The sequence below is a fragment of the Streptomyces yangpuensis genome (assembly GCF_001005295.1).
GTDB classification, from domain to species: Bacteria; Actinomycetota; Actinomycetes; order Streptomycetales; family Streptomycetaceae; genus Streptomyces; species Streptomyces yangpuensis.
Genome location: NZ_LBMK01000010.1, coordinates 117475 through 175145, shown reverse-complemented (window position 1 = coordinate 175145; position 57671 = coordinate 117475). Strand labels below are relative to the sequence as shown.

The window sequence follows — 57671 nt, the reverse complement described above, 5'->3', positions numbered from 1 at the left end:
ACCGAGTCCACGCCGGGGGTGCTCGACGGATGCGAGCTGCTGGTGGTGCTGGGCGGCGACGGGACCCTGCTGCGGGGCGCCGAGTTCGCGCGCGCCTCGGGCGTGCCGATGCTGGGCGTCAACCTGGGCCGGGTCGGCTTCCTCGCGGAGGCCGAGCGCGACGACCTCGACAAGGTCGTGGACCGGGTGGTGACGCGTTCGTACGAGGTCGAGGAGCGGATGACCCTCGACGTGATCGTGCGCACGAACGGCGATGTCGTCCACCGGGACTGGGCGCTGAACGAGGCCGCGGTCCAGAAGGTGTCCCCGGAGCGGATGCTGGAGGTCGTCCTGGAGATCGACGGGCGCCCGGTGACCGGCTTCGGCTGCGACGGGATCGTCTGCGCGACGCCGACGGGTTCGACGGCGTACGCCTTCTCCGCGGGCGGGCCGGTGGTCTGGCCGGAGGTGGAGGCGCTGCTGATGGTGCCGATCAGCGCGCACGCGCTGTTCGCGAAGCCGCTGGTGACCTCGCCGAACTCGGTGCTCGCGGTGGAGGTACAGAACGGCACCCCGCACGGGGTCCTGTGGTGCGACGGCCGGCGCACGGTGGAGCTGCCGGCCGGGGCCCGGGTGGAGGTCCGGCGGGGTGCGGTGCCCGTACGGCTCGCCCGGCTGCACCACGCGTCGTTCACGGACCGGCTCGTCGCGAAGTTCGCGCTGCCCGTGTCGGGCTGGCGGGGCGCACCCCACTGACGGCCTCTGCCAAAGGCCGGCGGGGGCCGTGGCCCCCAAGCCCGGCCGGGATTCCGGGTGTTGCCGTCCGGGGCCCGTCGCGAGAGCATTAATAGCACACGCGTTCGAGAAACTCGGAGCGGGTGACGTCACATGGCACCCGGGAAACCTCGGTATCGTCGTCCCGTGCTTGAGGAGATGCGGATACGGTCGCTCGGGGTCATCGACGACGCGGTGGTCGAGCTGTCGCCCGGTTTCACCGCGGTGACCGGCGAGACCGGCGCGGGTAAGACGATGGTCGTCACCAGCCTCGGGCTGCTGCTCGGCGGCCGCGCCGACCCGGCCCTGGTACGGATCGGGGCCAAGGCCGCGGTGGTCGAGGGCCGCATCGTCATGCGCCCGGACGCCCCCGCCGCGGTACGCGCCGAGGAGGCGGGCGCCGAGCTCGACGACGGCGCCCTGCTGATCAGCCGGACGGTGTCCGCCGAGGGCCGTTCGCGCGCCCACGTCGGCGGCCGCTCCGTGCCCGTCGGCCTGCTCGGCGAACTCGCCGACGACCTGGTCGCCGTACACGGGCAGACCGACCAGCAGGGCCTGCTCCGGCCGGCCCGGCAGCGGCAGGCGCTCGACCGGTACGCCGGGGACGCCGTCGCCGTCCCGCTGGAGAAGTACGGCTCGGCCTACCGCAGGCTGCGCGCGGTCGCCGTGGAACTCGACGAGATCACCACCCGGGCCCGGGAACGGGCCCAGGAGGCGGACCTGCTCCGCTTCGGGCTCGACGAGATCGCCGCGGTGGAGCCGGTGGCCGGCGAGGACGCCGAGCTGGCGGCCGAGGCGGAACGGCTCGGGCACGCCGAGGCGCTGGCCCAGGCGGCCCAGGCGGCCCACGGCGCGCTCGCGGGCAACCCCGAGGACCCCGAGGCCATCGACGCGAACATGCTCGTCGCCGGAGCCCACCGGGCGCTGGAAACCGTACGGTCGCACGACCCGGCGCTCGCCGCGCTCGCCGAGCGGATCGGCGAACTCGGCATCCTGCTGTCCGACGTGGCCGGGGAACTGGCGGGCTACGCCGACGACCTCGACGCCGATCCGCTGCGGCTGGCCGCGGTGGAGGAGCGCCGGGCGGCCCTGACGCAGCTGACGCGCAAGTACGGCACCGAAGGCACCGTGGAGGCCGTACTGGCGTGGGCCGAACAGGGCGCGGCGCGCCTGCTGGAACTGGACGGCGACGACGAGCGGATCACCGAGCTGACCGCGGAACGCGACGGGCTGCGCTCCGAACTGTCGCTGCTGGCCCAGGCCCTGACCGACGCCCGGGTGGAGGCGGCGACCCGCTTCGCCTCCGCGGTGACGGCGGAGCTGGCGTCGCTGGCGATGCCGCACGCCCGGGTGACGATCGACATCCGGCAGACCGAGGACCCCGAAGGAGTGGATGTGGACGGCCGCCCGGTCGCCTACGGCCCCTCCGGTACCGACGAGGTCGAACTGCTGCTGGCCCCGCACCCCGGCGCCCAGCCGCGGCCGATCGCCAAGGGCGCCTCGGGCGGTGAGCTGTCCCGCGTGATGCTCGCGGTGGAGGTCGTCTTCGCGGGCACCGACCCCGTGCCCACCTACCTCTTCGACGAGGTCGACGCCGGCGTCGGCGGCAAGGCGGCCGTCGAGATCGGCCGGCGGCTGGCGAAGCTGGCCAGGTCGGCACAGGTCGTCGTCGTCACCCACCTGCCGCAGGTGGCCGCCTTCGCCGACCGGCAGCTGCTGGTGGAGAAGACCAACGACGGCTCGGTCACCCGCAGCGGGGTCACCGTCCTGGAGGGCGAGGACCGCGTCCGGGAGCTGTCGCGCATGCTCGCGGGGCACGAGGACTCCGTCTCGGCGCGGGCGCACGCCGAGGAACTGCTGGCGGCGGCGCGCGCCGACGTGTGAGCCGGCACACCACCCCAGGGCCCGGAACGCAGGTCGTTCCGGGCCCTCCGCTTGTCCGCGACAGAACGGTCCGGAACCGAAAAAGATCGATCGGAGCGTCACTCTCCGGATTCCGCTTACGCCGTGTGAGTGAGGCCGGGGGGTGTCCTGCCGTATCTCGCACAGGATCCGCACCCGTATGGTCCCGGAACGCACGTGCGGACTGGCATTCTTGGCGACGTCTCTGACTCCCCTCACCCTGGAGCTTCGGCCAGTGAGCAGCTCCCCGGTCTCCCCCTCCGTCGCGGCACAGCCCTACGGGCGCCCGCCGCTGCGCACCGTCCAAGTGCTCGGCGACGGTGCGGGCGCCGGCAGCTGCGCGCACGTCCGATCACTCGCCACCGGGCTCGCCGCGCGCGGGGTACGGGTCACGGTGTGCGCCCCCGTCCAGGCGGAGGGGGAGTACGACTTCACCGGCGCCGGGGCGGAGTTCGCGCCCGACGCGGTGAGCGTGCTGCGGGCCGCGTGCGCCGGCGCGGACGTCGTCCACGCGCACGGAGTACGGGCCGGCCTGCGGGCCGCGCTGGCCATACGCGGGCGCCGGGTGCCGCTGGTGGTGAGCTGGCACGGCGAAGGCCCGACGGCGCACGGCGCGCTCGGACGGCTGAGCCGGATACTGGAACGGCGCGTGGCGCGGGCCGCCGCGGTGGTCCTCGGGGCCTCCTCGGACCTCGTGGACCTGGCCCGCCGGCGGGGCGCCAGGGACGCGCGGCTGGCGCCGGTGGCCTTCCCGGCGGGCCCGGAAACGCCGTCGGACCCGGGCAAGGTGCGTGCGGAACTCGGCGTCGTGGAGAGGCCGTTGCTGGTCGCGGTCGGCAGTCTCGTGGCGCACCGCGGGTACTCCGTCCTGCTCGACGCGGCGCGGGAGTGGCGGGCTCTGGAGCCCGCGCCCCTGCTGGTGATCGCGGGGGAGGGGCCGCTACGGGCCGAACTGGCCCGCCGGATCGCGGCGGAGCGGCTGCCGGTCCGGCTCCTCGGCCGCCGCCGGGACGCGGCGCACCTGCTGGCCGCGGCGGACCTGGCGGTGCTGCCGAGCCGGTGGGAGACGCGGGCCCTGCCGGCGCAGGAGGCGCTGCGGGCGGGCGTACCGCTGGTCGCGACGGCGGTGGGCGGTGTGCCGGAGCTGGTGGGGGAGGGCGCGGTGCTCGTACCGCCGGGGGAGGCGGGGGCGCTGGCGTCGGCCGTGGCCGGCCTGCTGGCCGATCCGGCCCGCCGGTCCGACCTCGTCGCCGCGGGGCGCATCCAGGCCGCCACGTGGCCCTCGGAGGACGACACCGTGGCCCAGGTCCTGTCCGTCTACGACGAGCTGACGGAACGCCGCCGTTAGCCTCGGCGGTGGCAGACAGGGCGCGCCGCCGCCGCGGGGCTCCGCGTATCCAGCCCCGCCGACGTTTTGAGCGCGGGTCCGGGCGGAGCCCGCGTACCCAGCCCCGCCGGCGTTTCAGGCGCGGGTCCGGGCAGCGCCCGCGTACCCAGCCCCGCCGGCGATTGAGGCGCGGGTCCGGGCAGCGCCCGGGGAACGGTGGAAGGGCGGGTAGGGGACAAGCCCGCAGGGCCACCCCGCCGCGTCCGGCCGCGCCGCCGCTGCGGGGGCTCCGCCCCCGAACCCCCGCGCCGCGCCTCAATCGCCGGCGAGGCTGCATGGCGTCAGGAGGAGGCGGTGTGGCGGCGGGCTCGCAGGGCCAGGCTGAGGGAGAGCACCGTCTCCGGGTCGTCCAGGTCCGTGCCCAGCAGCTCCGAGATGCGCGCCAGCCGGTTGTAGAGGGTCTGCCGGTTCAGGTGGAGCTCACGAGCCGTCTCCGCCTTGCGGCCCGCATGGGCCAGGTACGTCTCCAGCGTCGGCAGCAGCGCTGGCCGCGACGTCGCGTCGTGCGCCCGCAGCGGGCCGATCGCGCGGTCCACGAAGGCCGCCAGGTCCGGGTGTTCGCGCAGCCGCCACAGCAGCAGGTCGATGTCGAGGCGGCGGGCGTCGTACCAGGGCCTGGCCGGCAGGCCGTGGGCCGCCGTGGCGGTCTCCGCCGCGTGCCGCAGGCCCGAGGAGGCGGCCGCCCAGCCGCCCGCGACGCCGACGACCACCGCCGGCGGGGCGGTGGCCCGCTCCAGGCCCGCGCGTTCCACACCCGCCCGCAGCGCCGCCGCGACCCGGTCGGCGACCGCCGTGCGTTCCGATTCCGCCCGCAGCGACACCAGCAGCGGCACCCGGCCCTCGACCGGGCGGACACCCAGCAGGACCGGCACCCCGACGGACGACAGCTCCTCCAGCACCGCGCGGGCCAGCACGGCCCAGTTGCCGGACGGGCCGAGGTCCGAGAGCCGCATGACCACCGGCAGCAGCGGTCCGGCACCGGGCTTGAAACCCAGCACCCGGGCCTGCGCCGGCGCGTCCTCCGCCGAGATCCGGCCCTCCGCCAGGTCCGTGAGGAAGTCGCCGCGGCCACGCGCCGCCAGCTCCTCCTCCTGCCGCGCCTGCATCAGCACCACGGCCAGCACACCCGCCGTGCGCTCCGCCGCCATCCGGTGCACCGGGAGCAGCGGGGCCGAGACCCCGACCAGCACCACCCGGGCCCGCACCGAGCCGGTGCCGTGGCCGCCGCCCGGTACGTCGATCACCACCGTGTTCGCGGACGGTTCGGTCTCGCGCTGGCCGCGCAGCCCCTCCCACACCTGGAGCGGGTCCGCGCCGGGGTCCCCGGCCGAGCTGGCGGCCGCGTACAGCAACTGCCCGTCCGCGGTCTCCAGGAAGACCGGATTCCCCGTGAAGTCGGCCACGATGCGCAGCACCTGCGGGATGCCCCCGCCGCCCAACAGGGCCTCCGTACAACGCCGGTGGACCTCCTCGGCGCGCTGGAGCAGCGCGTAGTGGCCGTTGACGATCTCGGTGTGGACCTCTTCGGTGACCGTGACGAAGGGGACCTCCCGGTGGAGCTGGACCAGCGGAAGTCCCGCCGTGCGCGCCGTCTCCACGATCGTGGCGGGCAGCCGGGTGAAGCGCGGGCCCAGTTCGACCACCAGCGCGGCGATGCCCCGGTCCGCGAGGCGGCGTACGAAGGCCCGCTGTTCGGCGGGGCGGGTGCCCAGGCCGAGCCCCGTGGTCAGCAGCAGCTCGCCGCCCTTGAGCAGGGAGGCGATGTTCGGCACCTCGCCCGCGTGCACCCAGCGGACGGTGCGGCCCAGGCGGTCGGCGCAGGCCACCACCTCCGGCAGGCCGCTGCGCAGCCCCGGCAGCTCCAGTGCCCGCTGAACCGTGATCCCGCCCTGGTTGTCCATGTCGCGGGACGCTATCAGGGGGTCAGGCCGGCCGGATGTTGTGGTTGAAGCGGAAGACGTTGTCCGGGTCGTACTCGCGCTTCACCCGTTCCAGGCGGCGCATGTTGTCCGCGCCGAGCCCGGAGACCACCCGGTCCGATCCCTCGTCCCCGGTGAAGTTCAGGTACACCGCGCCGGTGCTCCACGGCTCCACGTCCGCGCGGACGTCCTTGACCCACTGCCGGCAGCGCTCGTCGTCGGCGGGGTCCTCCCAGATCGCGAACGGGTGCACCACCCATGGGGAGTCCCGGTACGGCACCGGGTAGTCGGCCGGGCCGGAGGCGATCGCGCCGCCCTGCGGGAACAGGATGTGCTGGGTCCCGGTCGGCACCGGCATCGACGCGGCCCGGGAGCAGAACACGTCGACGAACGCGTCCGGGGCGCCGGTCAAATACTCCGCGGACCAGTAGTTCCGCAGCCCCGGCGGATCGTCGATCATGCACTGGAGATCGGCGTACGGGATGGCGGTGACCATCGCCGCCTCGTGGGGCAGCGCCAGCAGCGGCTCGGCGAGCCCCCGCATCCGCTCCTCCGGGCCCGCGTACGTGAGCAGCGCCGCGCACACCAGCCGCCCGGCCAGGTGCGGGGGCACGAGCTCGTCGTCCGGCGGACCGGTCAGGAAGATCACGCCCCCGCTCGCCTCCGGCGGCCCGCCCTCCAGGATGTCCCGGTAGGTCCGCATCACCTCGGGACCGTTCTCCGGCAGGTACAGGACGAACGCGATGGCCATGGCGGGCAGTTCGTGCAGCCGCAGGGTGATCGCGGTGGCCACGCCGAAGTTGCCGCCGCCGCCGTGCAGGGCCCAGAACAGCTCCGGGCGCTCCTCGGAGGTGGTCTCCACGACCGAGCCGTCGGCCGTCACCAGCTCCACGCCCAGCAGGTTGTCCACGGCCAGCCCGCACTTGCGGTCCAGCCAGCCGCTGCCGCCGCCCAGGACGAAGCCGCCGACGCCGGTGGTGGAGGCCCGGCCGCCGGTGGTGGCCAGTCCGTACGGGGCGCAGGCCCGGTCCAGGTGGCTCATCGTCGCCCCGCCCTCGACCCGTACGGCGTGGGCCCCGGGGTGGACGGTGACCTCGTGCATCCGGCGCAGGTCGATCACGAGCGCGCCGTCGCCGAGGGCGGAACCGGAGACGCTGTGCCCGCCGCCCCGCACGGCGATCTTCAGGTCGAGGTCCCTCGCGAAGCGCACGGCGGTGGCCACGTCCTCCGGGCTCTCGCACTGGGCGATCACGGCGGGCCTGCGGTCGATCATCGCGTTGAAGACGGTCCGGGCCTCGTCGTAGCCCGGATCGTCCGGAGCGAACACCTCGCCGGACAGATCCTCGCGGAGCGCGGTCAGGGCCGCGCCCGCCTTCGAGAGGGGAGCCATGGCTGCCCCCTTCCAACGGACGGAGGGCATAAGACCTCTCCAGCCTAGGCCCGGCGGATCACCGGGGCGCGGCGAACCGCACCGCACCCCGGGCGGGTCGTGGCCGGCTCAGCCGCCGTAGGCCCCGCTCGCGGTCAGCCGCAGCGCCGTGTCGATCAGCGGAACGTGGCTGAAGGCCTGCGGGAAGTTCCCGACCTGCCGCTGGAGCCGCGGGTCCCATTCCTCCGCGAGCAGGCCCAGGTCGTTGCGGAGCGCCAGCAGCCGCTCGAACAGCCGTCGTGCCTCGTCCACCCGGCCGATCATCGCCAGGTCGTCGGCCATCCAGAACGAGCAGGCGAGGAAGGCCCCCTCGTCGCCCTCCAGGCCGTCGACACCGGCCTCCTCACCCGCCGTCGGGTAGCGCAGGATGAAGCCGTCGGGCGTGGACAGCTCGCGCTGGATCGCCTCGATGGTGCCGATGACCCGCTTGTCGTCCGGCGGCAGGAAGCCCATCTGCGGGATCAGCAGCAGCGAGGCGTCCAGCTCCTTCGACCCGTACGACTGGGTGAAGGTGTTGCGTTCCTTGTCGTAGCCCTTCTCGCACACGTCCTGGTGGATCTCGTCGCGCAGTTCCCGCCACCGCTCCAGCGGGCCGTCCGCGTCCCCGCTCTCGATCAGCTTGATCGTGCGGTCCACGGCCACCCACGCCATCACCTTGGAGTGCACGAAGTGCCGGCGCGGGCCGCGCACCTCCCAGATGCCCTCGTCCGGCTCGGACCAGTGCGTCTCCAGGTAGCGGATCAGCTTGAGCTGGAGCACGGAGGCGTAGTCGCTGCGGGCCAGGCCGGTCATGTGGCCCAGGTGCAGGGCCTCGGTGACCTCGCCGTAGACGTCGAGCTGGAGCTGGCCCGCGGCGCCGTTGCCGACGCGCACGGGGCGGGAGCCCTCGTAACCGGGCAGCCAGTCCAGTTCGGTCTCGCCGAGCTCGCGTTCGCCCGCGATCCCGTACATGATCTGCAGGTTCTCCGGGTCGCCGGCCACCGCGCGCAGCAGCCACTCGCGCCAGGCGCGGGCCTCCTCGCGGTAGCCGGTGCGCAGCAGCGAGGAGAGGGTGATGGCCGCGTCCCGCAGCCAGGTGTAGCGGTAGTCCCAGTTGCGGACCCCGCCGATCTCCTCCGGGAGGGAGGTGGTCGGTGCGGCGACGATCCCGCCCGTGGGGCCGTACGTGAGGGCCTTGAGCGTGATCAGGGAGCGGACCACGGCCTCCCGGTAGGGCCCGTGATACGTGCACTGCTCGACCCACTCGCGCCAGAACTCGGCGGTCGACTCCAGGGCCGCCTCGGCGTCCGGGGCCTCGGGCGCGCCGCGGTGCGAGGGCTGCCAGCTGATGCTGAACGCGACCCGGTCGCCGGGCCCGACGGTGAAGTCGGAGTACGTCGTCAGGTCCTTGCCGTAGGTCTCCGCGTCGGTGTCCAGCCAGACCGAGTCGGGGCCGGCGACGGCGACGGTGCGCCCGTCGACCTTGTGCACCCACGGCACCACCCGGCCGTAGCTGAAGCGCATCCGCAGGGTCGAGCGCATGGGGACGCGCCCGCTGACGCCCTCCACGATGCGGATCAGCTGCGGCGCGTGGTGCTCGCGCGGAGGCATGAAGTCGATCACGCGGACGCCGCCCCGGGGGGTGTCCCATTCGGACTCCAGCACCAGGGAGTCGCCGCGGTAGCGGCGGCGGGTGGCCCGCGGGGCCTCGGAGCCCGCCGGGAACGCCGGGCCGATCCGCCAGAACCCGTGATCCTCGGTGCCGAGAATGCTCGCGAACACGGCATGGGAGTCGAAGCGGGGCAGGCACAGCCAGTCCACCGCCCCGTCCCGGCAGACCAGCGCCGCGGTCTGCATGTCCCCGATCAGTGCGTAATCCTCGATGCGCCCGGACACGTGCATCTCCAGTCGAACGGCCACGTCCGCCCCGAAGGGCGCTTGCAATGCGCGTTTGCGCGGTCTCCTGTGTGCAGGTATCGCCGCGTGAGCCCATGATTCCGTATATCGGCCCGGTTAGGCCGTCCGACGGACTGCCCGGCGGTGATGTGTGCAATATCCGAGCAGGATATGACGGCACCCTAGTGATCTTCTCCAGGCCGCGGTGAATGCCGTTGCGCCGAACGGGTGAGCCTCAGGATCTCCGCCCCGGCGCACTTCGGCGCTCTGCTACGAGCCGTCGACGGGGCGTGGCCGGAGGCGGACCGGCCCGGGCGCTGATAGGCTGGTACCCCGTGGACCGGTGGTCTGCCTGTGCGAATCAGGAGCCCCGAAACCGCAGCTTCGGCGCCCCCTGAAACCCTTCCGGATCGACGGTGGCCGGCGCCGGACGCACCTCACTTCGCGACCACGGGAGCCCCCTCTTGGCGATGCCGCCCGCTGCTTTCCGAAACAGCACAGCCATGACGACCAAGCACATCTTCGTCACCGGGGGTGTCGCTTCTTCCCTCGGCAAGGGCCTGACGGCCTCCAGCCTGGGTGCGCTCCTGAAGGCGCGCGGCCTGCGGGTCACGATGCAGAAGCTCGACCCGTACCTGAACGTCGACCCGGGCACGATGAACCCGTTCCAGCACGGCGAGGTGTTCGTCACCAACGACGGCGCCGAGACCGACCTGGACATCGGCCACTACGAGCGCTTCCTCGACGTCGACCTCGACGGCTCGGCCAACGTCACCACCGGCCAGGTCTACAACACGGTCATCGCCAAGGAGCGCCGCGGCGAGTACCTCGGTGACACCGTGCAGGTCATCCCGCACATCACCAACGAGATCAAGCACCGCATCCGCCGCATGGCCACCGAGGACGTCGACGTCGTCATCACCGAGGTCGGCGGCACCGTCGGCGACATCGAGTCGCTGCCGTTCCTGGAGACCGTCCGCCAGGTCCGCCACGAGGTCGGCCGCGACAACGTCTTCGTCGTGCACATCTCGCTGCTGCCCTACATCGGCCCCTCCGGCGAGCTGAAGACCAAGCCGACCCAGCACTCCGTCGCGGCCCTGCGCAACATCGGCATCCAGCCCGACGCCATCGTGCTGCGCGCCGACCGCGACGTCCCGACCAGCATCAAGCGCAAGATCTCGCTGATGTGCGACGTGGACGAGGCGGCCGTGGTCGCCGCCATCGACGCCAAGTCGATCTACGACATCCCGAAGGTCCTGCACACCGAGGGCCTGGACGCGTACGTCGTGCGCAAGCTCGACCTGCCCTTCCGCGACGTCGACTGGACCGTCTGGGAGGACCTCCTCGACCGCGTCCACAACCCCGACCACGAGGTCAAGGTCGCGCTCGTCGGCAAGTACATCGACCTGCCCGACGCCTACCTGTCGGTGACCGAGGCGCTGCGCGCCGGCGGCTTCGCCAACAAGGCCCGCGTCCAGATCAAGTGGGTCACCTCCGACGACTGCAAGACCCCCGCGGGCGCGGCGGCCCAGCTGTCCGACGTGGACGCGGTCTGCGTGCCCGGCGGCTTCGGCGACCGCGGCGTGAACGGCAAGGTCGGCGCGATCACCTACGCCCGCGAGAACAGGATCCCGCTGCTCGGCCTCTGCCTGGGCCTGCAGTGCGTGGTCATCGAGGCCGCGCGCAACCTCGCGGGCATCGAGGACGCCAACTCCACCGAGTTCGACGCCTCCACCCCGCACCCGGTCATCTCGACCATGGAGGAGCAGCTGGCCTTCGTCGAGGGCGCTGGCGACCTGGGCGGCACCATGCGCCTGGGCATGTACCCGGCGAAGCTCGCCGAGGGCTCCATCGTGCGCGAGGTCTACGGCGACCAGGCGTACGTGGACGAGCGCCACCGCCACCGCTACGAGGTCAACAACGCCTACCGCGGTGAGCTCGAGAAGAAGGCCGGTCTGGTCTTCTCCGGCACCTCCCCGGACAACAAGCTCGTCGAGTACGTCGAGTACCCGCGCGAGGTCCACCCCTACCTGGTGGCCACGCAGGCCCACCCGGAGCTGCGCTCGCGCCCGACGCGCCCGCACCCGCTGTTCGCCGGTCTGGTCAAGGCGGCCGTGGAGCGGCAGCAGTCCGCGAAGTGAGCGCCTGACCGCATAACGTAGACGGCCGGGGTACGGAAGATCCGTACCCCGGCTGTCGCGCGTTGTGGAGGGCTTCGGGGCATGAACATCAAGGACACGTCGGAATCCTGGGAGACGCTGTCGAGCCGACGGCCGTTCCAGGGCGCGAAGACGGCGGTGGACTCCGACGAGGTCCGGATGCCGGACGGCTCGACCGCCCGCCGCGACTACCAGGTGCACCCCGGCTCGGTGTGCGTGCTCGCGCTGGACGAGGACGGGCGGGTACTGGTCCTCAGCCAGTACCGGCACCCGGTGCGGCGGCGGCTGTGGGAGCTGCCGGCCGGGCTGCTCGACGTCCCCGGTGAGAACCCGCTGCTCGGCGCGCAGCGCGAACTCTACGAGGAGGCGCACGTCAAGGCCGAGGACTGGCGGGTGCTGGTCGACTTCTACGCCTCACCCGGCGGGTCGGACGAGGCGATCCGGGTCTTCCTCGCCCGGGGTGTGTCGGAGGCGGACGGCGAGCGCTACTCCGACTCCGGCTCGGAGGAGGCGGACATGGAGGTGACCTGGGTGCCGCTGGCCGAGCTGGTACGGGGCGTCCTTGCGGGCGAGCTCGGCAACCCGGGCCTGGTGACGGGGGTGCTGGCGCTGTCCGCCGCGCTGGCCTGCGAGGGCGGTGTCGACGCCCTCCGCCCGGCCACCGCCCCCTGGCCGGCCCGCCCGTACGAGGCGTAGCCGAGGAATCCCGCCCGCGGCCCCGGCCCCGGAGATGTGCGAGCCCCGTCGGAGATCGGGGCGCCGGGCTGCCGGGCGGAGCCCCGGGGAACGGTGCGACGGCGGGTGGGGACGGCTCCGCGCAGCGGCGATCCCCGGCCGCGGGCCGCGGCTCGGCCCCGTCCGCGGCACCCCGCCCGCGCCGCGGGCCACCGCACGGGAAAAAGCGGACCATCCGCTGATCCGATTGGGGGATTTACCCGCCGCGCTCCACACGGGCCGTCGCTCTGCGTGAACTACGCTCGCAATCCGAAGGCAGGGAGAGGAGCGGATCCGTGACGGATTTCGTCGGGCGGCGGCGTGAGCTCAAGGAGCTGCGCGAGGACATCGCGCGGACCGGGCTCGACACCCTCTCCGGCCGCAAGGCCAAGGCCCCGCGGGCGCGGGTGCTGCTCGTCGCCGGCCGTCCCGGATCCGGCCGGACCGCCCTCGCGGAGACGTTCGTGCGCGAGGTCGCCGACCAGTACCCCGACGGGGTGCTGCGGACCAGGCTCACCGCCCCGGGCGGGGAGACCGTCGCGACCGAGCGCGCCCTGCGGGACCTGCTGGCCGGGCTGGGCCGGTGCACCCCGCCCGGCGCCGGCGAGGACGAGCTCAGCTCCGCCCTGCGCACCGCGCTCCAGGAGCGGCGGGCGATCATCCTGATCGACGACGCGGCCGATCCGCACCAGGTCGACGCCCTGCTCCCGGACACCCCCGAGTGCCTCGTCGTCGTCACCGCCGAGGGCCCGCTCACCGGCATCCCCGACGTGCGCCCCTGCACCCTCGGCGGCCTGGACACCGTCTCCGCCGTCGCCATGCTCGCCCGCCGCATCGGCGACACCCGCATCACCGCCGACCCGCGGGCCGCCGAGGCCCTCACCGAGGCCTGCGGGGGCCAGCCCGCCGCCCTCGAACTCGTCGGCGGCTGGCTCGCGGCCCGCCCCAAGGCCGCCGTCGCCGACGTGGCCAAGCAGCTCCACGACACTCCCGCCGGCGCCGGCGGGCCGCTCGGCCGCGCCTTCCGGCTCGTCTACGACTCCCTGCCGCAGCCCGCCCAGCGCACGCTGCGCCTGCTGCCGCTCGCCCCGGCCGGCCTCGTCGACTCGCACACCGCCTCCGCGCTGGCCGGCTGCTCCGTGGCCGCCGCGCAGTCCACGCTCGACGACTTCGCCGGGCTGGGGCTGGTCCGGCACGCACCCGACGGCCTGTTCCTGCTGCCCGGCTGCCTCGCGCCGACGCTCCAGGCTCTGCTGGAGACCAAGGAACGGCCCGCCGAGGTCCAGCTGGCCCGCGCCCGGATGCTGGAGCGGACCGTCCGGCTGCTCCACTCCTGCCGGGCCATGGCGGCCGTCGAGGGCGACGAACTCGACGCCGAACTCCAGGAGCTGCTGGACGGCCTCCCGCGCGCCCTGCGCTTCCCCGACCGGCGCGCCGCCGCCGTCTGGCTGGACACCCGGCTCCCGGCGCTCACCGCGGCCGCCTCCCTGGCGGTCGCCGACGGCGAGCTGGACACCCTGGCCCGCCGGCTGGTCGCCGCCCTCGTACGGGCCCTCGCGGACCACCGGGGGACCACGGAGGCGGCCCCCGAGCTCTACGGGCTGCACCGCCTGGTGCTGGACGTGGCCGAGCGCCGCGGCCTGCACCGAGAGCAGGCGGCGGCGCTGCTGAACCTGGCCGACCTGGACGCGGAGACCGGCCGCACGCAGGAGGCCCTGGAGCGCTACCGGGCCGCGCTGGACGCCGGACGGGCGGCGAACGACCCGTACGCGACGGGCCGCGCGATGGAATCCGTAGGCGGTGCCTACCAGGAGCTGGCGGACTGGCACCGGGCGTCCGACTGGTTCGGCCGGGCGCTCGCCCAGGCCCTGGCACGGGGGGAGCGGGCGGACGAGGCCCGGCTGTACGGGCGCCTCGGCAACGTCCACACGTACGCGGGCCGGTACGGGGACGCGCTGCGCAGCTGGCGGGCGGCCGCCGCGGGCTACCGCAAACTCGCCGATGTGCCGGGACAGGCCAAGGCGTTGAGCGAGATGGCGCGGGTGCAGGAGTACGCGGGCCGGCCCGAGGAATCCCTGCACACCTGCCGCGAGGCGGTGGAGCTGGCGCGCCGGGCGGGCGACCAGCGACTTCAGGCCGCGCTGCAGGTCCGGCTGGCCGACACGCTGGACCGGCTGGGGGACCCCGCGGCGGCGAGACTGCACCGCTCCGCCGCAGACAGATTGCTGGGAGACGACCCCGCTGCCTGCGAAATCCGCAGTGGATCCGACTGAGATTATTGGTTTGCAAGGCTAGACAGCGACTCATCCTTCATTAAACTGGCTTCACCACGTCATCTCGTGGTGCATCCCGTTGCGCACTCTTGTGGGCGGGTATGTATGGAAGTGCCCCGTTATTTCCCCCTGAGTCAAGGACCGTGATCGACGATGAAGGTCGGCATCCCCCGCGAGGTCAAGAACAACGAGTTCCGGGTCGCCATCACGCCCGCCGGCGTGCATGAGCTGGTCCGAGGCGGCCACCAGGTCTTCATCGAGCAGAACGCCGGCGTCGGCTCCTCGATCACGGACGCCGAGTACGTCGCGGCCGGTGCCGAGATCCTCGCCACCGCCGACGAGGTCTGGGCCATCGCCGACCTGCTGCTGAAGGTCAAGGAGCCGATCGCGGAGGAGTACCACCGTCTCCGCAAGGACCAGACGCTCTTCACCTACCTTCACCTGGCGGCCTCCCGCGAGTGCACGGACGCCCTGCTGGAGTCCGGCACCACCGCCATCGCCTACGAGACGGTCGAGCTCGCCAACCGCGCGCTTCCGCTGCTCGCCCCGATGTCCGAGGTCGCGGGCCGCCTGGCCCCGCAGGTCGGCGCCTACCACCTGATGCGCTCGGCCGGCGGCCGCGGCGTCCTCCCGGGCGGTGTCCCCGGCACCCACGCCGGCGAGTGCGTGGTCATCGGCGGCGGCGTCTCCGGCTGGAACGCCGCGCAGATCGCCATCGGCATGGGCTTCCACGTGACCCTGCTCGACCGCGACATCAACAAGCTCCGCGAGGCGGACAAGATCTTCGGCACGAAGATCAAGACGATCGTCTCCAACGCCTACGAGCTGGAGAAGGCCGTCGTCGAGGCCGACCTCGTCATCGGTGCCGTCCTGATCCCGGGTGCGAAGGCCCCGAAGCTGGTCACCAACGAGCTCGTCGCCAAGATGAAGCCCGGAAGTGTACTTGTCGACATTGCGATCGACCAGGGTGGCTGCTTCGAGGACTCCCGTCCGACCACCCACGCCGAGCCGACCTTCCAGGTCCACAACTCGGTCTTCTACTGCGTCGCCAACATGCCGGGCGCGGTGCCGAACACCTCCACCTACGCGCTGACCAACGCCACGCTGCCCTACATCGTGCAGCTCGCGAACCTCGGCTGGGTCGAGGCGCTGCGCCGTGACCCCGCGCTCGCCCTCGGCCTCAACACCCATGACGGGCAGGTCGTTTACGGTCCGGTCGCCGAGGCCCACGGCCTGGAGACCCTTGAGCTCGGCACCCTGCTGGGCTGACCCGTCAACGACTGACGTCAATCTCACGTATCCGGCCGGACCTTGCCCGCAAGGTCCGGCCGGACATGTTTGCGGACTGTCCCGGGATCCCGCTCAACTCGCCTCGAACGTAACCCTTTAACCCTTTCGCGCACCCGCGAAACTTCACGGCGACGGCGCGGACGCCCTTGACAGAGTGGTGTTCGGTTGCCGACACATCGTGCCGGGTCCGGCGGATTGTGTTGCCGCTGGGTGGTGACACGCCATAGAGTCGCCAACCGTCGGCATGGTGCCACGCTGACCTATCGATAAGTGTCCTGGTCACGTCCGAGGAGGTAAGACGACTTGTGAATGAGTCGACATTTACTCCTGGGGGTGGTGCAGCAGGCGTCCCTGAGCGGGGCCAGAGTCCTGCCGGGCTCGAAGCTGTCGGCTCCGTCGCAGTACGCACCTTCGCAAACCACCAGCACATGACGACGCCCCAAAAGAGCATGGACGGCCTAGACGTGAACTCCAGGGCCGGCGACCTGAGCGGCGATACGCCCACGGGATTCGCCGACTACGACAATGTGCCCGAGGGGCACTTCTACGACCCCGACGCGGAGTACGAACCGGACCCCGAGTACGCGGCCACCCTCGCCCCCGACGCTGCCCGCCAGCGCCGTGAGCGGATCGGCCCGACCGGACGCCCGCTCCCGTACTTCCCGATCCCGGGTCCGCTGACCGACCACGGTCCGGCGAAGATCATCGCGATGTGCAACCAGAAGGGCGGCGTGGGCAAGACCACGTCGACCATCAACCTGGGTGCCGCACTCGCCGAGTACGGGCGACGCGTGCTGCTCGTCGACTTCGACCCGCAGGGCGCGCTGTCCGTGGGCCTCGGCGTGAACCCGATGGAACTCGACCTGACGGTCTACAACCTGCTCATGGAGCGGGGCATGTCGGCCGACGAGGTGCTGCTCAAGACGGCGGTCCCCAACATGGACCTGCTGCCGAGCAACATCGACCTGTCCGCTGCGGAAGTGCAGCTGGTCAGTGAGGTCGCGCGCGAGTCCACCCTGCAGCGGGCCCTGAAGCCCCTGATGGCCGACTACGACTACATCGTGATCGACTGTCAGCCCTCGCTCGGTCTGCTGACCGTGAACGCCCTGACGGCGGCTCACAAGGTCATCGTCCCGCTGGAGTGCGAGTTCTTCGCGCTGCGCGGCGTGGCGCTGCTGACCGAGACGATCGAGAAGGTGCAGGAGCGGCTCAACCCCGAGCTGGAGCTCGACGGCATCCTCGCCACGATGTACGACTCCCGTACGGTGCACAGCCGCGAGGTGCTGGCGCGTGTCGTCGAGGCGTTCGACGACCACGTCTACCACACGGTCATCGGCCGCACGGTCCGCTTCCCGGAGACCACGGTCGCCGGTGAGCCGATCACGACGTACGCGTCCAACTCCGTCGGCGCCGCCGCCTATCGCCAGCTGGCCAGGGAGGTGCTCGCCCGTTGTCACGCCGAGTGAGTCTGCCCGGCGCCGACGAACTGTTCCGCACGACCGGGGGGATGGCGCTGCAGTCGTCCTCGCCGCGCCGCGGGGCCGAGGAGGCACCCGCCGCGGAACACTCGGCCGCTCCGGCCGGGGGTACGGCGGGAGAGGGCCGCAGCCGGGAGGCTGAGGCCGCTGCGGAGGCGGGCGGACCCGTCGTGGGGCAGCCGCGGCGAGCGCAGGAAGGTTCTGTCAGCCCGGCCGGTCAGACCGCCGGGGCGGCCGCCGCCCCGGCCGGGGCGACCCGGCGGGGCAAGGGCCAGGGCCGCGGCGCGAACCGGCGGCCCAGCGGCCGCGAACGGCACGACGAGAAGATCACGGTCTACGTCTCCGCCGAGGAGCTGATGGACCTGGAGCACGCGCGGCTGGTGCTGCGCGGGGAACACGGCCTGGCCGTCGACCGCGGCCGCATCGTCCGCGAGGCGGTGGCGGTCGTCCTCGCCGACCTGGAGTCCCGCGGCGACGCCAGCATCCTGGTCCGCCGCCTCCGCGGCCGCTGAGCCGCCTGCGGGCCGCCTGCGGCGCCGCTCAGCCGGGACCGTGCAGTGCCCGAAGTCCTGCCGAGAGGCCGCCGACCCGCCGTCGGCGGCCTCCCGCGCTTCGCGGCGGGCCCGCCATGCCACCTGCGGCGCGTTCCCCGGGCTTCCGGCTCCCGCAAGCACCTGCCGGAACGGCTCAGCCGGGACCTCGGCGGTACCACCCCGGCCTCCGCCGGCACCGGCCCCGGCGCGCCATCCGCGGTGCGTTGCGAGGGCCGCCCACCCCGAGACCTCGCGGCGATGCCGGTGCCGTCGTCCGCCGCGCCGCTCGCGCAGCGGGAGCGGCTCCCACGGTGCCCGCCCGCACCGGAGCGGCCCGCCGGGCCGACCACGCCCCTTGCGGTGGGCTCCGCGCCCCCCGCTCCCGTGCGCCCGTGCGGGCGCTGCGTGCCGATCGGCCGACGGGGCGCCGGTGGCGTTGCCTGCGGGCGTGTGCCGCACCGGGACACCCCGCCGGGCCCACCGCGGCGGCCCGGCCCGCCGGGCGGGGAATCGTTCGGGCAGGGCCTAGGCTTTTCGTGGCCGACCTGCCGTTTCTTCCGTACCCACCTGGACCGCCATGCCTCCCGATCACCACGCCGCCCGCCCGGCCCGCCGGAGCCTGGGGCGCGGGCCGGGCGCCGCCGAGGCCCCGGTGTCCGACCCGGCGGCGGCCGGGGCCCCCGTCACAGGCCCGGCCGGGCCCGCCGGGAGCTCGGATGCGGTGGAGTCCGCCGGGACCGTGGGCGGGCCCGGGGGCCCGGTCGCCGAGCCCGGCGATCCGGCCGACGGGACGACGGACGCGGCCGGGCCGGCCGGCGCCGGCGGGACCCTGGACGGGGGAGGGCCCGCTGAGCGGGCGGACCCGGGGCCGCAGGAGCCCGCCGCGGAACCCGCGGGCGGCGGCGCGGCGGGCCCCGCGGGAGGCGACGGGCGGTTCACGTTGCGGCTCGACAACTTCGAGGGGCCCTTCGACCTGCTGCTCCAGCTGATCTCGCGGCACAAGCTCGACGTCACCGAGGTCGCGCTGTCCAAGGTCACCGACGAGTTCATGACGTACATCCGGGCCATGGGGCCCGACTGGGACCTCGACCAGACCACCGAGTTCCTCGTCGTCGCCGCGACCCTGCTCGACCTCAAGGCCGCCCGGCTGCTGCCGGTGGCCGAGGTCGAGGACGAGGCCGACCTCGCCCTCCTGGAGGCCCGGGACCTGCTCTTCGCGCGCCTGCTGCAGTACCGCGCGTACAAGCAGATCGCCGAGATCTTCGGGCGCCGCGCGGAGACCGAGGGCCGCCGCTACCCCCGGACGGTCGGGCTGGAGCCGCACCACGCCGACCTGCTGCCCGACGTGGTCATCAGCATCGGCGCGGAAGGGTTCGCCCGGCTCGCCGTCAAGGCCATGCAGCCCAGGGCCAAGCCCCAGGTGTACGTGGACCACATCCACGCGCCCCTCGTCAGCGTGCGCGAGCAGGCCGGCGTCGTGGTGCGGATGCTGAAGACGCGCGGCGAGGCGACCTTCCAGGAGCTCACCGAGGACGCCGAGGACACCCTCACCGTCGTGGCGCGCTTCCTGGCCCTCCTGGAGCTCTACCGGGAGAAGGCGGTCGCCCTCGACCAGGAGGAGGCCCTGCGGACGCTCACGGTGCGCTGGAGCGGCGGGGACGGCGACGGCATGCCGACGGTGACCGACGAGTTCGACCAGATCGTGGAGGCGAAGGATTGAGCAGCGACGTCGGCGCGGTCGCCGCGCTGGAACTGAAGCCGGCCCTGGAGGCCGTCCTCATGGTCGTGGACGAGCCCGCGACCGAGGCGCACCTCGCCAAGGTGCTGGAGCGCACCCCGCGTGAGGTCGCGGACGCGCTGCGGGAGCTCGCCGACGAGTACACGGCCGCGCGCCGGGGCTTCGAGCTGCGGCTCGTCGCGGGCGGATGGCGTTTCTACACCCGGGCGCGGTACGCCCCGGCCGTGGAGGCTTTCGTCCTGGACGGCCAGCAGGCCCGGCTCACCCAGGCGGCGCTGGAGACCCTGGCGGTCGTCGCGTACCGCCAGCCGGTGAGCCGGTCGCGGGTCTCCGCCGTGCGCGGAGTCAACTGCGACGGGGTCATGCGGACCCTGCTCCAGCGCGGTCTGGTGGAGGAGGCGGGGACGGAACCCGAAACAGGTGCGATCCTATACAGGACGACGAACTACTTTCTGGAGCGGATGGGCCTGCGCGGCCTGGACGAGCTCCCGGAGCTCGCGCCCTTCCTCCCCGAGGCGGACGCGATCGAAGCCGAGACGCAAGAAGGTGTGCCGTCGTTCGATCCGGACGCACCGGACACCGATGAAGACGACAAGACGACGGAACTTTGATGCGAAGCAGCGGCAACGGCAACGGTGGCAACAGGAACAGCGGCGGCGGTGGCGGCGGCGGGCGCGGTAGCGCCCGTGGCGGCGGCTCCGGCGGCGGCGGTGGCTACCGCGGCGGCTCCGGCAGCGGCGGCTCCCGCGGCGGCAGCGGTTCCGGCGGTGGGGGCGGCTACCGGGGCGGCAGCGGCTCGGGCGGCGGCTCCGGCAGTGGCGGTGGCTACCGCGGCGGCCAGGGCGGCTCGCGTGACCGTGACCGTGATCGCGACCAGGCACCCCAGCGTCCCCGCAACCCCCGCCCGGAGGAGCGCCGCTACGACGTCGGCCCCGAGGGCGAGCGCACCCGCGGCGCCCGCGGTGACGCGGCGCGCGGCGGTGCCAAGGGCGGTCCCCGCACCTCCAAGACCCCCGGCATCGGCGGCGCCGGCGGCCCGCGCCGTGGTCCGGGCAGCCGCAGCGGCCAGTCCCGCCCGCGCGAGCTGGACGCGCGCATCGAGGAGCGCGTGCGCGACCGGTACGCCGACAAGCCCGTGATCAGGACCCCCAAGACGTTCCCGGGTGCCGAGCAGGAGGGCGAGCGGCTGCAGAAGGTCCTCGCCCGCGCCGGCATGGGCTCGCGCCGTGCCTGTGAGGAGCTCATCGAGCAGGCCCGCGTCGAGGTCAACGGCGAGATCGTCACCGAGCAGGGCAAGCGCGTCCAGCCGAAGGACGAGATCAAGGTGGACGGCCTGACCGTCGCCACCCAGTCCTACCTGTTCTTCGCGCTGAACAAGCCGGCCGGTGTCGTCTCCACCATGGAGGACCCGGACGGCCGCCAGTGCCTGGGCGACTACGTCAACAACCGCGAGACGCGCCTCTTCCACGTCGGCCGGCTCGACACCGAGACCGAGGGCATCATCCTGCTCACCAACCACGGAGAGCTGGCCCACCGCCTCACGCACCCGAAGTACGGCGTGAAGAAGACCTACGTCGCCGCGATCACCGGTTCACTGCCGCGCGACATCGGCAAGCGGCTCAAGGACGGCATCGAGCTGGAGGACGGCTGGGCCCGCGCCGACAACTTCCGCGTGCTGGACCAGGTCGGCAAGAACTACATGGTCGAGGTGACCCTCCACGAGGGCCGCAAGCACATCGTCCGCCGCATGCTGTCCGAGGCGGGCTTCCCCGTCGACAAGCTCGTCCGGACCTCCTTCGGTCCCATCGAGCTGGGCGACCAGAAGTCCGGCTGGCTGCGCCGCCTGACCAACACCGAGGTCGGCATGCTGATGCGCGAGGTCGGTCTGTAGGACTCCGCTCGGCCCCGCTCGACCCCGCTCGGCCCCGTTCCACGAAAAGCCCGCAGTGCCCACGGCACCGCGGGCTTTTCCCTTGCCCCGACCCCGCACCCCTGTTTATAGTCACAGTGACTATTAAAGGAAGTGGGGGCCCGGCATGAACTGGACCTTGAGCTGGACCGAGGTGCTCGGGTTCGCCACGGGCGCCCTGTGCGTCTGGCTGGTGGCCCGCCAGCACATCGCCAACTGGCCGATCGGCATCGCCAACAACGTTTTTTTCATCGTTCTCTTCACCCAGGCCGGCCTCTACGCCGACGCCGGGCTCCAGATCGTCTTCATCGCCCTCGCCGCGTACGGCTGGTGGTCCTGGACCCACGGGGGTGGACCAGGAACCGCCGAAGCCCTGCCGGTGCGCCGCACCACGCGCACCGAATGGGTCTGGCTGGCCGCGGCGGGGGCGGCGGGGACCCTCGGCCTCACCCTGCTCCTGTCCCGGGCCACCGACTCGACCGTCCCCTTCTGGGACGCCGTCACGACCGCGCTCTCCCTCACGGCGACGTACGGCCAGTGCCGCAAACTGGTCGAGTCCTGGTGGCTGTGGATCGCCGCCGACCTCGTCTACATCCCCCTGTACGTCCACAAGGGGCTCCACCTCACCGCCCTGCTCTACGTCGGCTTCCTCGCGCTCTGCGTCGTCGGCCTGCTCGGCTGGCGGCGCACGCTCGCGGAACGCGGCACCCGCACGGCCCTGGGGGCGACGGCATGAGGCGCTTCGGCCACGGGCTGGTGCTCGGCAAGTTCTACCCGCCGCACGCCGGCCACCACCACCTGGTGCGCACCGCCCAGGACCGCTGCGAGCGGCTGACCGTCCTGGTCTGCGCGGCCTCCGTGGAATCGGTGCCGCTCGCCGACCGGGTCGCCTGGATGCGCGAGGCCCACCCGGACACGGACGTCGTCGGAGCCGTCGACGACATCCCCGTCGACCTGCACGACCCGGAGATCTGGGAGGCCCACATGGCGATCTTCCGGGCCGCGGTCGGCCGCCCTGTCGACGCCGTCTTCACCTCGGAGGAGTACGGCACCGAACTCGCGCGCCGGTTCGGCGCCGAGGAGGTCTGCGTGGACCCCGCCCGGACCCTGTTCCCGGTGTCCGGGACGGCGGTCCGGGCCGACCCGGCCGCCTGCTGGGACTTCCTGGGACCGGCCGTGCGAGCCCGCCTCGCGCGCCGTGTCGTCGTCCTCGGCGCCGAGTCCACCGGGACGACCACCCTGTCCCGGGACCTGGCCGCGCACCTGCGGGCCCGCGGCGGGGTCTGGGCGGCCACGGGCTGGGTCGAGGAGTACGGACGCCGCTACAGCGAGGAGAAGCTCGCCGCGGCCCGGGCCGCGGACCCGGCCGCCACCTGGGCGGACGTCTCCTTCACCGCGGAGGAGTTCCCCGTCATCGCCCGCCGCCAGGACGAGGAGGAGGAGCGGGCGGCCCGCCAGGGCTCCCCGGTGCTGGTCTGCGACACCGACTCCTTCGCCACCGGCATCTGGCACGAGCGGTACATGGGCGGCCGCAACGCCGAGGTCGAGCGGATCGCCGCCCGCACACACCGGGACCTGTACCTGCTCACCGAGGACGCCGACGTGCCCTTCGAGGACGACGGACTGCGCGACGGGCCCCACCTCAGACCCTGGATGACCCGCCGCTTCCGCGAGGAGCTGGAAGCCACCGGAAAGCGCTACCTGTCCCTGCGCGGCGGCCGCCGGGAGCGGCTCGCCACGGCCGTGGCGGCCGTCGACGAACTGCTCGCCGAAGGCTGGCGGTTCGCCGACCCCCTCCCGGAGAACCGGTGAACGGGGCGGCGGGGCCGGGCTACGACCCGTACGCCTTCGAGCCGTTCGCGGTGACCGTCGACCTCGCCGTCTTCACCGTGCGCGGCGGCGCCCTGCACGTCCTGCTGATCCGGCGCGGCCAGGAGCCGTACGCGGGTTCCTGGGCGCTGCCCGGCGGGTTCGTCCTGCCCCGGGAGTCCGCCGAGGCGGCCGCCCGGCGTGAACTGGCCGAGGAGACCGGCCTGCCCGAGCACATCGTGGCGGCCCTGCACCTGGAGCAGCTGCGCACCTACAGCGAGCCCGACCGGGACCCCCGGATGCGGGTGGTCTCGGTGGCGTTCACGGCCCTCGTCCCGGACCTGCCCGAGCCGGCCGCCGAGGGCGGAGGGGACGCGGTGCAGGCCCGCTGGCTGCCGCTGGGCGAGGCCCCGGACCTGGCCTTCGACCACGCGGTGATCCTGGCGGACGCGCGTGAGCGGGTCCGCTCGAAGCTGGAGTACACCTGCCTGGCCACCGCCTTCTGCCCGCCCGAGTTCACCCTCGGGGAGCTCCTGGCCGTCTACGAGACCGTCTGGGACACCGTGCTCGACCGCCCCAACTTCCGCCGCAAGGTCCTGACGACGCCCGGGTTCGTCGAGGCCGTACCGGGCGCCGCCCGGCTCACCGGGGGCCGCGGCAAACCGGCCGCCCTCTACCGGGCCGGCCCGGCGACCGCCCTCCATCCACCTCTGCTCCGACCGGAAGGACCCCCACGATGACCAAACGAGCCGCGACAGGCGCGCTGACCGGCCTGGCCCTGGGCGACGCCCTGGGCTTCCCGACCGAGTTCAACGACGTTCCCGCGATCCTCGCCAAGACGGGCCCGTGGCGCGAGATGCACCTGCCCCGCCCGGCGATCGTCACGGACGACACCCAGATGACCCTCGCCCTGGCCCGCGGCATCCGGACCGCGACGGCCCGCGGCCACGTAGGACCGCTGTGGCTGACCCCGCCCGTCCGCCAGGAGTTCGTCGACTGGTACCACTCTCCGGAGAACAACCGGGCGCCCGGCAACACCTGCCTGCGGGCCTGCGACCTGCTGAACGACCCGCAGCGCGACTGGCGCGACGCCAGCCAGACCGGCTCCAAGGGCTGCGGGGCGAACATGCGGGTGGCCCCCGTCGGGCTGGTGCCCGGCTGGACCGAGGAGGAACGGGCCGGCGCCGCCCAGCTCCAGTCCGCCCTCACCCACGGCCACCCGACGGCGCTCGCCGCCTCCGACCTGACCGCGCGGGCCGTGCACCTGCTGGCCGCCGGCACCGAGGTCACCGGACTCGTCGGGCAACTGCGCTCCTACGCCCTGGAGAACCGCACCCGCTACCACGAGCGCTGGCTCGGCGACCTCTGGATACGCACCGCCTCCGACGCCACGCCCGAATCCTTCATCGCGCGCGGCTGGGACGAATGCCTGGAGGTGCTCGACCGGCTCGCGGCCGCCCTGAAGACCCCGTCCCCCGAGACCGACCCCTGCCTGACCACCGGCGACGGCTGGATCGCCGAGGAGGCCCTCGCCACCGCCCTGCAGTGCTTCCTCCTCTTCCCGGACGAGCCCCTGACCGCCCTGCGCCGAGCCGCCTGCACGAGAGGCGACTCCGACTCCCTCGCCTGCCTCGCCGGCGCCTTCGCCGGAGCCCACCTCGGGGCGGACGTCTGGCCGCACGAGTGGGAGGGCCGCATCGAGTACCGGGACGAACTCCTGGCCTTCGGCACCCTCTGGGACGCCTGATCCACGCTGGACACCGCGCAGGCGGGCACCGCGCTGCCCGCGCACGGGCCGGCGCACGACGCGCTGGACGCGTTCGTCGTCGCCCGCCGGGTCCTACGCGGCTGACGCCCGCCGGGTGCGGACGAGGAAGTCCTCCACCCGGGCCCGGTCCGGGTCCTCCGGCAGGGGAGTGCCGGCCAGGGCCCGCTCCGTCTCCTCCTGCAGGCGGGTCATCCAGGCGTCGACCTCGTCCCAGGTGAGCTCACCGCGGCGGACGGCGAGGAGGCGGTCGCGGTACGGGCCCGCGTCGATGCTCAGGAGCCCCGTGCGCAGCAGGTCGCGGCAGGACAGCAGCAGGCGCAGCAGGTGCATCGCGTGCTTCCAGCGCGGCGCCCCGTGGAGGCGGACGTCCGCGACGAGTTTGCCGTGCTGTGAGGCCGCGTACCGGCTGAAGCTGGTGTGCGCCCGCCGGGAGAGGAAGGCCCCGCGCAGCGACAGCAGCTCCCGGCCCACCGGGTCGGCATGCTCCACCAGGGGCGAGTGCAGGCACTCCAGGATGTTCGGGTTGGCCCGCAGGGCGAGTTCGCAGAAACGTTCCAGTTCCCAGGAGAACTCCTCCTCCCGGGGCCCCTCGACGTGCGCGGGCGGCTTCTCGAACCGCCAGAACAGCGGTGTCGGGGCGAGGTAGACGCCGCGCCGGTCGGTGTCGCTGGTCTCCGTGGCCAGCCCGAACGCCCGGGAGCCCATCACGCACCGGTAGACCGTGTGGTCCCGTACCAGCGTCAGATCGTCCATCCGGGGAGCCTATGCCAGGGCGCACCCGCCCTGCCGGGCCTTTTCCGCAGGCCGGCAGGGCTGCGAGCGCCCGCTACGCGAGCGTGATGCTGCCGTCCGCCGAGACCGTGATCTTCTTCTCGGCGAGCCCCTTGGTGGCCGGTCCCGAGACCTTCGAGCCGTCCGTGGCCTTGAACTCGCTGTTGTGGCAGGCGCAGTTGATGGTGTTGTCCGCCACCTTGCTCACCAGGCAGCCCTGGTGGGGGCAGACCGCCGTGAAGCAGCGGAAGGAGCCCGCCGTGGGCTGGGTGACCACGAGCTTCTCCTCCTTGAGGACCTTGCCGCCGCCCACCGGCACGTCCGCCGCCTTGGCGATGGACTTCGTACCGGCGGCCGCGCCGCCCGCCGAGGGCGCGTCGGCCGGGGCGGAGCCGGGCGGCGGGGTGGCGGCGCCGTTCTGTTCGCCGGTCGCGGCGTTCCCGCCGTCGCCGCCGCCCCCGCAGGCGGTGAGCGCACCGCCGGCCAGGGTGGCCGCTCCGATCACCAGTACCTTGCGCCGGGCGGTCTGCGTGGGGTCGCTCATCAGTCTCTCCTCGCTGTGTGGCGGATCGGCGTGCAGCATCCTGACGTGCGGCGGGCCTCAGGTGAAGCCTGCCGCGCCCGAATCACGAGCTCCGCTGCCACGGTGCCAGTGATGCGGATGTGCCAGGTGTGCGTACGACCTCCCACACGTGGACCACGGCGTCCCGGTTCAGCGGACCGAAAACATGTGGGAAACGGTCGCCGGAACCACCCTCCCGGCGGACCTCCGCGGTCAGCGCGTCCTCGTCGAGCTCGACCGCGAGCAGGGTGCCCGGCTGCTCCCGGTAGTGCGTGTCGGCGATCCCGAGCGCCGTCGTACGGTCCGCCGAACAGTGCACGAATCCCTCGGAGTCGAGCGAGGGCGGGGCGTACGGCAGCTCGGGTGCGGCGGTCCAGTCGGCGAGCGGGACGATGTGGAAGATCATGCCGATCGTTCTACCCCAGCGGCCCGGCGCCCGGGTGCCGGGTGGCGACACCACCCGGTGTGGGTGACATTGTCCGTGTCCCGAAGCCGGGTACGGAGCTGTCCGCGCGGCCCGGCCCTCCTGCGAAAGGCACGACGATGGCAGGTAACGACCTCGGCTCGCTCCTCGGCGGCCTCCTCGGCGCCGGCGGTGGCGCTGGGCACGCCGGGAGCGGCGGCGGGGGAGGCGGGGGCGGAGGAAACGTCCTCGGCGCCCTGCTCGGCGCGCTCATGGGCGGCGCCGGCGCCGGCGGCGGTGCCCAGGCGGGCGGCGGCGCGGACAACCCGCTCGGCGGCCTCATGGACATGCTGACCAGGTCCGGCCTGGCCGGCCAGGCGCAGTCCTGGATCGGCACGGGCGAGAACCAGCCGGTGAGCGGCGCGCAGATCAGCGAGGCCCTGCCGGACGAGACCCTTCGGACGGTCGCCGCCCAGGCCGGCGTCTCCCCGGAACAGGCCGCGGACCAGATCGCGCAGAGCCTGCCGCAGGCGGTCGACAGACTCACCCCGGGCGGAGAGATCCCCACCGGTTCGATCGAGGACATCATCCGGCAGCAGAAGTTCTGAAGACGTCGTCCCACCAGGGCCCGGCCGCCGTCCCACAGGGCGGGCAGCCGGGCCCTCGCGGCGTACCGTCTGGCTACCCTGAGTCAGAACCTGTCGTCACGCACCTGTGGAGCGCCCCGTGAGAACCGCCGTCGTCATCGGAACCGGACTGATCGGCACCTCCGCGGCGCTCGCCCTGACCGCCCGCGGGGTCACCGTGCACCTCGCCGACCACGACCCGGACCGGGCCCGTACCGCCGCCGCCCTCGGGGCCGGCACCGACGAACCCCCGCAGGAGCAGGTCGACCTCGCGATCGTCGCCGTACCGCCGGCCCACGTCGCCGCGACCCTGGCCGACCTGATAGGGCGCGGCGCGGCGCGGGCCTACGTCGACGTGGCCAGCGTCAAGGGCGGACCACGGCGGGAACTGGCCGCGCTCGGCGTGGACGCCACCGCCTACATCGGCACGCACCCGATGGCGGGCAAGGAGCAGTCGGGTCCGCTCGCCGCGACGGCGGACCTCTTCGAAGGCCGCCCCTGGGTGCTCACCCCGACCCGCGAGACCGACCACGAGGTGCTCAACCTCGCCCTGGAGCTCGTCGCCCTCTCCCGGGCCGTACCGGTGGTGATGGACGCCGACGCCCACGACCGGGCCGTCGCGCTCGTCTCGCACACCCCGCAGCTCGTCTCCAGCATGGTCGCGGCCCGGCTGGAGAAGGCCGACGAGACGGCCGTACGGCTGTGCGGGCAGGGCATCCGTGACGTGACCCGGATCGCCGCCTCCGACCCGCGCATGTGGGTGGAGATCCTGTCGGCCAACCCGGGACCGGTCGCCGACGTCCTCGCTGGGATCGCCGCCGACCTGGAGGAGACCGTCGACGCGCTGCGCAGCCTCCAGTCCGCCGACGTGGAGAAGCGCCGCGGCGGCGCCGCGGGCATCGAGGACGTACTGCGCCGCGGGAACGCCGGCCGGGTCCGGGTCCCGGGCAAGCACGGAGCGGCGCCCACGGTCTACGAGACCGTGGCCGTGCTCATCAGCGACCAGCCGGGCGAGCTGGCGAGGATCTTCGCCGACGCCGGCCGCGCGGGCGTCAACATCGAGGACGTGCGGATCGAGCACGCCACGGGCCAGCAGGCCGGTCTCGTCCAGCTCATGGTCGAGCCGCGGTCCGCCGCCGCCCTCACGGCCGAGCTGCGGGAACGGGGCTGGGCCCTGCGCAGCCAGTAGCCCGGACAGGGCAGGCGGGGCCGGGCGGGGCCGGGGGGTGTCGGCGCCCGGTAACCTTGGAGAGGGGCGCTTTGCCGCGCCCTGACACGCACGCGCAACCAGGAAGGTGCCCGCACCGTGGAAACCGCAGCTCCGTCCGCCGTGATCGTCGCCATCGACGGTCCCTCCGGCACGGGCAAGTCCAGCACCTCCAAGGCCGTGGCCGCCAAGCTCGGGCTGCGCTACCTGGACACCGGTGCCCAGTACCGGGCCATCACCTGGTGGATGATCTCCAACGGGGTCGACACCGACGACGCGCAGGCCGTGGCGGTCGCCGCCGGCAAGCCGTCCATCGTGTCCGGCACCGACCCGGCCGCGCCCACCATCACCGTGGACGGCCTCGACGCCGCCGGTCCCATCCGGACCCAGGAGGTCACCTCCAAGGTCAGCGCCGTCAGCGCGGTCCCCGAGGTGCGCACGCTCATCACCGAGCTGCAGCGTTCCATCGCCGCCGAGGCCGCCCGGGACGCGGACGGGATCGTCGTCGAGGGCCGGGACATCGGCACGACCGTCCTCCCCGACGCCGACCTCAAGATCTTCCTGACGGCCTCCGCCGAGGCGCGCGCCGCCCGGCGCAGCGGAGAGCTCCGCGGCAAGGAGGCCGCCGACCTCGCGGCCACCAAGGCGGCGCTGATCCAGCGCGACGCCGCGGACTCCGGCCGCAAGACCTCGCCGCTGGCCAAGGCCGGCGACGCGGTCGAGGTGGACACCACCGAGCTCACGCTCGACCAGGTGATCGAGTGCGTCGTGACGCTCGTGGAAGAGAAGCGGGCGGGCCGCAAGTGAGCGCAGCGCCCTCCCTCAAGGGTGCGGCGGTCGGCAGGCGCATCGGCATCGGCCTCATGTACGGGCTGTGGAAGCCGCGCGTACTGGGCGCCTGGAAGGTGCCCGCCTCGGGCCCCGTCATCCTCGCCGTGAACCACACCCACAACATAGACGGCCCCATGGTCATGGGTACCGCACCCCGCCCCCTGCACTTCCTGATCAAGAAGGAAGCGTACGTGGGCCCCCTCGGCCCCTTCCTGGACGGCATCGGCCAGGTTAAGGTCGACCGCTCCGGCGCCGACCGGGCGGCGATAGGCCGCGCCCTCGCCGTGCTCGACCAGGGCGGGGCCCTGGGGATATTCCCCGAGGGCAGCCGGGGCGAGGGCGATTTCGCCTCGCTGCGCGCGGGACTCGCGTACTTCGCGGTCCGCAGCGGCGCGCCCATCGTGCCCGTCGCCGTCCTCGGCAGCGCCGAGGGCCGCGGCAGGCTCATTCCGGGCCTGCCGCCCTTCAAGAGCCGGGTCGACGTCGTCTTCGGCTCGGCCTTCGACGCCGGGGACGGCAGCGGCCGCCGCACCCGTACCGCGCTGGACCTGGCGACCGTACGCATCCAGGACCGGCTGACCGCCCACCTGGCCGACGCCAAGCGCCTGACCGGGCGCTGAGCGAGACTTGAACCCAGTAGTGGAACCGCGCTGCGCGGGCACCACCGATCACCACGAACGACGAGGAACGGACTTCATGAACGACCAGCACGACCACGGAGCACTTGGCGACGCCGAGTACGCGGAGTTCATGGAGCTCGCCGCGGAAGAGGGCTTCGACCTCGAAGACGTCGAAGGTGCCATCGAGGAGGCGGGCCACGGCCCGCTGCCCGTCCTCGCCGTCGTGGGCCGCCCCAACGTCGGCAAGTCCACCCTGGTGAACCGCATCATCGGCCGCCGCGAGGCGGTCGTCGAGGACAAGCCCGGCGTCACCCGCGACCGCGTCACCTACGAGGCCGAGTGGGCGGGGCGCCGCTTCAAGGTCGTCGACACCGGCGGCTGGGAACAGGACGTCCTCGGTATCGACGCCGCCGTCGCCGCCCAGGCCGAATACGCCATCGAGACCGCCGACGCGGTCGTCTTCGTCGTGGACGCCAAGGTCGGCGCCACCGACAGCGACGAGGCCGTCGTCAAGCTGCTCCGCAAGGCCAAGAAGCCCGTCGTCCTGTGCGCCAACAAGGTCGACGGCCAGAGCGGCGAGTCCGACGCGGCCTCGCTGTGGTCGCTGGGCCTCGGCATGCCGCACCCGGTCTCCTCCCTGCACGGCCGCGGCACCGGCGACATGCTGGACGCCGTCCTCGACGTCCTGCCGGACGCCCCCGAGCAGACCTTCGGCGGCGTCGCCCCCGGCGGCCCCCGCCGCATCGCCCTGATCGGCCGCCCGAACGTCGGCAAGTCCTCGCTCCTGAACAAGGTCGCGAAGGAGAACCGGGTCGTCGTCAACGAGCTGGCCGGCACCACCCGCGACCCGGTCGACGAGCTGATCGAGCTCGGTGGCGTCACCTGGAAGTTCGTCGACACCGCCGGTATCCGCAAGAAGGTTCACCTCCAGCAGGGTGCCGACTACTACGCCTCGCTGCGCACGGCCGCGGCCGTCGAGAAGGCGGAGGTGGCGGTCATCCTGATCGACACCACCGAGACCATCAGCGTCCAGGACCAGCGCATCATCACCATGGCCGTCGAGGCCGGCCGCGCGATCGTGATCGCCTACAACAAGTGGGACGAGCTCGACGAGGAGCGCCGCTACTACCTCGAGCGCGAGATCGAGACCGAGATGCAGCAGGTCTCCTGGGCGCCCCGGGTGAACGTCTCGGCACTCACCGGCCGTCACATGGAGAAGCTGGTCCCGGCGATCGAGACCGCCCTCGCGGGCTGGGAGACGCGCGTTCCCACCGGCCGGCTGAACGCCTTCCTCGGTGAGGTCGTCGCCGCCCACCCGCACCCGATCCGCGGCGGCAAGCAGCCCCGCATCCTGTTCGGTACCCAGGCGGGGAGCAAGCCGCCGCGGTTCGTCCTCTTCGCCTCCGGCTTCCTGGAGCACGGTTACCGGCGCTTCATCGAGCGCCGCCTGCGCGAGGAGTTCGGCTTCGAGGGCACCCCGATCCACATCTCGGTGCGGGTGCGCGAGAAGCGCGGCGCCCAGTACAAGAAGAAGAAGTAGCGGCGGTCCGGGGTCAGTAGCCCCGGCGCGGAGCGGGCGGCAGGGCCGCCGGGATGTGCGTCATCCCGGTCTGGTGTTGCCGCCCGTCGGCGTATCCGGAGCCGCCCGCGTACGAGTAGGCGGGCTGGGTCTGGGGCTGCGACGGGGCCGGTACGGACGGCGCCGGTGACGGCGTCTGCGGGGTGTAGGAGGGCTGCCATTCGGTCCGCTGCCATGCCGAACCGTTCCAGCCGCTGCCGTACGTGCCCCCGCTGTAGCCGCCCCCGTACGAGAAGGCCGTGAAGCCGAGATCCTCCTCGCCCGTACGGTCGCCCGGCAGAGCCCGAAAGGCGCGCAGGTACTCCGAGTACAGCGTGTCGTAGATCGGGGTGTGCGAGACGGCGGCCGGCGAGCTGTCCCGGTCCCGTACGGGACGCATGGCGGGAACGGCGCTCGGATAGGACGGGGCGCGGGAGGAGTCGTATGGATGCACGTATCAGCCAACGAAACCGGCGCTCTGCGGATGCGGGGTGAGGGGGCGGGAAACGCAGATCGCCGGGGGTGTGCGGGACGGACCGCACACCCCCGGCGCACGCCGCCCGGCCCCCACTGCGGGGGGCCGGGCGGCCGCTTTCGGTACCGGCGCGGGATCAGGCGCCGGGCGTCCCCGCGAGGGGCATCGCGGCGGCCACGAGCTTGCCCGCGGCGGCGGCCTTGTCGAGCGCGTCGCGCAGCAGGTCCTCGCGCGGCTGCTGGCCGATGGAACCGACCGGCGCGGCGTAGATCAGCACGCGCTGGGTCTTCTGGACGGCGGTCCGCCAGCCGTCGGTGACCGACAGCGCCTGGTGGGCCTGCCACCAGGCGACCTGGCCGCCGCCGTCGGTGCCGGGCTGGAGCACGGCGTGCAGCTGTCCGGCCGCGAGCAGGACCGACCAGCCGCCGAGGAGGGTGGGCAGTTCGCTCGTGTCGGTCACCGGGATGAAGCCCTGCTCGATCAGGAGCGGCAGGAAGTCGTCGCCGGGGCCGTCGCTGCCCGGGCGGGCGATGGGCGCGGTCGGCTCGACGACCAGGGCGGGGTGCAGCTCGCCGCCGATCAGCACAAGGCCGCTGGTGATGCCGAGGACGGCCTGCCCGCCCGGCACGTTCTGCGGGGCGGGGGCGCCCGCCTCCGACGCGGAGGCCGGGCTGTCACCGGTGATGCTGCGGACCGCGCCCTGGAGCTGCTCCTCGGAGACGGAGACGACCTGCGAGGGGATGCAGGTGGCGTGGGCGAAGGCGAGGACGGCGGTCTCCTCGCCGACGAACAGCACCGTGCTGGTGCGGTCGTTCTCGGGGTCGCCCGGAGTACGGCAGGAGGTGCAGTCGTAACTGCGCGGCGCGTCGTCGCCGACGAGCAGCCTGTCGGCTTCTTCGTCGCCGATCTCGGCACGTACCTCATCACTGACGTCGAGCATGCGCGGCACGGGGTGGCTCCTCGGCATAGGTGCGGGTCCGGGAGGCTCCCGGCTCGCCGGGCACAACGCAGGAGCGGCGGCCGGGGTCACGCCATTTGAGGGAACGGATTCGAACCGGGCGCCCGGAAGGGTGAATGGTGCGCCCGAGGCTTCGGTTTTGTGCCAACTGGTTTCTGGTCGTGCACAGTTGATGGCCGGGTGTGGCCGTTTCGGCGGGATCGGCGGGTCGGCCGACCGGGTGGGGTGGCGTGACCGCCGCGTGGCGGGCCCCGCAACCCCGTGGAGTGCTCCGTAGCGTGACCCGATGCCCAACCTCCGGACCCCCCGGGCCCACCGGGCCGCCCGCGCCGCTGCCGTCGTCGCCTCCGTGCTGGCGCTCGTACCGCTCGGGGGGACGGCGGCCGCGGCACCGCCGCCGCCCGCGCCGGGTCCGGCCGGGGCGGCGCACCCGGGCTCGCCGGGCGTGATCGGGAGCGGGCCCGGGGACTGCGGACCGGGCGGGGAATGGCCATGGGACTGCGTGGCCGACTGCGAGAGCGGTGGCCGGTGGGCCGTGAACACCGGCAACGGCTTCTACGGCGGGCTGCAGTTCTGGCAGCCGACGTGGGAGGAGTACGGCGGCCTGGCGTTCGCGCCGCGGGCCGACCTGGCGGAGCGCGTGCAGCAGATCCGGGTGGCGCAGGACGTCCTCGCCGCGCAGGGCTGGAACGCGTGGCCGGTCTGCTCCAAGCGGTACGGGCTCGCCGGGCGGATGCACACCGTACGGAGCGGGGACACGCTGGCCACGATCGCCCGCGAGCGCCGGGTGCGGGGCGGCTGGCAGGCGCTGTACGAGGCCAACCGCGAAACGATCGGGCCGAAGCCGGAGGCGATCACGGTGGGTACCCTGCTGCTCCTCCCGGAGCCGAACCCCGTGCCGAACCCCGTGCCGACGGTGAAGCCGACGCCGACGCCGACGCCGACGCCGACGCCGAAGCCGGTGCCTGTGGCCGTGGCCGAGCCGACGCCTGCGCCGGTGCCTGAGGCGAAGCCGAACGCCGTGGCCGTGCCGGGGAACCGGCCGACGCGCACACCTGCCTGCTGCGCACCGGGCCGTGAACCCGGACGTTCCGGTGATTCACATCATGCTGCTCGGCCGTGAGTTCGAAGTGAAGGAAATGTAGCGGATCTGAGGGGGGTTCAGCCGGTCCGGTCCAGGCCGTCCGTGGAAATCCGGTGAGGCAATTCTGTGGTTCTCGGTGGAAATTCGAATACGTCTGCGCGCCGGGCGTGTCGTGCTTCGGAAAGCAATTGGCGACTGTAGATATTCTGTGACACAAGCGTGACCCGGGATGGACGAACGTCCGGGCGCGGCGCTGACGAACGCCGAAGGCGGGCCGGGTCGTCGACCCGGCCCGCCTTCGCGTCGCGGGGGTGGATGGTGCGTACCGCCCCCGCCGTGGAACGTCAGCCGCCGGCCACCGGACGGGCCGCGGTGCCGCGGGTCCCGGTCCGCTCGGTGTGAGCCGTGTGCGCCGTGTGCGCGGGGCGGCGGCTGCCGACCGGGGTGACCGGCGTCCGCTCGGAGCGGATCAGGTGCGGCCGGTTGGCGGGGTGCACGATCGAACGGTGCGCCGGGGCGTGCCCCGTGGCGGCGCCGGCCGGCGTGGCCGGGGCGGGCACCGCGGACGGTCCCTCGGCGGGCACCGCCACCGGCTTCAGCTGCCACTTGCCGCCCGCGGAAAGCAGCGGCGTGAGCGCGGAGACGACCGGGGCGGGCATCCGCCCGGTCTCGGCCCGACGGCGCAGCAGCTCGCGCAGGTCGAAGACATAGGCCTCGGTCCGTGCGATGAGCGGCTCGAACCAGGGGAGCGCCAGCATGATCAGCAGACCCGCGGACCAGCCCAGCAGGACGTCGCTGACCCAGTGCGTGCCGAGGTACACGGTGGTGGCGCCGACGCTCAGCGAGACGACCGCGGACACCACGGACAGCACCCGCCGGGTGACCACGGTGGAAGCCAGGTAGGCGAGGATTCCCCAGGTCACGACGGCGTTGGCGGTGTGGCCGGAAGGGAATATATCGCCGCCCGCGAAGAGTTCGGCCGAGCCGATCTCCGTCGCGTAGTGCGGGCCGAGCCGGCCGAGGCCGAGCTTCACGGACCCGACGGTGACGTTGAGCAGCAGCAGCGCGACGCCGAGGGTGATCAGCGGGCGGAGGGTGTGCTGCCGCCAGGAGCGCCAGCCGAGCCACGCGGCGACCATGACCGCGGTGGGCCCGCGCTGGCCGAGCACGACCAGGTAGTCGAGGAACGCGTGCAGCTGCGGCCACTGCTCGTAGGGCCGGAAGAACATGATCTGCCAGTCCAGGCGGACCAGCCACGACGTGGTCAGTACGGCCACCACGATGGCGAGATAGAACGCGAGGGTCGACCCCAGGAGCACGACGCGGTGCCGGCTCATCTGCGGGGTCTGCAGATGAGCCGGTCGCTCCGGTTCCCGGTCCAGCCGGGCGAAGACCCGCTCCAGACGGGTCAGGATTTGATCGGTACGCACTCAATCGACGTTACCGTGAGGGGATGCTCGGCCCGGGCGAATCGCGGGGTTTGTGATGACCATGTGATGTGGAGTTGGTCTCACGCGGGCCCTAATTCCCGGTATTCCGGCAGGGGTTGGATCCTTCCCGATCCGATGTCCGGAAATTGTTTCCGATGCTTATTCGGACTTTATTGCCGCAGGTCGATTCCCTCACCTGTGGACGGCCGGCGAAGATCCGCCCGGACACGCGGGGTTCCTACGGAGGACCCGAGCCGTTCAGCCAGAACGCTCCGTACACCGCCGAGACCAGCGCGGCCGCGCCCACCACCAGAACCGCCCGCCGGGTCCGCCACCGGGCGAGCGCCACCGCCGGCACCAGCATCAGCGGGAAGGCGGGCAGCAACAGCCGCGGCTTCGACCCGAAGTACCCGGACGCGCACAACGCCAGCGCCACGACGACCCCGCAGTACACGAGCAGCGGCGCCGGCTGCCGCTGCCGCACGCACGCCGCGTACAGCCACAGCACCAGGACGACCCCGGCGATCAGGCCCAGCCCGGCCGGGAAGGCGGACGAGGCCAGCTTCGTCCCGACGAAGCGGGCGAAGGCCCAGCCGCCGTCGAAGCCGTTGCCCCAGCCGGCCTGCACCTGCAGGTACCCGAGCAGCCCGCCCCCGGTGCGCGCGCCCACCCACAGCACGTACGCCGCCGCACCCGCCGGAGCCAGCAGCGACCCGGCGGCCATCCGCCACGACCGCTCCCCGCGCCGCAGGGCCAGGACGACGGCCACCCACACCGCCAAGACGACGGCCGCACCGACCGGGCGGGTCAGGCCGGCCCCGGCGGCGAGCAGGCCCGCCGTCAGCCACCGGCCGCGCAGGGCCCCGTACAGCGACCACGCGGCGAGCGCGGTGAACAACGACTCGCTGTACGCCATCGACTGCACGATCCCGACGGGCAGCGCCGCCCAGACGGCGACCGCGAACACCCCGGTCCGCCGGCCGTGCAGCAGGTCGGCCACCGCGAAGATCCCCCACGCCGCCGCGAGCCCCGCGCACACCGACACCACCAGACCCGCCGAGCCGTACGAGAGCCCGGTCGGCGCCGCCACCACCCGCTCCAGCCACGGCAGCAGCGGGAAGAACGCCAGGTTCGAGTGGACGTCGCCGTTGGGGAGGGCGATCTCGTAGCCGTACCCCTCGGCGGCGATGCGGGCGTACCAGAGCGAGTCCCATCGGGCCGACAGCAGCGTGTGCGGGCTGCTGCCCGCCACCGCCCCCCACACCGCGAGCACGGTCAGCCCCAGCAGCCGGACCGCGGCGAAGGCGGCCAGCGCGGGCGCGGCCCGGCGAAATCCAAGATCTTCCACGGGCATGATTATCGGTGGCGTCCGACCTGGGCCGGCGCCGAGAACCACGGACCGTGAGCGTGCGTGTACGTGGGGGGAGGCTTCGGGGTGGGGGAGTGGCGCACGCCACACGGGGGGCGTCACCGGGATGAGAGCTTGGCCACGTGCCGGGCACGCGAACTCGCGTACGCTGACCGTTCACTCGCGTGTCGATGCCGGACCCCGTTGGATGCCGCACAGCGCACCACCCCCCGTGGCTCCACAAGACGCTGGTCCACCGAGCGCGAGGGATCACCTGGGAGGTACATGCATGGCGGGGACGAACGCGGCCACGGCCGGGACCCCTTCGCCCTGGCAGCGGCTGGGAGCGGCCTCCGGCGGTGCCAACCGCTGGGTCGTCCTGGCGGTTCTCTGCGTCAGCCTGGTTCTCGTCGCGCTCGACGCGACGATTCTGCATGTGGCGGTCCCGTCCGTCACCGAGGACCTGCGGCCCGGCCCGATCGAGCTCCTCTGGGTCGTCGATGCCTACCCGCTGGTCTGCGCCTCGCTGCTGATCCTTTTCGGCACCCTCGGCGACCGGGTCGGCCGCCGCCGCATCCTCCTCCTCGGCTACGGACTCTTCGGCGTGGCCTCCGCGACAGCGGCCCTCGCCGACAACGCCCAGGTGCTCATCGCAGCGCGCGCCCTGCTGGGCATCGGCGGAGCGATGATCATGCCGGCCACCCTGTCGATCCTGCGCCAGGTCTTTCCCGACCGGCGCGAGCGGGCCCTGGCCATCGGCATCTGGACCGCCGTCGCCGCGGTCGGCGCGGCCAGCGGCCCGGTCCTCGGCGGCTTCCTCATCGAGCACTTCTGGTGGGGCTCCGTCTTCCTCATCAACATCCCCCTGATGGCGCTGATCCTGCCGCTCGGACGCTGGCTGCTGCCGGAGTCGCGCGGCTCCGCGGACGGGCCGTGGGACGTGCTCGGCGCGCTGATGGCCGCCGCCGGCGTGCTCGGCTCGGTGCTCGGGATCAAGCGACTCGGCGCCGAACGGCACCTCCTGGACGCCGAGGCGCTGGTCCCGCTGCTGCTCGGTGCGGTGCTGCTGGTGCTGTTCGTACGCCGCCAGAAGCGGCGCGAGCACCCGCTGATCGACATGCGGATGTTCTCCCGGGCCGCCTTCTCCACCTCGGTCGCCTGCATCGTCCTCGCCATGCTCGCGCTGGTGGGGCTGGAGCTGATCGCCGTCCAGTACCTCCAGCTGGTGCTGCACCTCAGCCCGCTGGAGACCGGCCTGCGACTGCTGCCGCTGACCTTCGCCGCCATGGCCGCGGGCGCCACCGGCTCCTACACGCTGGCCCGGGTCGGGCCGCGCACCATGGTGTCGCTGGGCTTCCTGCTGACGGGCTTCGCCGTGCTGCTGCTGACGCTGATGGGCCAGCAGGACCGGCCGGTCCTGCTGACCGTCGGCTTCATCCTGCTCGGCTTCGGACTGCAGACCACGCTGTTCGCCGCGTACGAGTCGATGCTCAGCGAGGCCCCGGCCGAGACCGCGGGCGGGGCGGCCTCGATCGGCGAGACCTCCTACCAGCTGGGCGCGGGCATCGGCATCGCCCTGCTGGGCAGCGTGATGAACGCGGCGTACCGGCCGGGCCTCGTGTCCGTCCCCGGCGTCTCGGCGGCGGACTCGGCGGGCGCGGCGAACTCCCTGGGCGAGGCCTACCAGATCGCGGCGGGCCTCGGCGGCCCGGCCGGGGCCGCGCTGTACGCGGCGGCGCGGCACTCCTTCGTGCACGGGCTGCACGTCACGCTGCTGGTGAGCGCGGCGCTGCTGTTCGCGGGGGCGGTGATGGCGCTGAAGCTGCCGCGGGTCATGGAGTGCGGGGTGTCCGACGACGCCGAGCCCGTGCGGCTGCCCGCGCAGGCGAAGGGCGACGCGGCACGGCCGACCCCGGTCGAGCAGGCCGGCTGACCGGAGCCGGCCGCACCTCGGACACCGGCGGGGCCGGAGCGGTGAGGGCCGGCCGACGCCGGAAAACAGGGCTGGATTTGCCCGTCGCAGGCCAATAGCTTCGGGTGGGCGCAAAAACCTTGCGCCGCAGGTTCCGCTCAGGCCGCCGGGAGGCCCCGTGTCCTTCGTTCCCACCGATCCGCTCGGGCTCGACGAGCTCCTCGGGCCCGAGGACCTCGCCGTCCGGGACACCGTCCGCGGCTGGGCCGCCGACCGGGTGCTGCCGAACATCGCCCAGTGGTACGAGAGCGGAGAGCTGCCCGCGATCCGGGAACTGGCCCGGGAACTCGGTGCCATCGGGGCGCTCGGCATGTCCTTGGAGGGCTACGGGTGCGCCGGTGCCAGCGCCGTGCAGTACGGCCTCGCCTGCCTGGAGCTGGAGGCCGCCGACTCCGGCATCCGCTCGCTGGTCTCGGTACAGGGATCGCTGGCCATGTACGCGATCTGGAAGTACGGCTCCGAGGAGCAGAAGCAGCGCTGGCTGCCCGGCATGGCCGCGGGCGAGCTGATCGGCTGCTTCGGGCTGACCGAGCCCGATGTCGGGTCGGACCCCGCCGCGATGCGGACGTACGCCAAGCGCGACGGCACCGACTGGGTGCTGAACGGCCGCAAGATGTGGATCACCAACGGCTCCGTCGCCTCGGTGGCCGTGGTGTGGGCGCAGACCGACGACGGCATCCGCGGCTTCGCGGTGCCCACCGACGCGCCCGGGTTCTCCGCTCCGGAGATCAAGCACAAGTGGTCGCTGCGGGCCAGCGTCACCAGCGAGCTGGTCATGGACGACGTACGGCTGCCCGCCGACGCGGTGCTGCCGCTCGTCACGGGTCTCAAGGGGCCGCTCGGCTGTCTCAGCCACGCGCGGTACGGGATCATCTGGGGATCCATGGGTGCGGCGCGCGCCAGTTTCGAGGCCGCGCTCGACTACGCGAGGACGCGGGAGCAGTTCGGCAGGCCCATCGGCGGCTTCCAGCTCACCCAGGCCAAGCTCGCGGACATGGCCCTCGAACTCCACAAGGGCATCCTGCTCGCCCACCACCTGGGCCGGCGGATGGACGCGGGCACCCTGCGGCCGGAGCAGATCAGTTTCGGCAAGCTCAACAACGTCCGCGAGGCCATCGAGATCTGCCGCACCGCGCGGACCATCCTCGGCGCCAACGGGATCTCCCTGGAATACCCCGTCATGCGGCACGCCACCAACCTCGAATCGGTCCTCACCTACGAGGGCACCGTCGAGATGCACCAGTTGGTGCTGGGCAAGGCGCTCACCGGGCTGGATGCCTTCCGGTGAGAGCCCTGCTCAGCTCTGGTTGAAGAAGTCGCGGGAGCGGCCGCCCGCCTCGCCGCTGACGATCTGGGTGTCGGCCGGGGTCAGCAGGAAGACCCTGGTCGCCACCCGCTCGATCGAACCGCGCAGCCCGAAGGTCAGACCGGCCGCGAAGTCGACGACGCGCTTCGCGTCGGTCGGGTCCATCGACGACAGGTTGACGATGACCGGGACGCCGTCGCGGAACAGCTCGCCGATACCGCGCGCGTCACGGAACCCGTCCGGGGTGACCGTCGCGATCCGGCGGCCGTGCTCCACGGCCGACTCGGAGGCCACCTTGACGCGGGGGTCGGTCACCCACTGGTCACCGGGGCCCGCCACGGAACCGTGGGAGCCCTCCGCGTAGTCATCGTCGTAGTAGCGCTCGTCGTCGCTGTCCTCCACGAGACCCAGCCAGGCACTCGCCTTGCGCACCGAACCCATGGACTGCCTCCTTTCACCGCGGTCAGTCTGTCTTTCTCTCCGCTGCCCCTATGCTCGTCCATGATGCTGACAACGCGCCAAGTGGATAGTCGCCGCGCAGGGGTTTCGTGACGGTACTGGTGCAGAACATCCGTTGCACGGTCAAGGATCCTGGTCGTCACCGCTGCTGACTGAGTGAAAATACGACGACCGCCGCCGTACGGGTGGGCGACGGGGACGTACGGGTGAAAGACGCGGGTCGATACGATGCCGGGCAAGCACGCGTACGACACACGGGGGAGCAGCTTGTTCGGCATAGTCAGACCCTGCACGCACCGGCTCGGGGAGCGGTTCAAGGCGGAGTGGATGGCCCATCTGTGCGGGCTGTGCCTGGCACTTAGGGGGGATCACGGGCAGTTCGCCCGGATCGTTACGAACTATGACGGGTTGCTCGTCTCTGTTCTGACGGACGCTCAGTCGGGTCCCGCACCCGGCTCCCGGCGCACCGCAGGCCCCTGCCCGCTGCGCGGGATGCGCACCGCCGCCGTCGCCAAGGGCGAGGGCGCCCGGCTCGCGGCCGCCGTCTCGCTCGTTCTCGCTTCCGCCAAGGTGCGCGACCACGTGGCGGACCGCGACGGGCTGTTGGCCCGGGCCCCGATCGCCTTGGCCGCGCGCAAGGTGGCCCGGGGCTGGGACCGCGCCGGTGCGCGCACCGGCGCCTCGCTCGGCTTCGACACAGCGGTGCTCGTGGACGCGGTGGACCGGCAGGCGGGCATCGAGACGCTGGCCGGCCTCGGCACGTCCGTGCTCGTGGTGACCGAACCGACGGAGACCGCGACGGCCGCCGCCTTTGCGCATACCGCACAGCTGGCCGGCCGGCCGGGCAACGCCGCCGCGCTCGCCGAGGCCGGGCGCTACTTCGGGCGCCTCGCGCACCTGCTGGACGCCGTCGAGGACCAGGGCGCCGACGCGGAGGCGGGCGCCTGGAACCCGCTCACCGCCACCGGGACCTCGCTCACCGAGGCCCGCAGGCTCTGCGACGACGCCCTGCACGGCATCAGGCTGGCGCTGGGCGAGGTCGAGTTCGTGGACGCGGGCCTCGCCCACAAACTGCTCGTGCACGAGCTGCGCACCTCCGTGGACCGGGCCTTCGGGACCATGAGCTGCGGCCACACTCCCACCGCCTCGGCCGGGCAGGGCCCGAACCCGTACGCCTCGAATCCGTACGACGGGAACGGCGGCGGCCCCTACGGCGGCAACCCCTACGGCGGTGCTCCGCACGGCGCGCAGCCCTACGGCGCCGGCCCGCACGGTGTGAATGCCCCGCAGGCCCCGGGCGGCGGCAGCGGCCCCGGCGGGTACGGCGGTGGCGGAGGCGGCGGCTTCGGCGGGGGCGACGGCTTCGGTGGCGGTGGCTTCGGTGGCGGCGGTCAGCACCCGCACCCGCAGCGGCCGCGTCGAGGACTGCTGGCCGGCTGCGCCGTCGCCATCGGCCTCTTCTGCACCTGCCAGATCTGCTGCACCGAGCACGAGGGCCCGTGGTCGCGCAAGAAGCGCGACCCGTGGTGCGACGCCTGCGAATGCTGCGACTGCTGCCCGTCGGGCTCCTCGTCGGCCGGCGGTTCCGGCGGCGGTTCCGGCGGCGGGGGCGGCGGCTGCTGCGACTGCAACTGCGGCTGCTGCTGCGACTGAGTCCACGTCAGTTCCACGCGCCCGGACGGCGTATGCGGGGATTCCCGCCCGGACGCGCGTGGAAGGGCTGAGCGGATGAGCGATCACGCAGACGATCCGCACGCGGCCCGGCGGACACGGCGCGCGCACACGGCCGCGCCCGGGTCCGCCGCGGGCGCCCCGCCCGGCCCCCTGGCCCCACCCGGCTCCCTCGCCCCACCCGGCTCCCTCGCCCCGCCCGGCCCCCGCGCGCCGGGCGGCTCCCTCGCCCCGCCCGGCCCCCGCGCGCCGGGCGGCGGCCTCCGCCCCGCCGGACACCCGGAAGGTCGAATTCCGGCCGTTCCGGGGCCGCGGACCCACTGCCGGGTGGTGCCCCCGGGCCCCGCGGCGCCGGGCACCGCACCTCGCCGCGTTCGCGGGCGCGCCCGCGTACGTCCGGTACGCGGGAGGCCCGCCGCGGTGCGGGCCCGGGGAGACCTCCAGGCCCCGCACGCCGTGCGGCCCGCGCCCCGGGCGGCCCGTGCCGCTCGGCGGTCGGTCCCCGGCCGCGCCCGCGGCGGCGGCAGGCTCCGGGCCGCCACCACCGGGGGCCGCGCACCGCGGCCCCGCGTGCCCGCCGCGGACGGGGCCGTCCCGGACGTCGCGGCGCGGCCGCCCGCACGGTGCGAACGTGCGGCCATGACCGCCCGGGCCGTCGCCGGCCGGCCCGGGCGGCACCGGGCCGCAAGCGCCTTCGGCCTTGTCACCGCGGGTGCCGACCCCCTCCGGAGCGCCCCCGCGACCCCGCCGCCGGGGAGCCCGCCGCCGAACGTCCGCGACCGTACCGGTCAAGTGGCGCAGACCCGGGGGCGCTCACACGGCCGCGGTGGCAGGCCGCCCGTTGCTTTTGGCGCCGTCGGGCCCATGGCGCGGACCGCCGTCCGCGACGTCCCGTACGGGCTCGGCCGACGCCGCCTCCGCCGCCCGCAGGCCGGCATATCCGGCGCGCGGGGCGCGATCACCGTAGAGCCCGACCGGGCTCCGCCGCGCCGCCCGACCGCGCCTTCGCCGACCCCTTCCCACGGCCTTTCCCTCCACCAGGGAACACGCCGCCCCCCACGGTGAAAGGCGGCGGGCGGAGGCCGAAAGCCGCTCTTGCGACCGGTATCCGACGACAGGACACTCCCGACAGCGCTTGTCAGGGGCACGGCCAAAATTCATGCGCCCGCCGTGCCCCCGGCTGCGCCTCACGGGCCCTGGCACCCCCACGACCGCCGGCCCCCGACCCTCTCCAGGAGGACGAGAAGTGAGGATCAAGCGCACCACCCGTAACAGGCTGCTCGCGGTGGCCACCGGCCTGGCCGCCGCCGCAGCGCTCGCCGCCCCCACCGCGGCGAGCGCGGACCCCCAGGACAGCGGCTTCAGCGCCGACAGGCTCGCCTCCGCCGGCGCCTCCGTCCTGCGGGCCGACGTCGCGGGCACCGCCTGGCACGCCGACCCCGCCACCGGAACCCTCGTGGTCTCCGCCGACTCCACCGTCTCCGCCGCCGCCATCGCCAGAATCAAGCGCGAAGCCGGAACCGACGCCGGGGCACTGCGCATCGAGCGCATCCCGGGCAGACTCACCAAGCTCGCCTCCGGCGGCGACGCCATCTACGCCAACAGCTGGCGCTGCTCGCTCGGCTTCAACGTCCGCAGCGGAAGCAACTACTACGCCCTGACCGCCGGACACTGCACCGACGGCGCCGGCACCTGGTGGACCAACTCCGCCCGCACGAACGTCCTCGGCTCCACGACCGGGTCCAGCTTCCCCAACAACGACTACGGCCTCATCAAGTACGCCAGCAACACGCCCACGCCCCCCGGGACCGTCGGCGGCCAGGACATCACCAGCGCCGTCAACGCCACGGTCAACATGTCCGTGACCCGACGCGGCTCCACCACCGGCACCCACAGCGGCCGGGTCACCGGCCTCAACGCCACCGTCAACTACGGCGGCGGCGACATCGTCTACGGCATGATCCGCACCAACGTGTGCGCCGAGCCCGGCGACAGCGGCGGCCCGCTCTACTCGGGCACCCGCGCCATCGGCCTCACCTCCGGCGGCAGCGGCAACTGCTCCTCCGGCGGCACAACCTTCTTCCAGCCCGTGGTCGAAGCGCTCAACGCCTACGGGGTCAGCGTCTACTGACCGTGCCCCGCGCGCCCCTGCCGGCACCCTGGACGTCCTCCCGCCTTCTGGGAGGATGTCCAGGGCGGCCGTGTCCACGGGGGAAGCAGGTTCCTGCATGAAACGCATCGGCGTGACCGGGCACCGGTCCCTCCCCGACTCGGTGCTCGGCCATGTGGAGAACGGCCTGCGGGCCGTACTGGACGGCCACGAAGGCCCGCTGGAGGCCCTCTCCAGCCTCGCCGACGGAGCGGACCAGCTGTTCGCGGCCATCGCACTCGAATGCGGCGCCGACCTCACCGTGGTGATCCCCAGCGAGGACTACGAAGAGGCCTTCGAGGGCGCCGAGGCGCTGGACCGCTACCGGCGCCTCAGGCTCCGCGCCACCCAGGAGATCCGCATGGACTTCGCCCGCTCCACGGACGAGGCCTACTACGCGGCGGGCACCTACATCGCCGACTCCTGCGACCGGCTCGTCGCCGTCTGGGACGGCCGGCCCGCCCGCGGCCACGGCGGCACCGCCGAGATCGTGGCCTACGCCCGGGCCCTGGGCAAGCCGGTCACCGTCCTGTGGCGCGAGGGCGTGACCCGGGACTGAGCCACGCCCTCCCACCCGCGACCAGCACGTCTCGACCGCTGTGCCGGATCGACCGCTGTGCCGTCTCACTGCTGTGCCGTCTCAACTGCTGTGCCGGACCAGCCAGTCCGTGTGCTGCGGCGAGACGTACCGCTCGGTCTCGTACACCGACGAAGGCCACTGCACCTCGGTGATGGTCGTCTGCATCACGACCATCATCGCCGCCAGGTCCTGCTCGATCAGCGTGTGCGCCTCGATCAGCGGATGGTGGCGGCGCACCTCGTTCCAGGCGATGCCGGCCGCCGCCGCCGTGCTCAGCAGTCCGGTCAGGCCCGCCCCCGGGCCCGAGCCGAACGTCCTCAGCAGCGCGAACAGCAGCGCCAGACAGGTCAGCAGGACGATCGTCCACGACCACAGGCGCGTCGCCCGCCGGGACACCTCCGTCCGCCGCCGGTACCAGTTGCGCTGCTCGATCAGCCGGTCCCGTACATACGTCTCGCGTCGCACGTGGTAGTCCCTGCCGCGCAGCCGATGCATCGCCCCGGTGATCTCCGCACCCTCCGGCACCGCGCCCGCCGTCCGCGGATCCTCCCAGCCCATCTTCCGCAGCTCGGCAAGACCCGCCTCCAGCCGCGTCCGGTAGGTCTCCCCGGGATCGGCCACGTCACTGCCGAACGGCGCCCCGTGCACCGCGTACCGCCAGGCCAGCGACTTGATGAACTCCGCCGCACTACGGTTGAGCTGCCACTGCGGCCGGGCCCGGCGCCTGGTCGCCCGCATCCCCACGCCCAGCACCGCCGCGTAAGAGACCACGCTCAGCAGCCCGAACAGGTGCAGCGGGCCGAGCTCCGGCCCCGGCGGCAGGGCGGCGGCCCCCGCGGCCGCGACGAGCAGCAGCAGCTGTGCCCGCGTGGCATGGGTGGACTCCCGCTGCCGGGAGACCGCCGCCTGGTCCGTGTGGTGGAAGAGGGCCGGCAGGTCCTCGTTTCGAAAGGTCGTACTGTCGGTCACAACGCCCCCCTCGTCTCGGGTGGCGGACGGCGGGGACCGAGGGCCCCCGCCGTCCTCCGTCGGATCACACGGCGAGCGGCTCCAGGTCCCGGTGGACCCGCCGCTCGTCACGGGCGTACCGGGTGAGGCTGTGCTCCTCGCCGAGCAGCCGGGTCAGCTCGACCACCGCCTCGTTCCGCACCCGGGCCGCCTCCTCCTTGCGGCCCATCGAGTCCAGGCTGACCGCCATGTTGGAGCTGCTCGCCAGGGTCTCGGGATGATGCGCCCCGAGCACCTCGCGCAGCCGCATCACCGCGAGCCGCTCCAGTTCCAGGGCCCCCTCCGGGTCACCCTGATCGGCCCGTGCGTTCGCCAGGTTGAGCGTGGCGAAGACCGTGTGCGGGTGGTTGTCGCCCAGGACGTCCCGCATCAGCCGGATCGTCTGCCGCAGCATCGCCTCCGCCGGCTCCGCCGCGCCCGTGCCCCAGTGGAAGACCGCCAGGTTGTTCACGGCCGCCAGCGTGTACGGGTGCCGCTCGCCCGGGACCTTCATGTATTCGTCGACCACCTCCTGCGCCAGGTCCCGCGCCCCGCCCGGGTCCCCGGTCGCGAACAGGTCCGAGGCCAGGTTCAGTTCGCAGGAGAGCAGGTCCGGGTTGACCGAGGTGTACTTGGCCCGGTAGCGGGCCCGGGTGGCCGTGGTCAGCCGCAGCGCGTCCTCCAGCTGCCCGGCCCGGCGCAGCGACACCGCCAGGTTCTTCGCGGCCGACAGGGTGCCCGGGAACGCCCTGCCCAGCGTCCGCTTGTAGATCTCGTACGTCCGGCTCAGCAGCTGCACCGAGTCCTCGTACCGGCCCACCTCGCGCAGGTCGCGCGCGAGGTTCTGCGCGGACGACAGGGTGTACGGGTGCTCCGGGCCGAGCACCTCCGTGCGCAGGTCGTACACCTCCGTGTCGATCTCCCGGGCCCTGGTGTACTGGCCGACCAGCCGCAGGTTCAGCGCCAGGTTGTTCGCGGCGGCCAGCGTCCGCGGGTGCGCCTCGTGGAAGATCTGGCTGAAGCCCTCGTGGGCGTCGGTCGCCAGCTCCATCGCCTGCCCGTACTGGCCCAGCGCGCCGAGGGTGTTGGCCAGACCGCTCGTGGTCATGTACGTGTGCGGGTGCGAGGGACCGAGCACCGCGCGCTGCCGCTCCAGCGTGACCTCGTCCAGCTCCTTCGCCTCCACGAACCGGCCCTGCGACCGCAGGATGTTCGACAGGTGGAACCGCAGGTACAGGTACTGCAGGTCGTCGTTGCCGAGCATCTCCTTCCAGGCGTCGCGCAGTTCCTCGCCGAGCTGGTAGGCGGCCTTGAAGTCGCCTCGCTTCCAGAGGTAGCGGACCCGGTCGATCAGCAGCCTGCGCGTCTCCGGCTCCTTGCAGTACCGGGCCTCGGACGGGGTGAGGTGCGACCAGATGGTGTTGAACCGCGGCCAGGTCTCCGGGTTGTCGATCGGCTCGTCGTCGTCCGGGCGGGCGCCGGCCAGGATCCGGTGGACGGCGTGCCGGGCCTCCCGCTGCTCCTCCTCCGGCATCTGCGACCGGATCACCGCCTGCACCAGCCGGTGCACCTGGATGCTGTTGCTGACCTGGTCCACCTTGGCCAGCGCGAACCGGCCGATCTCCCGGATCACCCGGCCCAGCACCAGCTTCTCCTGGAGCGAGGCGTCGTAGGGCTTGAGGGCGTCGATCATCTCCTTGCTGTAGAGCAGGTTCGCGGAGATCGGCTCCGGCGCCAGGAAGGCGCACAGCTGGAGCAGCCGGACCGCGGCCGGCGAACGGGACTGGAGCCGCTCTATGGAGATGTTCCACGTCGCGGCCACCGGCTCGGGATACCCGGGCGGCTGGTTCAGGCCCAGCACGCTCGCCGCCTGCTGGGCCAGCTGCTCGATGTACGCGGCCACCGGCGTCGCGGTCTCCGCGATCCAGGCGCCCGCCTGCTCGACGGCCAGCGGCAGGTCGCCCACCGCGATCGCCACCTGCTCGGCGTCCTCCTTGGTGAGCCCGGGGGCCCGCCGCTGGAGGTGCTCGATGGACTCCTCGCGCAGGAACACGTCCACCGGCAGCGCGTCGCCGTACTGCGACCAGGACTGGTTGCGGGAGGTCACCAGCACATGGCCCGGACCGCCCGGCGGGAAGAACCGCTTGAGGGTCTCGGGATCGTCCGCGTTGTCGAAGACCAGCAGCCATCGGGAGGACGGCACCCCGCGCCGCAGCAGGTCGATCGCCTCCTGGGAGGCGGCCGCCATGTCCTCGCCGGTCTGCGCCCCCAGCCGTACGGCCAGTTCCGCGAGCGCGGCGACCACGTCGTCGGTCTGCTCCGAGGAGATCCACCACACCAGGTCGTAGTCGGCCATGAACCGGTGCACGTACTCCAGCGCCACCTGGGTCTTGCCGACACCGCCGAGGCCGAACAGCGTCTGCGGCTGCGGGAGCACCACGGCCATGCCGCCGCCGAGCTGGTCGCGCATCCGCTCCAGCACGATGCTGCGGCCGGTGAACCCGGGATTGCGGGGCGGAGCGTTCCAGATCTTCGGAACGGTCCCGGGGAAACGGGGGCCGGGCTGCGAGGCGCTCGCCACGCTGTCGGGCAGCGCCATGGGCCGCTCCACCGCACGCAGCAGGGCGGCGGTGGCGTGCACCTCGTCGAGGCGGAACAGGTCCACCGGGTTGCGGTCGATGTACGGCGTGGACAGCCGTACGTCGCCCACCCTCAGCGGCACCAGCTGGCGCCGGCCCCCGGTCGGGTCCTCGGCTGCCGCCCGCTCCCACACGTCCACCGCCCGCGCGGACTTCAGATAGGCCGAGGAGAGCAGCACCACTGTCCGGGCGGCGGTGTCGATGCTGATGCCCGTGCCGCCGCCCAGCGTGTCCCCGCCGGACCCGGTGCCCGCGGCCGGCGCCGGCCGCTCGGCCGAGACGTCCTTCGGCACCACCCGGAAGCCGGCCCGGGTCAGCACCGACTCGATCCAGTCGGCCCACATCCGGTTCTCGGCGACGTACGACAGGAACAGGTCGGCCGGCAGCGCCGGGCGCCGCCGCGTGAAGGCGTCCCTGATGCGCAGACGGACCTCCTCGCCGATGGCGGGCATGGAGGTGATCTCGCCCTCGGTGACCACGGCGGTCAGCCGCTCGAAGGCCGAGAGCAGGGAGTTGGTCAGCCCCGCCTCGTCGCCGAAGGTGGCCAGCGTCTCCTCGTAGGCGTAGTACGGCCGGTAGGGGATCTCCACCGCACCCCAGTAGGAGGTCAGCTCGTCCCCGACCAGGCCGCCCGGGAACCGGTCGAACTTGATCCGGGCCAGCGCCCGGCCCGCGTCGGCCTTCTCCTTCTCGCCCTCGTCGATCCGCATCGGAACGGGATAGATCTTGATGCCGCGGTCGTTGAACCGCTCGTCGATCTGGCGGGCGACGGACGCTGCACCGTCGATGGACTGGTCGGACAGCGTGAAGCAGTCGACCAGGACGTCCGGCAGATGCACGGTGCAGATGTCCGCGATGTCGGACAGACCCGTGCGGCTGTCGATCAGGACGTAGTCGTAGTTGCTCTTCATGTCGGCGCGTAAGGCGTCGAAGAACAGGCCGCCGCCGAGCCGGTCGTAGAAGTTGTCCCAGTCGAAGGTGGACACCGTCGCCGAGTACTCGCGGTTCTGCCGGCCCGCCGAGACGAAGTCCAGGGTGCCGCCGTCCGGGAACTCCCAGCCCAGCGTCTCCGGAGTGAGGGAGACGGCGTGCGGCTGGATCCGCGCGTAGTCCTTGTGCCAGTCGTCCGCGCGCGTCACCGGGCTGGTGGCCGCCCACGCGTACTCGCTGATCAGGTCGATGACCCCGGTGGTGGCCCCGAGCGTCGACGGGTCCAGGAACGGGTGGAAGAACCGGTGCAGGCCCGGCGCCTCCAGGTCCCAGTCCACCGCCAGGACCCGCTTGCCGTTGGCCGCCAGGATCCAGGCGGTGTTGGCGAGCGCCATGGTGCGGCCGGTGCCGCCCTTGTACGAGTAGAAGGTGACGATGCGTCCGTCACGGCCGTCCCTGCTGTCACGACTCGCTGTCATCCGCGTCCCCCCGGTCGGTGTCGTTGCTGTCGTTGCCGTCGTTGTGGCCGCCGAACGTGTCGGGCGGGAAGGGCGCCCGCGGCGGGGCCGGAGGCCCGCTCATCCCCATCGGCCCCAGCAGTCGCGGGCGTTCGGTGTGGGTGTTGCCGGCCGGCAGGTAGACCTGGGCGTGCCTGAGGAACTGCTGCGCCGCGGCCTCGACCACCTGCGGCAGGATCTGCCCGAGGGTCTCCATGTTGGCCACCCCGTTAGCGGCGGCCCGGCAGGCGGCCCGGCCCTGGCCCATCTTGACGGGCAGCGTCTCCTCCAGCCGCCGCGCCAGCTCGATCTCCTTCGCGCGGCTCTGGTGGTCGTAGCGGTTCCACGGCACGACCACGTTGACCCACGGGCGGGACTCCTGGTCGAAGGCGGCCAGGCGCTGGCGGCGGTGCTCGTCCTCCACCACCCAGCGGTCGACGATCAGGATCTCCGGCCGGGTCGGAGGCTGCTTGCTGTCGTAGTGCCCGGCCTCGTCGTCGAAGGAGCCGATGCTGGTCTGGTAGTTGAGGTTCTTGACCAGGTCCTCGGCGACGTAGGCGATGGGCCGCTGCGCCACCGGGTGGTAAGGGTTCCACTCCAGCGCGTTGTCCCCGTAGTACTCGGGGCTGCGGCCGTCCGGCAGGTCGTGCCGGGAGGCGGCGGCGACGGTCACGTGCAGGGTGCGGGCGGGACTGCCGCCGCCCGTGGGGCCGAAGGCGCTCGGCACCCCCCGGTAGTCCAGCGGGCGGACCGGTTCGAGCCGGACGGTCTCGGCGACCCGGACGATGCGCTTGGCGAGCTCGTACACGGCCCGCTCGTACTGCTCGGCGTAACCGCGCAGTTTGATCAGCCCGTACAGCCCGTCGGTGACGTAGCGTTCGCCGAAGGTGTTGTGGTTGAACTGCAACCGCTCGGCGGGACCGGGGAGTTGCGAGGGGGGCACCGGCACCCATAACGCGGGCACGATGGCCTCGGCGGGCTGGTTGCTCAGGGCCCCCTGATGGATCGCCCGCTGCGCGAAGGCGTACCACTCCTTGCCGCACATCTCACTGGCGAAGTACCTCGGCGAGAACAGCGGGACGAAGACCCGGCAGGTGGCGAGCGCCGCCCCGAGCCGCTCCGACCAGCCCTCGCCGCTGCGTATCTCCCGGTCCATGAAACCGGCCTCGGCCCCCGCGGGCAGATCCGTCAGCGCCATGACATGGCTGCAGAGATCCCGGAACAGGCGCTCGACCCACATGTCGGGGTCGGGCCCCCCGGCCCCGAATCTCGGTGTATGCGCATAACTGAGAAAAAAGTACGGCTGCACTGATGCGGGCACACGCCCCCCGTCCCGAAGCTGCGAGCGAAGAAACATCATTCCGGAGCTGCTTCGCCACATCCCCTCATCGTTCAGTCAATCAGCGTCTGTTTTCGGTCATCCACTCAAGGGCGTGGTCAACGGCTTCCGGGACGGAGAAGAGCATGCTCGACGCCGCTGCGACCCGCCCCCTGCGCACCCGCGAATCCGGGAACGCCCTGCCGATCTCCGCGAAATCACCGTCGTCCAGTGCGACGTCCTCGTATGCGGTCCACTCCCCTTCCTGGCGGGACCCCTGATGACCCTCCGGAAGGTTCACCTTCACCACACACTCGTACATGCGCAAGGGGGGCTTCGGAATTCGGTACTCCGCGAGATGGAAAGCGGTGCAAACGGAAAACCCCACATTGATCATGAGTACCTGTCCGCCCTCCCAGCACAGCTTTCCCAGGGGTGTCTCCTCACCCAGGTGACTTTCCAGGCGGTGGCCCGCGCAGAGCCGCTCCGCGTCCGCGCCGAGCGCGGCGAAGGAGGTCTGCGGGTGAGCGCTGCGCGCGGCGCCGGGCGCGGTCCGGACGGCCTCCGCGAAGGAGCCCATGCCCTGGCTGGGGGTGCGCGCCGGGTCGAAGGGGGGCATCCGGTCGACGAAGGCCCGCACCTCGGCCTCGTCCATACCGGCGATCCGCTCCAGGTGGGCGCTGGACGTCCTGGAGTTCTGCGGGGTGAACGCCGGCACCACCAGGGTCCCGCGCGGGCCCAGGACGCCCCTGAGGGCGTCACGCAGCTGCTCCGCGCGCAGCCCCGTCCCGCGCAGCGAGGCGTGCACCAGGAGCCGCATCCCGGGCCGTACCCCCAGCAGCCGCAGCTGCACCGCGAGCTGCAGGGCGCCCGTGGTCCGGCGGCCCCGGCCCGGGCCCGCCGGGGAGGGCGCCGGGGCCGGGGAGTGGGCGGGTGAAGGGGCGGGTGAATGGGCGGGGGAGTGGGCGGGGGAGTGGGCGCTCACGCGTCCACTGCTTTCAGTTCGTAGCGCAGCTCCGCCACCAGATGCTTGCCGGTGACCGTCAGTTCGGCCGCGGCCGAGAGCCGGTCCAGCGCCTCGTGGATACGGTCCGCACCGCCCGGCTCGGGACCCGCCGTCGCCCGCCGGTACGCCTCCACCGCCACCCGCTCGTGGACGTCGGCCAGCAGCCGCGACACCGGCACCGGGCGCGACCGCCACGGCGACGGGTGCTGCCACTGCCCGTCCAGCGCGTACAGGTCGGCGACCTCGGTCAGGGCCCGCAGCCGGGTCCGCCGCCGCCCGGTCAGCAGCGCGAGCGCGGTCTCGCGTACGCCCGCCGCGTACGGCACCCCGAGCGCACCCGGCCCGTGCCGGCCCGCCTCGCCCCAGCCGCCGGCCCGCGGGCCGCCCGCGAGCGGGGTCAGGGTGGTCAGCCCGGCCGCCGCCGCCCGGGCGAACCCGGGCACCGCCTTGTGCAGCAGGGCCCAGGCCCGGTCGAGCCTGCCCCGCCACTCCTCGGTCTCGCCGGCGCCGAGCCGCAGCCTGGGCGGGCGGGGGAAGCAGTTGCGGTACGGGTCGAGGTCCTCCAGCGCCACCGGCGCCGTGTCCGGGCCGGGCGACCAGGTGCGTACGGGCTGCCAGCGGGCGTCGCCGGCCGCCGGCCCGAAGCGGTGCTCGGAGCGGCCGTCCCGGGCGGCGTAGCCGTCGTCGGTGACGCGCACCGAGGCCCGGCCCTCCGTGCCCGGCTCCCCGAGCCGCAGCAGTCCGAGCGTCGGCAGGTACACCTCGCCGTCCCGGTAGGCCACCTCGGCCGGCAGGTCCAGCCCCCCGCGCAGCACCGCCGCGGCGGCCAGCGCGGTGAGTCTGCGGGCCGCCTCCGGGCCGCCGGGGCGGCCGTCCCGCGCGGCGTCGAGGGCCGCCAGTACCCAGGTCCGGGTGAAGGGGTGGTCCAGTACGGCGTCCAGCGCGTCGGCGCCCGCCTCCCCGGCCCGCTCCACGGCGGCCACCAGCTCCCAGGCGTGCGCCCAGTCGGCGTCGCCGGCCAGGTCCGCGTTCAGCCGGGCCAGCAGGATCCGGGTCAGCTCCTCCTGGGAGCGGGCCAGTTCGGCCGGGTCGGACAGCTGGGGAGCGGTCTCCCGCAGCGCGGTGCGGCCCTCGACCCCGTCCACGAGTTCGCGCAGGTCGGTGCAGTACACGGAGGGGTTGTCGAAGCCGTTGCGGTCGCGGTACCGATGGGTGTAGAGCCCGCCCCCGCACGAACGTACGACGGGGCAGCGGCGGCATGTGTCGCTGACGCCCGCGAGGCCCAGTTGCCGGGCGCGGACCCCGGGATGGGCGGCGACCTGGTCGAACGAGTGGTCGAAGACATTGAACCCGGTGGCCGCGGCCCCCTCGAAGGCGCTCTTGAGGGAGTCCACCTGCTCCAGGGTGCCGTCGGTCTCGACGACGACGAGGTCGGTGGGCGCGAGGCCGAGCGACTCGGTGAGGCTGGGGCCGCCGCGCAGGGTGGACAGCAGGGACTCGAAGAGCCGTACGGGCACCGGGCGGCCCAGCCTCTCCCAGTGGTCGAAGATCCGCAGGAGCCAGCGGGCGTAGGCGTCCGGCTCCCCGTCCGGCCGGGCGGGGGGCGTCTCCCAGGTGGCGTGCGGCAGGAGGAAGTCCACCCGCGGGGGTTCGAGTTCGACGAGCGCGTCGAGCACGGCGACGGGGTCGTTGGCCACGTCCACGGTGCAGAGCAGGCCCTGGTAGAGGTGGCGGTAGGGCGCAGAGCGCAGCCGCTCGACGGCAGCGAGGACCAGCGGATGGCTCGTACGGCCGTCGGCGAAGCGGCGGTGGCGGTCGTTGGCGGCGCGGTCCCCGTCGAGGGAGATGCCGACCCGGACGCCGAACTCGGCGAAGAGGTCGAGACAACGGGTGCCGAGCTGGAGGCCGTTGGTGTGGATCCGCAGGTCGAGGGCGGCGATCCCGGAGAGCGCCCGGCTGAACTCCTCGCAGACGAGTCGGAGCCGGGCCGTGCCCGCCAACAGGGGTTCCCCTCCGTGGAGAATCACCGTGACGGAGGGGAGTGCATGGTCACGGGCATGTTCGGCGAGCCTGGACGCGGTACGTGAAATAACCTCGGGGGAGATCACTTTCGGCCGGGCTCGCCAGCTCTGATCTGCATGTTCGTAGACATAGCAGTGATCACAAGCAAGATCGCATCTGCTGTGAACTTTCAGGACGATCTCGCGAAATGCGATCAGGCCGGTCATTCCGCCAGTCTAGAGCTCTCGCTCCGCCTCAGAGCGCGGAGTTGAAGATCGGTGCCTGAACCGGACGGCCGGATGCTGCCGGGAGCACGCGACCGAGCGTCGTGGCCGCGGACGCGGTTTCGACGTCGATCTTGGCGAGCGGGACCCGGCGGGCCTTGACCGTGCTGGTCGGGGGGGTTGCGGAAGTGTTCACGACACCGTCCTCGGGGAAGTCATGTGGAATGGGCATGTGAATGACAACAGCGACGCGCTGCCGTCAAGCGTGGACTTTACTCGGCCACACCCCATTGGCAACCGAGACATGACGCCTGGTCAACCGTTCTATAGCGAGTGCGGCGTATTTCCCGAGGTGGCTTATTCGGCCGTTCGCCGGACGGCAAGATCCTTTTCTTCCGGCGGTGCACGGGAGGGCCGCCCCGGAGGCCTGGCCGGGGCTGGCCGTGGCACCGTTCGAGGTGCTCGCCGTACCGGCGGGGCGCACTTCGCCGGGGGCCGGGCGGAGCCCCTGGGGGCGCTGCGGGGAGGCCGAACGGCCTTTACGCGGGCTGCTGTTCGCTGAGCGGCGGGGCCGGGAGGTCGCGCAGCAGCCAGTTCAGTACGTCGGGCAGTGCGCGCAGGGCCGCGAAGTGGGCGGCGGCCGGCTCGATCGTGGTGGTGGCCCCGGGGATCCGGCGGGCCAGCCAGCGGGAGTGGCCCACGGGGGAGAACACGTCGAGCTCCCCGTGCCAGATCAGCACCGGGCAGCGGATGTCGGCCGGGTCGAAGCCCCAGGGGCGGCTGAAGGCGAGGACGTCGTCGATCCATCCGTACGCCGAATGGCGCAGCCCCTCGCGGTAGTTCCGCAGCAGCATCGACCGCAGCCCGGCGTCCGAGACGATCATGCGGTCGTTGTCGGTCAGCTCCCGGCGCAGCTCGTCCAGCAGCCGCCCCGGATCCTTGCGGATGCCGTCGGCGCGCGGGATCAGCCGGGCGGCCAGTTCCTCGGGGTCGGTGGAGGCGGTGGTGTACTCCCGGACGTTCGACGCGGCCATTCCGGCGAACCAGTCCAGGTCCTCCGCGTCCCGGGGGGCCAGCCCGACCATCGCCGCGGTGCGGGTGACCCGCTCCGGCAGCAGCGCGGCGCAGGCCAGGGCGCCGGCGGCGCCTCCTGAGCGGCCCGCCACCGCGAACCTGTCCAGACCGAGGGAGTCGGCCACGGCGGCAACGTCATGGGCCACGTCCGCGACGGTGCGGCCCGGGTGACGGTCGGAGCCGCCGTAGCCGGGTCTGTCGTAGGCGATGAGCTGCATCCGGCGCTGGTAGAGGACCATGCCCCGGGGGGCCGGGCCCAGGCGGCTTCCGGGCATGCCGTGGAGCAGGAAGACGGGCTTGCCCTCCGGATCGCCCCAGCGCTCCACGGTCAGAGCGCGCCCGTCCGCTGTGCGCACCTGATGGCGCACGCGCTCCCTCCCTCACGGTCGGTGTGGATCGGTGTGAGTCGTCACGGCGATTGTGCTCGCTGGGGGAGGAGTGCGGTAGGGCGCACTCAGGGGGCAATTCCGGTGCCGGCCCCCGCAGGCGCCCGCCGCCGAGCGTGCGGGGCGGGTGCTGGGGGTGCCGTGGGCTCCCGCCGGTGGTGCTGGGGCTCCGCCCCGGACCCCGCGCCTCAAACGCCGGCGAGGCTGAATTCTGCCGCTGCGCGGCTGGGCCACTGTTCCTGCTGGGCGGTGGTGTGCGGTAGGGGCGGTGCCCCGGCGGAATGTCTCCTCGGCTCGGCGCGTGCGGCTCTGGCTCGACCAGACGGCCCTGGTCGCGCGCTCGTCCTGCGGGGACACTCCGCCGCGTCCCCGCCCCACCGGCCCGGCCCCCCGCCCCACCCGCACCGTGCTCGTACCCCGCCCGACTGCGCGATCAGGTTCCCGCCGGGCAACCCCGCAGGGGCGCCGCCGAGCAGCCCCGCAGGGGTTACGCCGGGCGGCCTCGGCGGAGGGTGGCGCAGGCCAGGGTGATGGCTGAGCCGGCCACGGCCCAGGCGCTCAGTACCAGCATCGGTCCGCCGGCCCCGTTGCCGCTGAAGTAGGTGATGGAGCGCGCGGCGTACGTACCGGCGCCCGGCGGCAGGGCCGGGCCGATGGTGCTCCAGAACGGCGGCAGCAGTGGGTACGGATAGGCGCCGCCCGCGCTCGGGTTGCCGAGTACCACGATCACCAGGATCGCCAGGCCGATGCCGATCACGCCCGCCAGCCCCTGGAAGGCGAGGGTGACCGCGCCGACCGCCAAGACGACCAGGGTGCCCAGTCCCCACAGGCCCCAGATACTGCCGGGCAGCGCGTCCAGGACCGGGCCGGCGATGACCGCGCCGAGCAGTCCGGCCGCGAGCGCGTACACGAGCAGCGCGCCGAGCCGGATGACGGCGCGGTGTGTGTTGGCGGGCCGCGCGCCGGCGCTGATCGCGAGGATCGCGGCGCACAGGTAGCCGCCCACGCACCAGCCGATGACGAGGTAGAAGGAGCTCAGGCCGCGGCTGTCGCCCTTGGCGGCCGGGGCCACGTCGGTGACCCGTAGGGTCCGCCCCTGGGCCCGTTCGGCCGCGCCGACGACCTCCTCCAGGGCCTGGGACAGCGAGGCTCCGGCGCCCGAGGCGACCAGCAGCCGGTCGGTCCGGCCGGCCGGGTCGATGATCAGCGCGCCGTCCACGTCCCGGTTCTCGACCTGGGCGCGCGCCGCGGCCTCGCCCTCGACCACGCGGGGGTCGAGCGGGTCTCCCGGCAGGGCGCCGAGCTGTTGCGCGGACCGCTCGGCCACCGGTGCGGCGGGCGCGGTCACGGCGATGGGGATCTCGCTGGGCTTCGGATGGTGGAAGGCCCCGATGTACGAGGTGATGAAGGCGAGCTGGAGCGCCAGTACCCCCAGGACGAGCAGCGCCGCCCGGGTGGTCACGGCGTCCTTGATCTCGGCGAGGAAACCTTGGGACGGGGTCATGTCTCACACGCTCGGCGTGCGCGGGGCGGGCCGCAGCAGGGGCGGGCCGAACGGATGACCTCGCCGCACCCAGGTGATCGAACATGTGTTTCGCACGGGTATTCGAATTGCTCTATGGTGGAGAGCGGGGGTGGTGTTCTACGAGCGAAGCAGGAGGCC

The 57671-nt window shown here is 73.1% G+C and carries 46 protein-coding genes (1 of these 46 running past the window's edge); 27 read left to right on the top strand and 19 right to left on the bottom strand.

The window, feature by feature from the left end; all coding sequences use genetic code 11:
* From AAT21_RS32790 to AAT21_RS32780, 3 genes are all read left to right on the top strand, one after another.
* Positions 1–735, top strand: the 3' portion of a protein-coding gene (locus tag AAT21_RS32790; protein WP_046780610.1) for an NAD kinase. It extends 174 nt beyond the left edge of the window; only the last 735 of its 909 coding nucleotides appear in the window; the start codon falls outside the window, past its left edge; it ends in the stop codon at positions 733–735.
* Positions 736–912: 177 nt separating this feature from the next.
* Entirely contained in the window at positions 913–2637 is a 1725-nt protein-coding gene (gene recN / locus AAT21_RS32785) for a DNA repair protein RecN (protein WP_046780609.1), read from the top strand.
* Positions 2638–2890: 253 nt separating this feature from the next.
* Positions 2891–4003 (top strand): glycosyltransferase family 4 protein, encoded by a 1113-nt coding sequence (locus AAT21_RS32780; RefSeq protein WP_046780608.1) that lies wholly within the window; start codon positions 2891–2893, stop codon positions 4001–4003.
* A 320-nt stretch (positions 4004–4323) separates the two neighbouring features.
* Here AAT21_RS32780 and AAT21_RS32775 read toward each other — a convergent pair whose 3' ends face one another.
* The 3 genes from AAT21_RS32775 to AAT21_RS32765 all read right to left on the bottom strand — a co-directional run bounded on the left by AAT21_RS32775 (position 4324) and on the right by AAT21_RS32765 (position 9289).
* Complete coding sequence (locus AAT21_RS32775) at positions 4324–5943, bottom strand: PucR family transcriptional regulator (RefSeq protein ID WP_046780607.1); 1620 nt, start codon at positions 5941–5943, stop codon at positions 4324–4326.
* Between the two features lie 22 nt (positions 5944–5965).
* Positions 5966–7351, bottom strand: a complete 1386-nt coding sequence (locus AAT21_RS32770) for an FAD-binding oxidoreductase (protein ID WP_046780606.1) — start codon at positions 7349–7351, stop codon at positions 5966–5968.
* 108 nt (positions 7352–7459) lie between these two features.
* Positions 7460–9289, bottom strand: coding sequence for a glycoside hydrolase family 15 protein (locus tag AAT21_RS32765; RefSeq protein WP_200904497.1), 1830 nt, complete (start codon positions 9287–9289; stop codon positions 7460–7462).
* Between the two features lie 446 nt (positions 9290–9735).
* On the opposite strand from AAT21_RS32765, the gene AAT21_RS32760 reads away from it, so the two are divergent.
* The 13 genes from AAT21_RS32760 (at position 9736) to AAT21_RS32700 (ending at position 24915) form a co-directional block, all read left to right on the top strand.
* Entirely contained in the window at positions 9736–11406 is a 1671-nt protein-coding gene (locus AAT21_RS32760) for a CTP synthase (protein WP_046780604.1), read from the top strand.
* 81 nt (positions 11407–11487) lie between these two features.
* Positions 11488–12120, top strand: a complete 633-nt coding sequence (locus tag AAT21_RS32755) for an NUDIX domain-containing protein (protein ID WP_046780603.1) — start codon at positions 11488–11490, stop codon at positions 12118–12120.
* 314 nt (positions 12121–12434) lie between these two features.
* Positions 12435–14411, top strand: a complete 1977-nt coding sequence (locus tag AAT21_RS32750) for a tetratricopeptide repeat protein (protein ID WP_235439303.1) — start codon at positions 12435–12437, stop codon at positions 14409–14411.
* A gap of 153 nt (positions 14412–14564) precedes the next feature.
* Positions 14565–15680: an alanine dehydrogenase gene (gene ald / locus AAT21_RS32745; RefSeq protein ID WP_046780601.1), complete on the top strand. Its 1116-nt coding sequence runs from the start codon at positions 14565–14567 to the stop codon at positions 15678–15680.
* Between the two features lie 449 nt (positions 15681–16129).
* The gene (locus AAT21_RS32740; protein WP_225884681.1) at positions 16130–17167 is read left to right on the top strand and encodes a ParA family protein; all 1038 of its coding nucleotides are present in this window, start codon (positions 16130–16132) and stop codon (positions 17165–17167) included.
* Positions 17164–17691, top strand: coding sequence for a hypothetical protein (locus AAT21_RS32735; RefSeq protein WP_046780600.1), 528 nt, complete (start codon positions 17164–17166; stop codon positions 17689–17691). The genes AAT21_RS32740 and AAT21_RS32735 overlap by 4 nt, the downstream gene beginning before the upstream one ends.
* A 598-nt stretch (positions 17692–18289) precedes the next feature.
* Positions 18290–19432, top strand: a complete 1143-nt coding sequence (locus AAT21_RS32730) for a segregation and condensation protein A (protein ID WP_046780599.1) — start codon at positions 18290–18292, stop codon at positions 19430–19432.
* A complete protein-coding gene (gene scpB / locus AAT21_RS32725; protein WP_046780598.1) occupies positions 19429–20061 on the top strand; it encodes an SMC-Scp complex subunit ScpB in 633 nt (210 codons plus the stop codon). The genes AAT21_RS32730 and scpB overlap by 4 nt, the downstream gene beginning before the upstream one ends.
* A complete protein-coding gene (locus tag AAT21_RS32720; protein WP_046780597.1) occupies positions 20061–21341 on the top strand; it encodes a pseudouridine synthase in 1281 nt (426 codons plus the stop codon). Before scpB ends, AAT21_RS32720 begins: the two co-directional genes overlap by 1 nt.
* Positions 21342–21486: 145 nt before the next feature.
* A complete protein-coding gene (gene pnuC, locus AAT21_RS32715; RefSeq protein WP_046780596.1) occupies positions 21487–22095 on the top strand; it encodes a nicotinamide riboside transporter PnuC in 609 nt (202 codons plus the stop codon).
* The gene (locus AAT21_RS32710; RefSeq protein WP_046780595.1) at positions 22092–23171 is read left to right on the top strand and encodes an AAA family ATPase; all 1080 of its coding nucleotides are present in this window, start codon (positions 22092–22094) and stop codon (positions 23169–23171) included. Before pnuC ends, AAT21_RS32710 begins: the two co-directional genes overlap by 4 nt.
* Positions 23135–23908, top strand: a complete 774-nt coding sequence (locus AAT21_RS32705) for an NUDIX hydrolase (protein WP_046780637.1) — start codon at positions 23135–23137, stop codon at positions 23906–23908. The genes AAT21_RS32710 and AAT21_RS32705 overlap by 37 nt, the downstream gene beginning before the upstream one ends.
* On the top strand, positions 23905–24915 hold the full coding sequence (locus AAT21_RS32700; protein WP_046780594.1) for an ADP-ribosylglycohydrolase family protein: 1011 nt from the start codon (positions 23905–23907) through the stop codon (positions 24913–24915). The genes AAT21_RS32705 and AAT21_RS32700 overlap by 4 nt, the downstream gene beginning before the upstream one ends.
* 93 nt (positions 24916–25008) lie before the next feature.
* Here the strand turns inward: AAT21_RS32700 and AAT21_RS32695 are convergent, their stop codons facing one another.
* The 3 genes from AAT21_RS32695 to AAT21_RS32685 all read right to left on the bottom strand — a co-directional run bounded on the left by AAT21_RS32695 (position 25009) and on the right by AAT21_RS32685 (position 26675).
* On the bottom strand, positions 25009–25689 hold the full coding sequence (locus tag AAT21_RS32695) for a nucleotidyltransferase domain-containing protein (RefSeq protein ID WP_046780593.1): 681 nt from the start codon (positions 25687–25689) through the stop codon (positions 25009–25011).
* A 73-nt stretch (positions 25690–25762) separates the two neighbouring features.
* On the bottom strand, positions 25763–26251 hold the full coding sequence (locus AAT21_RS32690) for a Rieske (2Fe-2S) protein (RefSeq protein WP_046780592.1): 489 nt from the start codon (positions 26249–26251) through the stop codon (positions 25763–25765).
* Between the two features lie 82 nt (positions 26252–26333).
* On the bottom strand, positions 26334–26675 hold the full coding sequence (locus AAT21_RS32685; RefSeq protein WP_046780591.1) for a DUF952 domain-containing protein: 342 nt from the start codon (positions 26673–26675) through the stop codon (positions 26334–26336).
* 137 nt (positions 26676–26812) lie between these two features.
* Here AAT21_RS32685 and AAT21_RS32680 point away from each other — a divergent pair, with 137 nt between their 5' ends.
* From AAT21_RS32680 to der, 5 genes are all read left to right on the top strand, one after another.
* Positions 26813–27280, top strand: a complete 468-nt coding sequence (locus AAT21_RS32680; protein ID WP_046780590.1) for a YidB family protein — start codon at positions 26813–26815, stop codon at positions 27278–27280.
* Positions 27281–27398: 118 nt separating this feature from the next.
* The gene (locus tag AAT21_RS32675; RefSeq protein ID WP_046780589.1) at positions 27399–28487 is read left to right on the top strand and encodes a prephenate dehydrogenase; all 1089 of its coding nucleotides are present in this window, start codon (positions 27399–27401) and stop codon (positions 28485–28487) included.
* A 117-nt stretch (positions 28488–28604) separates the two neighbouring features.
* Positions 28605–29312, top strand: a complete 708-nt coding sequence (gene cmk, locus AAT21_RS32670; protein WP_046780588.1) for a (d)CMP kinase — start codon at positions 28605–28607, stop codon at positions 29310–29312.
* Positions 29267–29956: a lysophospholipid acyltransferase family protein gene (locus AAT21_RS32665; protein ID WP_079026108.1), complete on the top strand. Its 690-nt coding sequence runs from the start codon at positions 29267–29269 to the stop codon at positions 29954–29956. Before cmk ends, AAT21_RS32665 begins: the two co-directional genes overlap by 46 nt.
* Positions 29957–30032: 76 nt before the next feature.
* Entirely contained in the window at positions 30033–31496 is a 1464-nt protein-coding gene (gene der / locus AAT21_RS32660; protein WP_046780586.1) for a ribosome biogenesis GTPase Der, read from the top strand.
* A gap of 13 nt (positions 31497–31509) precedes the next feature.
* Here the strand turns inward: der and AAT21_RS32655 are convergent, their stop codons facing one another.
* Together AAT21_RS32655 and AAT21_RS32650 are read right to left on the bottom strand one after the other, a co-directional pair.
* Positions 31510–31968 carry a hypothetical protein gene (locus AAT21_RS32655; RefSeq protein ID WP_052758085.1) on the bottom strand — a complete coding sequence of 153 codons (459 nt, stop codon included), beginning with the start codon at positions 31966–31968 and terminating at the stop codon, positions 31510–31512.
* A 157-nt stretch (positions 31969–32125) separates the two neighbouring features.
* Entirely contained in the window at positions 32126–32938 is an 813-nt protein-coding gene (locus AAT21_RS32650) for a hypothetical protein (RefSeq protein WP_046780584.1), read from the bottom strand.
* A gap of 295 nt (positions 32939–33233) precedes the next feature.
* Between AAT21_RS32650 and AAT21_RS36320 the strand changes: the two genes are divergently transcribed.
* Positions 33234–34070: a LysM peptidoglycan-binding domain-containing protein gene (locus AAT21_RS36320; RefSeq protein WP_079026107.1), complete on the top strand. Its 837-nt coding sequence runs from the start codon at positions 33234–33236 to the stop codon at positions 34068–34070.
* Between the two features lie 305 nt (positions 34071–34375).
* On the opposite strand, the gene AAT21_RS32640 is transcribed toward AAT21_RS36320, so the two are convergent.
* Entirely contained in the window at positions 34376–35461 is a 1086-nt protein-coding gene (locus AAT21_RS32640) for a phosphatase PAP2 family protein (RefSeq protein WP_046780583.1), read from the bottom strand.
* Between the two features lie 238 nt (positions 35462–35699).
* Complete coding sequence (locus AAT21_RS32635) at positions 35700–36815, bottom strand: membrane protein (RefSeq protein ID WP_046780582.1); 1116 nt, start codon at positions 36813–36815, stop codon at positions 35700–35702.
* Positions 36816–37098: 283 nt separating this feature from the next.
* Here AAT21_RS32635 and AAT21_RS32630 point away from each other — a divergent pair, with 283 nt between their 5' ends.
* Together AAT21_RS32630 and AAT21_RS32625 are read left to right on the top strand one after the other, a co-directional pair.
* On the top strand, positions 37099–38742 hold the full coding sequence (locus AAT21_RS32630) for an MFS transporter (protein ID WP_046780581.1): 1644 nt from the start codon (positions 37099–37101) through the stop codon (positions 38740–38742).
* A 157-nt stretch (positions 38743–38899) separates the two neighbouring features.
* Complete coding sequence (locus tag AAT21_RS32625) at positions 38900–40069, top strand: acyl-CoA dehydrogenase family protein (protein WP_046780580.1); 1170 nt, start codon at positions 38900–38902, stop codon at positions 40067–40069.
* Between the two features lie 9 nt (positions 40070–40078).
* Here AAT21_RS32625 and AAT21_RS32620 read toward each other — a convergent pair whose 3' ends face one another.
* Positions 40079–40528, bottom strand: a complete 450-nt coding sequence (locus AAT21_RS32620) for a cell division protein SepF (protein WP_046780579.1) — start codon at positions 40526–40528, stop codon at positions 40079–40081.
* A gap of 285 nt (positions 40529–40813) precedes the next feature.
* On the opposite strand from AAT21_RS32620, the gene AAT21_RS37845 reads away from it, so the two are divergent.
* From AAT21_RS37845 to AAT21_RS32605, 3 genes are all read left to right on the top strand, one after another.
* Positions 40814–42199 (top strand): DUF5685 family protein, encoded by a 1386-nt coding sequence (locus AAT21_RS37845; RefSeq protein ID WP_235439301.1) that lies wholly within the window; start codon positions 40814–40816, stop codon positions 42197–42199.
* A 1264-nt stretch (positions 42200–43463) separates the two neighbouring features.
* A complete protein-coding gene (locus tag AAT21_RS32610; RefSeq protein WP_046780578.1) occupies positions 43464–44348 on the top strand; it encodes a S1 family peptidase in 885 nt (294 codons plus the stop codon).
* A gap of 97 nt (positions 44349–44445) precedes the next feature.
* Positions 44446–44925: a hypothetical protein gene (locus tag AAT21_RS32605; RefSeq protein WP_046780577.1), complete on the top strand. Its 480-nt coding sequence runs from the start codon at positions 44446–44448 to the stop codon at positions 44923–44925.
* A gap of 81 nt (positions 44926–45006) precedes the next feature.
* On the opposite strand, the gene AAT21_RS32600 is transcribed toward AAT21_RS32605, so the two are convergent.
* The 8 genes from AAT21_RS32600 to AAT21_RS32570 form a co-directional block, all read right to left on the bottom strand.
* On the bottom strand, positions 45007–45915 hold the full coding sequence (locus AAT21_RS32600) for a DUF4231 domain-containing protein (RefSeq protein WP_046780576.1): 909 nt from the start codon (positions 45913–45915) through the stop codon (positions 45007–45009).
* Positions 45916–45979: 64 nt separating this feature from the next.
* Positions 45980–49981, bottom strand: a complete 4002-nt coding sequence (gene fxsT, locus AAT21_RS32595; protein ID WP_107081447.1) for an FxSxx-COOH system tetratricopeptide repeat protein — start codon at positions 49979–49981, stop codon at positions 45980–45982.
* Positions 49965–51356, bottom strand: coding sequence for a TIR-like protein FxsC (locus AAT21_RS32590; RefSeq protein WP_235439306.1), 1392 nt, complete (start codon positions 51354–51356; stop codon positions 49965–49967). Before AAT21_RS32590 ends, fxsT begins: the two co-directional genes overlap by 17 nt.
* 43 nt (positions 51357–51399) lie before the next feature.
* Positions 51400–52302 (bottom strand): AAC(3) family N-acetyltransferase, encoded by a 903-nt coding sequence (locus tag AAT21_RS32585; protein ID WP_327152767.1) that lies wholly within the window; start codon positions 52300–52302, stop codon positions 51400–51402.
* Positions 52299–54551, bottom strand: a complete 2253-nt coding sequence (fxsBH, locus tag AAT21_RS32580) for a radical SAM/SPASM protein FxsBH, inactivated beta-hydroxylase extension form (protein WP_200904496.1) — start codon at positions 54549–54551, stop codon at positions 52299–52301. The genes AAT21_RS32585 and fxsBH overlap by 4 nt, the downstream gene beginning before the upstream one ends.
* Before the next feature lie 28 nt (positions 54552–54579).
* A complete protein-coding gene (gene fxsA, locus AAT21_RS35035; RefSeq protein WP_063838172.1) occupies positions 54580–54744 on the bottom strand; it encodes an FxSxx-COOH cyclophane-containing RiPP peptide in 165 nt (54 codons plus the stop codon).
* A gap of 343 nt (positions 54745–55087) precedes the next feature.
* The gene (locus tag AAT21_RS32575) at positions 55088–55990 is read right to left on the bottom strand and encodes an alpha/beta fold hydrolase (RefSeq protein ID WP_046780574.1); all 903 of its coding nucleotides are present in this window, start codon (positions 55988–55990) and stop codon (positions 55088–55090) included.
* 505 nt (positions 55991–56495) lie between these two features.
* Positions 56496–57512 (bottom strand): YhgE/Pip domain-containing protein, encoded by a 1017-nt coding sequence (locus tag AAT21_RS32570; protein WP_046780573.1) that lies wholly within the window; start codon positions 57510–57512, stop codon positions 56496–56498.
* Between the last annotated feature and the right edge of the window lie 159 nt (positions 57513–57671).

What these genes read in the sequence shown, in the direction of transcription:
- recN (WP_046780609.1), top strand. Translation starts at nt 913, where the DNA reads ATGCGGATACGGTCGCTCGGGGTCATCGACGACGCGGTGGTCGAGCTG.
- AAT21_RS32775 (WP_046780607.1), bottom strand. Translation starts at nt 5,943, where the DNA reads ATGGACAACCAGGGCGGGATCACGGTTCAGCGGGCACTGGAGCTGCCG.
- AAT21_RS32770 (WP_046780606.1), bottom strand. Translation starts at nt 7,351, where the DNA reads ATGGCTCCCCTCTCGAAGGCGGGCGCGGCCCTGACCGCGCTCCGCGAG.
- AAT21_RS32760 (WP_046780604.1), top strand. Translation starts at nt 9,736, where the DNA reads ATGCCGCCCGCTGCTTTCCGAAACAGCACAGCCATGACGACCAAGCAC.
- AAT21_RS32755 (WP_046780603.1), top strand. Translation starts at nt 11,488, where the DNA reads ATGAACATCAAGGACACGTCGGAATCCTGGGAGACGCTGTCGAGCCGA.
- ald (WP_046780601.1), top strand. Translation starts at nt 14,565, where the DNA reads ATGAAGGTCGGCATCCCCCGCGAGGTCAAGAACAACGAGTTCCGGGTC.
- AAT21_RS32740 (WP_225884681.1), top strand. Translation starts at nt 16,130, where the DNA reads ATGACGACGCCCCAAAAGAGCATGGACGGCCTAGACGTGAACTCCAGG.
- AAT21_RS32730 (WP_046780599.1), top strand. Translation starts at nt 18,290, where the DNA reads ATGCCTCCCGATCACCACGCCGCCCGCCCGGCCCGCCGGAGCCTGGGG.
- AAT21_RS32720 (WP_046780597.1), top strand. Translation starts at nt 20,061, where the DNA reads ATGCGAAGCAGCGGCAACGGCAACGGTGGCAACAGGAACAGCGGCGGC.
- pnuC (WP_046780596.1), top strand. Translation starts at nt 21,487, where the DNA reads ATGAACTGGACCTTGAGCTGGACCGAGGTGCTCGGGTTCGCCACGGGC.
- AAT21_RS32710 (WP_046780595.1), top strand. Translation starts at nt 22,092, where the DNA reads ATGAGGCGCTTCGGCCACGGGCTGGTGCTCGGCAAGTTCTACCCGCCG.
- AAT21_RS32700 (WP_046780594.1), top strand. Translation starts at nt 23,905, where the DNA reads ATGACCAAACGAGCCGCGACAGGCGCGCTGACCGGCCTGGCCCTGGGC.
- AAT21_RS32695 (WP_046780593.1), bottom strand. Translation starts at nt 25,689, where the DNA reads ATGGACGATCTGACGCTGGTACGGGACCACACGGTCTACCGGTGCGTG.
- AAT21_RS32690 (WP_046780592.1), bottom strand. Translation starts at nt 26,251, where the DNA reads ATGAGCGACCCCACGCAGACCGCCCGGCGCAAGGTACTGGTGATCGGA.
- AAT21_RS32685 (WP_046780591.1), bottom strand. Translation starts at nt 26,675, where the DNA reads ATGATCTTCCACATCGTCCCGCTCGCCGACTGGACCGCCGCACCCGAG.
- AAT21_RS32680 (WP_046780590.1), top strand. Translation starts at nt 26,813, where the DNA reads ATGGCAGGTAACGACCTCGGCTCGCTCCTCGGCGGCCTCCTCGGCGCC.
- der (WP_046780586.1), top strand. Translation starts at nt 30,033, where the DNA reads ATGAACGACCAGCACGACCACGGAGCACTTGGCGACGCCGAGTACGCG.
- AAT21_RS36320 (WP_079026107.1), top strand. Translation starts at nt 33,234, where the DNA reads ATGCCCAACCTCCGGACCCCCCGGGCCCACCGGGCCGCCCGCGCCGCT.
- AAT21_RS32635 (WP_046780582.1), bottom strand. Translation starts at nt 36,815, where the DNA reads ATGCCCGTGGAAGATCTTGGATTTCGCCGGGCCGCGCCCGCGCTGGCC.
- AAT21_RS32630 (WP_046780581.1), top strand. Translation starts at nt 37,099, where the DNA reads ATGGCGGGGACGAACGCGGCCACGGCCGGGACCCCTTCGCCCTGGCAG.
- AAT21_RS32620 (WP_046780579.1), bottom strand. Translation starts at nt 40,528, where the DNA reads ATGGGTTCGGTGCGCAAGGCGAGTGCCTGGCTGGGTCTCGTGGAGGAC.
- AAT21_RS32605 (WP_046780577.1), top strand. Translation starts at nt 44,446, where the DNA reads ATGAAACGCATCGGCGTGACCGGGCACCGGTCCCTCCCCGACTCGGTG.
- fxsT (WP_107081447.1), bottom strand. Translation starts at nt 49,981, where the DNA reads ATGACAGCGAGTCGTGACAGCAGGGACGGCCGTGACGGACGCATCGTC.
- AAT21_RS32590 (WP_235439306.1), bottom strand. Translation starts at nt 51,356, where the DNA reads ATGTTTCTTCGCTCGCAGCTTCGGGACGGGGGGCGTGTGCCCGCATCA.
- fxsBH (WP_200904496.1), bottom strand. Translation starts at nt 54,551, where the DNA reads ATGACCGGCCTGATCGCATTTCGCGAGATCGTCCTGAAAGTTCACAGC.
- AAT21_RS32570 (WP_046780573.1), bottom strand. Translation starts at nt 57,512, where the DNA reads ATGACCCCGTCCCAAGGTTTCCTCGCCGAGATCAAGGACGCCGTGACC.